The organism is Sinorhizobium sp. NFACC03, from assembly GCF_900103435.1.
Classification (GTDB): domain Bacteria; phylum Pseudomonadota; class Alphaproteobacteria; order Rhizobiales; family Rhizobiaceae; genus Ensifer.
The window spans coordinates 993,807-1,050,418 of the sequence record NZ_FMXF01000001.1 but is presented as its reverse complement, the minus strand read 5'-3'; the positions used below and the strand labels follow the sequence as shown (position 1 = coordinate 1,050,418).

Here is a 56,612-nt window from a genome sequence, read left to right as displayed (position 1 = left end):
GGGCAATCCTCCGGGCTCTGCCGAGGGTCATCTCGGCATGGTGTTTCCCGCCAAGTATGCGCCTGACGCCGACAAAGCCTGGGGATCGGTCATCGATTACCTGAAGGACGGGTACGTCTCGGATGCGGATGCGCTGACCACCGATTTTACCGAACTGCTGGCACAGCTGAAGGAAGCGTCTGCCGAAAACAACATCGAGCGCGAGAAGCAGGGCTACGATCCAATAACGCTGGTCGGCTGGGCCTCCCCTCCCCATTACGATCTGGCAACGCACACGATGTATTGGGCACGCGACCTGATCTTCGGCAAGGATCCGAACGCGCCCCACACCCTGAACTACTCTGTTCGCATCCTCAGCAGAGAAGGCGTGCTGCAGATGAACTTCGTTTCGGGGCTGGAGCAGCTCGACGAAATCAAGTCGGGACTGCCGGGTGTTACAGGCATGGTGCAGTTCGACGCCGGGCAGGCTTACGCAGACTTTAAGGAGGGCGATGCCGTCGCGGCCTATGGCATGGCGGGCCTTATTGCCGCCGGCGCCGGCGCCAAGGTCGCTGCCAAGGCCGGCTTGCTTGCCGTCGCGCTGGCCTTTCTGAAAAAGGGCGGCGTGCTGGTCGTGATTGCAGGTGCTGCGGCTATGCGTTTCTTCAAGGGCCTGTTGGGCCGCAAGGAACCGCCAAGCGCATAGCGCCAAGGTGATGAGGTAGATCGATTACGGGTTAGGCTGCCGCTCTTATGTCCGGCAGCCTCAGCGAATTACTGCTTCGCCGCGGTATCCGGTGGCGGCAGATCGGACGTCGCCTTGCAGGACTGCAGCCAGACGTCATAGACCGGATGCTCCACAGCGTTCAGGCCCGGGCTATCGGCAAACATCCAGCCTGTAAAGATGCGGCGGATCTTGCGGTCGAGCGTGATCTCCTCGACCTCGACAAAGGTCGTGATCTTTTGCGCTTCGGTATCATCGCGGCTGTAGCAGACGCGCGGCGTCACCTGGAGGGCGCCGAACTGGACCGTCTCGCCAATATAGACGTCGAAGGTGGTGATGCGGCCGGTGATCTTGTCGATGCCGGAGAAGACAGCGACGGCATTGGAGAGGCGCGCCGCGTCAACGGCTCCCGCCGAGGCGATCAGCGGCAAACCGGCAAGCAGGGACAAGCCCAACCGCCGTGCTCCTTGGCCGATTGCTTTGCGCAGATCAGAACCTGCCATTGTCGCCTGTCTCCCGCGTGCCCTGTTCATCGTCGATGGATTTCAGGCGCTAACCATCAATTGTGGCCGCGCCGTGATCGAGGAACCTATTCCGCGGCCCGTCGTCGTCTCTGAGAACAGATTATTCAGGAGCCAGGCGTCCAGGCGTCGTAGTCGCCGGTCACGCGCGGACGCTTGCCGGTGGCTGCAATCGAGCCCTGCGGGCGGTAGGCGCTGGCCGTACCGGTCGGGTTCGCGCGATGCGGCTTCTGCCATTCGCGCGGCGTGTATTTCTCATCGGCCGGCGAGACGTCGGTTCGGTGATGCATCCAGCCGTGCCAGCCGGCCGGAATGGCGGAGGCTTCGGCATAGCCATTGTAGATCACCCAGCGGCGGGTGCGGCCTTCTGAGTCCTTGCCGCCCTGATAGTAGACATTGCCGAGTTCGTCTTGACCGACCCGTTGACCATGGCGCCAGGTGTGAAAGCGCGTTCCGATCGTCTGTTCGTTCCACCAGGTGAAAATCTGCAGCAGGAGCTTCATGGATGCCGTCCTTGACCGGCCGTTGGGAAGGCGGCCAGATACCAAAACTATGTTCCCGCTTATGCCCCGCCGCTCATGGCTTGTCCAGTGATTCCGAGGCAAAGGCCGTCATTTCAACGGCATGAGGAAGCCGAAGTGACTGCGCGTGAAGCCGAGCCGCTCGTAGAAACGGTGCGCGTCGGTGCGCACAGCATTGGACGTCAGCCGGACCTTCTTCGCTCCTCGGTCGCGAGCCTCGGCGATCGCGTGGCGCATCATGCGTTCGCCGATCCCACGGCCACGCATATCCTCGCGCGTCTGAACCGCTTCGACGATCAGGCTCGAGCTGCCGCGACCGGAAAGCGACGTATGCAGCGCCGTCTGAAAGGTACCGACGATCTCCCGGGCAAGAACCGCGACAAAGAGTGTCTGCAGCGACGAGGCTTCGATTTGTTCGAAGGCGGCGACGTAGTCTCCGAAGGCTTCCGGAGCGGTCGTATCGCCATGACCACCGAGCTGATCATCGGCAAAGAGTGCCACGATGGCGGACAGATCTTCGCGCTCGGCCTTGCGGATCAAGAGTTCGGCTATCGCGTCCATGGTTCCCTCGGCTCGCTTCGTTCATCGACGGCGGACCAAGCACTGCAGTGCAAAGGTTTCATGACAGAGCCGTCCCCGATGAAGTTATCCACAGGGATCTGCCAGGACTGGCACTTAGCCGAGAAGCCGCTTTTCCAGGATGATCGCCGGCAGACCGGATTGCTCGTCACCATGGTTGGCCGTCTCGCCAACCTCGGCGAAGCCATGCGTCCGATAGAAGGCAAGCGCGTGCAGGTTCTGCGGCTCCACTTCGACGCGCATGCGCTCGGCATCCGGGAAACAGGTTTCGAGCTCGGCGAAGATGTCGCGGCCGATGCCCTGCCGCTGGAACTTCGGCAGCACATAGAGTTGATGCAGCACGGCGGTCTTGGCTTGCGTGTCGGACATGGCCGCAAACCCGATGCCGCCGATCTGGCGACCGTCATCTGCGACCAGGAACTCGGCGTTCTTGCGCGCGACCCGCGTTTTCAGCGCCGGCAGCGAATGCCAGCGCTCCGTCAGTTCGTTGACCTTCTCGACACCGTAGAAGGTGTCGTAGGTCGCATGCCACGTTTCGACCAGCAGGGCGCGAACCTTTTCGAGATCACGCTCGCTGGCCGTCCGCACGAAGAACATCGCTTATTCCTCGATGCCGAGCTTGGCCTTCACGAGGGCCTGCACGGCCTGCGGGTTGGCCTTGCCGCCAGTCGCCTTCATCACCTGACCGACGAACCAGCCGGCAAGCGAGGGCTTGGCCTGGACCTTGGCGACCTGGTCCGGGTTGGCAGCGATGATCTCGTCCACTGCCTTTTCGATGGCGCCGGTGTCCGTCACCTGCTTCATGCCGCGGGCTTCGACGATCTCGGCCGGGTCGCCCCCTTCGTTCCAGATGATCTCGAAGAGGTCCTTGGCGATCTTGCCCGAGATGGTCTCGGCCCTGATGAGATCGATGATGCCGCCGAGTTGAGCCGGCGAAACGGGAGTCTCTTCAATGGCTTTGCCGGCTTTGTTCAAGGCGCCGAGCAGGTCGTTGATGACCCAGTTCGCGGCGATCTTGCCATCGCGTCCTTCGGCTACAGCCTCGAAGTAGTCGGCGATCGACTTTTCGGAAACGAGCACCGAGGCATCGTAGACCGAAAGGCCGAGGTCGCGAACGAACCGGTCCTTCTTGTCGTCGGGCAATTCCGGCAGATCGGCCTTCAAAGCTTCAACGAAAGCATCGTCGAACTCCAGCGGCAACAGGTCCGGGTCCGGGAAGTAACGGTAGTCGTGCGCGTCTTCCTTGGAGCGCATCGAACGGGTCTCGCCTTTGTTCGGATCGAACAGGCGGGTTTCCTGATCGATGGAGCCACCATCTTCGAGGATGCCGATCTGGCGGCGCGCCTCGTACTCGATTGCCTGGCCGATGAAGCGGATTGAGTTGACGTTCTTGATCTCGCAACGGGTGCCGAAGCCCTCGCCCGGACGGCGCACGGAAACGTTGACGTCGGCGCGCATGGAACCTTCGTCCATATTGCCGTCGCAGGTGCCGAGGTAGCGCACGATCGAACGCAGCTTCGTCATATAGGCCTTGGCCTCGTCCGACGAACGCATGTCCGGCTTGGAGACGATCTCCATCAGCGCCACGCCCGAACGGTTGAGGTCGACATAGGACATGGACGGATGCTGGTCGTGCATCGACTTGCCGGCATCCTGCTCGAGATGCAGCCGCTCGATGCCGATCTCGACGTCCTCGAACTGGCCCTGGCGATCAGGGCCAACGGAAATCATGATCTTGCCCTCGCCGACGATCGGATCCTTGAACTGGGAGATCTGATAGCCCTGCGGCAGGTCCGGATAGAAATAGTTCTTGCGGTCGAAGATCGAGCGCTTGTTGATTGCGGCCTTGAGGCCGAGACCGGTGCGCACCGCCTGCTTCACGCATTCCTCGTTGATGACGGGCAGCATGCCGGGCATGGCGGCGTCGACCAGCGAAACGTTGGCATTCGGCGCATTGCCGAACTCCGTCGAGGCACCCGAGAACAGCTTCGAATTGGAAAGCACCTGGGCATGGACTTCCATGCCGATGATGACTTCCCAGTCGCCGGTGGCGCCGGGGATGAAGCGTTTCGGATCGGGGGTGCGGACGTCGACAATGCTCATATCATGCTCTTCTTTGAAGCCTGAATTCTTGGTTTCTCGGTAGAACAATTGGTCCGCCGGTGCAAGTTGTTCGGCAGCATGGAGCCACCATCTCCGGACAGCCGCGCGTTAGGAGCGCCGCTTAACCATCGTTTAGCACCCTTGCGCCAAGATTTGCCGATGTCGACCACCACCGCACTGATATCGTTCGCAGCCCTCATCAACACCTTAAGTTTCGGGCTGTTCTGGTTTGACAAACGGGCGGCGCGCGCGGGCCGTTGGCGCGTCAGCGAACAGACGCTGCTGACGATTGCTTTTCTCGGCGGAAGTCCAGGGGCGATGGCTGCCCGGCACATATTTCGCCACAAGACGCGCAAGGAACCATTCCGAACTCGGCTGGCGCTCATCATCGTTTTTCAGGTGGCGGCCGCGGTGATCAGCACCCTGGCGTTGCAGGGGCACCTTGACGCGCTCGCGAACGTCTTCTAGGAAAGCATCGTCTTTCTGGAGTTTTGATGTTCACTTCGTCGCCTGAGTCCCGGTAAGGGCCCGTCCTCGCAATCTTCCTTTGATTGCGCGCACGGGCCGGAAACGTCACCCCGCTTTCCCAGTGATTTGCGGAACGTTTTCCTGCGTTCTTCCGAACGCTTTTCCGGAACATTCAGACAATGGACATCTCGCGCGCTGAACAGCGCATCCTTCATCATTTGGCCCAGGGCGGCCGCATCGAAATCATTCGCGAAAGCAAAGCGATCGCCGAGATCCGCTGCTTCACCCGTGACGGCTGGGTCTACCCCGGCTTCGACCTGGACCTTTTCCGCAAGCTGAAGCGCAAGAAGGCGATATCGTCTTCCGGCGGAAATCCCTATCGCATCACGGAACGCGGTTTGCAGCTAGTGCGCTCCGAACTCAACAACCGCTGAGCGGCGGAAACCGACGATACCGGGCATCGAATGATGTCCGGTATCGCTGGCACTTCACGCAAGGTGAAGCGATGAGGAGCCTCACCTTGCGTCAATACCGGAAGCTGCGCATTTCCGGGTGGCAGCCATGCACGGATATGCGCAGGGTCGGCGGCCCTAGTCTTGCTCGGTGAGGACTTTGCTCAGGCCGATGAACTCGACATCGCCGTCGAGTTGCGGGGCGTAGGCGGTGGAAAGCCAACTCACGCCGTAGCCGCGGTTGCGGAAGAAGGTCACGGCTCGGTCGTTGCGCGCATGGGTCTTGGTGGTGGCGACATCGAACCCGTCCGCAACGATGCGACGCTCGATCTCGCCGAGCAGCAAAGCGCCAAGGCCCCTGCCCTGGACCGCCGGCTCGATCCACAGGTCGGATATCACGTTGTCGAAGTCCTCTCGCGCCACCCAACCGCGAATGCCGCCTTCGGCTTCGATCAGCAAAACAGACAACCAGTGATCGGAAAGAAAACGGAAAAACGAGGCTTCTGCCACACGCCGCATTCTCTCACCATCGGCAAGACCGGCAATGGCGGATTGCCAAGCGGCGAGACCGATCGCCGTCAGCCGGTCGACATCGCCGGCGCGGGCATGACGGATGGCGGGCATGACGCGGGCTCCTTCCGCGACAAGAGTGACTGATCGCCTTCAGAAACAGTGGCGGCGCCTGTCCGGCACCGCCATCAAAGCCTTACCACCACTTGGTGGGCGTGAAGCGACCGGCGGCCTGTTCGATGATATGCGCCGTCTTGAACAGCGTCTCTTCCTCAAACGGCTTGCCGATCAGTTGGAGGCCAAGCGGCAGACCCTTGTGGTCGAGGCCGCCGGGAACGGCAATGCCGGGAAGACCAGCCATGTTGACCGTTACCGTGAAGATGTCGTTCAGGTACATCTTGACCGGATCGGACGCCAGGTCCTCGTCGGCAATGCCGAAGGCGGAGGACGGTGTTGCGGGCGTCAGGATCGCATCGACGCCGGCATGGAAAGCCAGTTCGAAGTCGCGCTTGATCAGCGTGCGGACCTTCTGCGCCTGCAGATAATAGGCGTCGTAATAGCCGGCCGAAAGCACGTAGGTGCCGATCATGATGCGGCGCTTGACCTCCTGGCCGAAACCGGCGGCGCGGGTCTTCTCGTACATGTCGACGATGTCCTTGCCGTCGACGCGCAGGCCGTAGCGCACGCCGTCATAGCGGGCGAGGTTCGAGGAAGCCTCCGCCGGAGCGACGATGTAATAGGCCGGCAGCGCATACTTCGTGTGCGGCAGGGTGATGTCGACGATCTCGGCGCCGGCGTCCTTCAGCCAGGCGATGCCCTGCTGCCAGAGCGCCTCGATCTCCTCGGGCATGCCGTCGACGCGGTATTCCCGGGGAATGCCGATCTTCATGCCCTTGACCGACTTGCCGATGGAAGCTTCGTAATCCGGCACCGGCAGATCGACCGAGGTCGTATCCTTGGTGTCGACGCTTGCCATCGACTTCAAGAGGATCGCGGCATCGCGCACGTCACGGGCGATCGGGCCGGCCTGATCGAGCGACGAGGCGAAGGCGACGACGCCCCAGCGCGAGCAGCGGCCATAGGTCGGCTTGATGCCGACGGTGCCGGTAAAGGCGGCCGGCTGGCGGATGGAACCGCCAGTATCGGTCGCCGTGGCACCGGCGCAGAGATGCGCAGCGACGGCTGCAGCCGAACCGCCGGACGAGCCGCCCGGAACGAGGTCGAGATTGGAGCCCTTGGCGCGCCAGGGGTTCTTCACGGCACCGTAGTAGGACGTTTCGTTCGACGAGCCCATGGCGAATTCGTCCATGTTCAGCTTGCCGAGCATGACGGCGCCGTCGTTCCAGAGGTTCTGGGTCACGGTCGATTCGTAACGCGGCGCGAAACCGTCGAGGATATGGCTGCAGGCCTGCGTGTGCACGCCCTCGGTGCCGAAGAGATCCTTGATGCCGAGCGGGATGCCTTCGAGCGCACCGGCCTTGCCGGCGGCGATGCGCGCGTCAGAGGCCTTCGCCATCTCGCGCGCCTTGTCCGGCGTGACAGTGATATAGGCATTGATCGCCTCATTGGCGGCATCGATCGCGCCGATATAGGCATCCGTCAGTTCGACGGCGGTGATTTCCTTAGCGGCGAGTTTCGCGCGGGCTTCGGCAATCGTGAGGCTGATAAGGTCGGTCATGATGAAATCGGGCTTTCGCAATCGGGAACGTCGGGGCGGCAGGGGGTCTGGTTACTCGACCACCTTCGGAACGAGGAAGAAATTGCGATCGGAATTCGGCGCATTGGCAACGATATCGTCGGCCTTGTTGCCGTCCGACACGATGTCCGTCCGCTTCTTCATATCCATCGGCGTGACCGAGGTCATCGGCTCGACGCCATCGACATTAACTTCGGAGAGCTGTTCGACAAAACCGAGGATGCCATTGAGCTCGCCCATCATCCGCTCGGCTTCCTCTTCGCTGACGGCGATACGGGCAAGGCGCGCAACGCGCTTCACGGTGGCAAGGTCTACGGACATGATCGTCTCCGGTAACTGGAACTTCCCCCGCTATAATGGCGCACGGCGAGCCACGCAACGGGGGAATTGCCGGAGTACCGGACCTCTCGTCAAAAGGCCCGGCGCAACATCAGACCTCGACGACGACGCCGACGTAAGGTGTCTCCACCTTGGTGGATGCACTTTCCATGCCGGCAACGAAGGTCGCGGGGGTCTGGTCGATGATCGGGAACGAGCCGTAATGGCAGGGGATCGCCGTCGAGAACTTGAAAAAGCGCTGGCAGGCGAGTGCCGCCACCGCACCGCCCATGGTGAAACGGTCGCCGATCGGCACGATGCCGATTTCCGGCTGGTGCAATTCGTTGATCAGCGCCATGTCGGAAAAGATGTCCGTGTCACCCATGTGGTAGAGCGTCGGCTCGTCCTCGAAATGCAGCACCAGGCCATTGGCATTGCCGAGCGAATGGGAAACGCCGTCCTCGGTGAGCTGCGCCGAGGAATGGAGCGCGTTGACGAAGGTCGTTGAAAACGCGCCGAGGTTGATGGTGCCGCCGGTATTTCCCATTTCGAGCGCCTTGACGCCATGCCGCCCGAGCCAGGCGGCGAGATCGGCATTGGCGACCACGGTCGCACCGGTCTCCTTGGCGATCGCAATCGTATCGCCGACATGGTCGCCATGACCATGGGTCAGGAGGATGTGGGTGAGCCCGGCGGTCGCGTCCCTGCGATCCTCGTCCCTGAAGGCGGGATTGCCGGTGAAGAAGGGGTCGATGAGGATTTTGGACTTTGCCGTTTCGATGTGAAAGGCGGCATGACCGAGCCATTTGATCTTCATGACGATCTCCCTGATGATTTGCGTGTCGGAACAGCATATGGAACAGACAGCCCTCCGCGCAAAGATCGAATCGACACCGACATGGCAATTCTCACCATCGAAGAGCTGGCATCCCAGCTTCAACAGAACCAGGCGATCGCCGGGCTCGACCTCGGCACCAAGACGATCGGCCTTTCGGTCTCCGATCTCGGCCGCAGGTTCGCAACACCCCGAGAGGTGATCCGCCGGATCAAGTTCGGGGTGGACGCGGAAGCGCTGCTGTCAGTGGCAGGAAAAGAAAAGATCGCAGCCTTCGTCATCGGCCTGCCCGTCAACATGGACGGCAGCGAGGGACCGCGTTGTCAGGCGACCCGCGCCTTCGTGCGCAACATGGAGCAAAAGACGCCGCTGCCTTTCATCTTCTGGGATGAAAGGCTTTCGACCGTTGCGGCCGAGCGTGTGCTGATCGAAATGGATGTGTCGCGACGGAAGCGGGCCGAACGCATCGATTCGGCCGCCGCCTCCTTCATTCTTCAGGGCGCGCTCGACAGGCTGGCTTCGCTCGCGAGGGACGGCCTTTCGGACTGAGCTACGCCGGCACCGAAACGACGGCGATACCAGGCTGCGATCTCACGGCGCTTGCGAAAGCCGATAATGGCAAAAACCACAAAACTATCGAAGACGATCGCACGCGCGACGAGCGGCGGGATCGTCTCTGGCGGAATGCCGAGGACATGGCCGTAGACCTGGAACACGAGATCATGGGTCTGCCGCGTCAGCATGAAGAAGCCGAAGCTCATGTCGTAGTAGGAGAGACCATACCACGACGTGAGGAACATGACCGGGCAGGCCCAAAGGATCAGAAACCACTTCATGCGGCTCCCCTTTCCGAGATGCGGCGGTAGACTAGCGGATATATGGCGCGGTCTGCCAGCAACAAGGCAAGCAGGACCATCGTTGGGACCGCAATATCCAGCGCCAGTCCGGCGAAAAACATCATCATGATGATCAAAAGACCAGTTCTCACCGAACCGCTCCACTCCGGATCTGTTGAAATTCCTGGTCAATTTCGCGCCTACAGGCAAGGCGTGCAACGTAAACCATTTGTTAAGGTTAATTTTCACAGGCTAGGTTTTCTTGCACTCACGCTTGCGGTTGCGCCCGATCATTCACCACAAAGCTGCAAGCCCATTCCGGTCTCTGCAAAATTCGGGTAGCGGTATCCCTCCCCCTCGCAGGTCCTCCTCCATGACCGTCGTCTTTGAAAGCATCCTTCCGATCTTCCTGCTGGTTCTGCTCGGCGTCTGGCTCAAACGCTCGACATTCGTCGACCAGAGCCTTTGGCTCGGGCTCGAGCAGTTCGGCTACTTCATCCTGTTCCCTGCCCTGCTGTTCTCGACGCTTGCCCAGGCAGACTTTGCCGGGTTGAAAGCCGACGCGACGGCCATCGCGACAATCGGCAGCGTCAGCCTGATGTCGGCCTTCGTGCTGCTCCTCTGGCCAGTGCTGCGAGACCGGCACGTGTCCGGCGCCTCGTTCACCTCGGTCTTCCAGACCGCAACGCGCTGGAACGGCTTCATGGCGCTGGCGATCGCGCAAAAACTCTATGGACCGATCGGCCTGACGCTGACCGCGCTGGTGATGACGCTCGTGATCATCCCCATCAATCTCTACAATATTGGCGTGCTGGTCTGGTTCGGCGGGGGCAATCGTGACTTCAGGCGCTTCTTCGCAAAGATCGCCACCAATCCGCTGATCGTCGCCTCGGTGCTCGGCATTCTCGTCAACCTGGTCGGACTTAAGATCTACGGCCCCGTGATGACCACGATCGAGATGCTGGCAAGCGCCTCGCTCAGCCTCGGGCTGGTGATGGTCGGGGCAGGTTTGCGCGCTTCCGATGCGCTGAAGCCGAGCGCGACGGCGCTGCTCGCGGTCTTCCTCAAGTTGATCGTCATGCCGGTCTTCATGGTGAGCGCGAGCTATCTGCTCGGCATTCGGGGGGACGCCCTGCTGGTCATCGCGCTTGGCGCGGCCGTGCCGACGGCGATGAACGGCTATCTGCTGGCCAAGCAGATGGATGGCGACGCCGAACTCTATGCGGCGGTCGCAACCGTCCAGACGGTCGTCTCGTTCTTCACGATACCACTCGTCCTCTACCTGACGACTTACGTCGCAGGGATCTGACGACGTACATGGCAGCGGACTGACGACGTACGTCGCAGCGGCTGACGGCATACGCCGCCGGGACCTGACGACGTACGTCGCAGGGGGCCGACGGCCTACGCCGCAGGGGGATAGAGAAGATCGAGGATGTAGGCGGAATCGAAGCGCGAATCGAGCATGCCGTAGGTCGAGCGCCATCCGGCAGCCAGTCGCGATTCGAGGAAAGCGTCGGCGATGCGGCCGGCACCGAGACGATAGAGTTCGGCGGCGGCGGCGGCGAGCGCCAATTGCTCGACCAGCATGCGCGCAGCACCCTCGTCCCGTTCGCAGAGCGACATGGCGGCGCGCAGCACGTCGATTGTCTTGCGGCCGGCTGGTCCGAGATCGCGAGCCAAAACGACGAAGAGCTGCTCGAAGAGATCCTTGCCCTTGGCGAGTACGCGCAGCACGTCCAGCGCCATGACGTTGCCGGACCCTTCCCAGATGGCGTTGACAGGTGCTTCGCGGTAATGGCGCGCCAGCGCGCGCTCCTCCACATAGCCGTTGCCGCCAAGGCACTCCATCGCCTCGTAAATCAGTGCCGGGGCGATCTTGCAGGCCCAGTACTTGGCAACCGGCGTCATGATCCGCGCATAGGTCGCGTCTTCCGCGCTGTTGCGGGCCTTGTCGAAGGCCTCGGCCAGACGGAACGAAAGGGCGCTTGCCGCAGCGACATCGAGCGCCATGTCGGCAAGCACGCGCGTCATCATCGGCTGGCTCACGAGCGGCTTGCCGAAGACCTTGCGGCCGCGGGTGTGGTGCACGGCTTCGGCAAGCGAGGCACGCATCATGCCTGCGGATGCCAACGCGCAGTCGAGGCGCGTCAGCGTCACCATGTCGAGGATCGTCCGGATGCCGGCATCCGGCGCGCCAAGGATGAAGCCGAACGTGTCGGAGAACTCGACCTCCGACGAGGCGTTGGAGCGGTTGCCGAGCTTGTCCTTCAGCCGCTGGAAGCGCAGGCCGTTGGCGCTGCCATCCTCCAGAAGACGCGGCACGAGGAAACAGGCAAGACCCTCGCGGGTCTGCGCCAGCATGACGAAGGCATCGCTCATCGGCGCCGACATGAACCACTTGTGGCCATTCAACCGATAGATTCCCTCGCCGACGCGCTCGGCGGTGGAGGTGTTGGCGCGCACGTCGGTGCCGCCCTGCTTCTCGGTCATGCCCATGCCGACGGTGACGGCCGACTTCTGCATCCAGGGACGGTTCGTCGAATCGTATTTGCGCGACAGGATCTTCGGCGCCCATTCCTTCTGCACCGCCGGCGACGCGGTGATCGCGGCAAGCGAAGCGCTCGTCATCGTCAGCGGGCAGAGATGGCCGCATTCCAGCTGGGCCGTCAGATAGAAACGGATGGCGCGTGTCTTGTGCGACTGGTTGCGCTCGTCGGCCAGGTTTTCCCAGGCCGACGCATGCAGGCCCGACGACATTGAGCGGCGCATCAGCGCATGCCAGGCCGGGTGGAACTCGACGACATCGAGACGCTCGCCGCGCGGACCATGCGTCTTCAGCTTCGGCGGACCTTCATTCGCCATGCGCGCCAGTTCCTGCGCTTCGGGCGAGGTGACGTAACGGCCGAGCACATCGAATTCGTCGCGCAGCGTCTTGCTCATCGACGAGGTGATGTCCACCACGAGCGGATCGGAGCGATAGGCGTTGACACCGGACCAGGGCTTGGGCTGGTTCAGCTCGGCGAGTTTCTGTTCAGTCCGGTTCATCTGATTCATGGGCCGGTTCTAGCGCAAGTTTCTCGACCACGGAACGGGGCGCGAAAAAGATAGGATGGCCGTTGCAAGTTTTCTGCGGACGATGACGCCCAAGCCTTGCCGTACCGGGGGCCAAGTCTTATAGAGCGACCACATTTCCAGAGCGCAAGGGCGGCCCATGATCACTTTCCCGCATCGCCACCTGCTCGGCATCAAGGGGCTCACGGAGCAGGATATAACCTATCTGCTCGATCGCGCCGATGAAGCCGTCCAAATCTCCCGTCAAAGAGAGAAAAAGACCTCCACGCTGCGGGGGCTGACGCAGATCAACCTCTTCTTCGAGGCTTCGACCCGCACGCAATCGTCCTTCGAGCTCGCCGGAAAGCGGCTTGGCGCCGACGTCATGAACATGTCGGTCGGCAACTCCTCGGTGAAAAAGGGCGAAACGCTGATCGATACGGCGATGACGCTGAACGCCATGCACCCGGACGTGCTGGTGGTGCGCCATTCCTCGGCGGGTGCTGCCGCACTCCTGGCGCAGAAGGTCTCCTGCTCCGTCGTCAATGCCGGCGACGGTCAGCACGAGCACCCAACCCAGGCCCTGCTCGACGCGCTGACGATCCGCCGCGCCAAGGGTAAGCTCTCGCGCATCATCGTGGCGATCTGCGGCGACGTGCTGCACTCGCGCGTGGCGCGCTCCAACATCCTGCTCCTGAACCAGATGGGCGCCCGCGTGCGCGTCGTCGCTCCGGCGACGTTGCTTCCCTCGGGGATCGCCGAAATGGGCGTCGAGGTCTATCACTCGATGGCCGAGGGCCTGAAGGATGCGGATGTCGTCATGATGCTGCGCCTCCAGCGCGAGCGCATGGCCGGCTCTTTCGTGCCTTCGGTGCGCGAATACTTCCACTACTACGGGCTCGATGCGCAGAAGCTGAAGGCGGCCAAGGACGATGCGCTCGTCATGCACCCCGGGCCGATGAACCGCGGCGTCGAGATCGCCTCGGAAATCGCCGACGGCCCGCAGAGCGTGATCGAACAGCAGGTCGAGATGGGCGTTGCCGTACGCATGGCGGTGATGGAAACGCTGCTTCTCTCGCAGAACCAGGGGCCGCGCCTATGACCAGACCACTCGTTCTGAAGAACCTCCGCATCGTCGATCCCTCGCGCAGCCTTGACGAGGTCGGCACTGTCATCGTCGGAAACGACGGCCGCATCCTGGCCGCCGGCGCGGATGCACAGAACCAGGGCGCGCCCGATGGCGCCTTCGTCAAGGACTGCGATGGCCTGACCGCCGTTCCCGGCCTCGTCGATGCCCGCGTGTTCGTCGGCGAACCGGGCAGCGAACATCGCGAAACCTTCGAATCCGCGTCGCGCGCAGCAGCGGTCGGTGGCGTCACCACCTTCATTGCGATGCCCGACACGGATCCTGTGATCGACGATATCGCGCTGGTCGAGTACGTAAAGAAGACGGCGCGCGACAAGGCCCTCGTCAATGTCCATCCTGCCGCGGCCCTGACCAAGGGACTGGCCGGGGAAGAGATGACCGAATTCGGCCTGCTGCGCGAAGCCGGCGCCGTCTGCTTCACCAATGGCCGACGGTCGATCCACGACACGCTGGTTCTGCGCCGGGCCATGACCTACGCGCGCGAATTCGGCGCCGTCATCTCTCTTGAGACCCGCGACAAGTATCTCGGCGCCAACGGCGTCATGCACGAAGGCCTGCTCGCAAGCTGGCTCGGCCTTGCTGGGATCCCGCGCGAATCGGAGATCATCCCGCTCGAGCGCGACCTGCGCATCGCCGGCCTGACGAAGGCCGCCTACCACGCCGCCCAAATCTCGGTTCCCGAATCGGCTGAGGCCATTCTTGCAGCACGCCAGCGCGGCGCTAACGTCACCTGCGGCATCTCGATCAACAATCTGGCGCTCAACGAAAACGACATCGGCGAGTACCGCACCTTCTTCAAGCTTTCGCCGCCCCTTCGCAGCGAAGACGACCGGGTGGCCATGGCCGAGGCGCTGGCCGACGGCACGATCGACATCATCGTCTCCTCGCATGACCCGCAGGACGTCGACACCAAACGCCTGCCGTTTGCCGACGCTGCCGACGGTGCGATCGGCCTTGAAACGCTGGCAGCGGCCGCTCTTCGGCTGTACCACAGCGGCCAGGTTCCACTGATGCGCCTGATCGATGCCATGTCGACCCGCCCGGCGGCGATCTTCGGTCTCGACGCAGGCACGCTGAAGCCGGGCGCCAAGGCCGATATCGCGGTCCTCGACCTCGACGAGCCGTGGGTGCTCTACAAGGAAGCGATCGTCTCGCGCTCCAAGAACACGCCGTTTGAAAATGCACGCTTTACCGGCCGGGTTGTGCAAACCTATGTTGCCGGCAAGCTTGTGCATTCCGCATAAGCCCAAAGCGGTCGCGCGGGAGGGGAACCGGTGGATCTATTTTCCTGGCAGCTTGGGCTGCCCTTGACGTTGTTGAGCCTGGGCTTCGGCTATCTGCTCGGCTCGATCCCATTCGGACTGATCCTGACCCGCATGGCCGGGCTGGGCGACGTCAGAAAGATCGGCTCGGGCAATATCGGCGCGACCAATGTGCTGCGCACCGGCAACAAGAAGCTTGCCGCAGCGACCCTGCTGCTCGACGCGCTCAAGGGCACCGCGGCAGCCGCCATTGCATCTCATTGGGGCGTCGAAGCGGGGATCGCCGCAGGCTTCGCCGCCTTCATCGGCCATCTCTATCCCGTCTGGCTCGGCTTCAAGGGCGGCAAGGGTGTCGCCACCTATATCGGCGTCCTCCTTGGCCTCGCCCCACCGATGGTGCTCGCCTTTGCGGTGATCTGGCTCGCCATGGCGAAAATCAGCCGTTACTCCTCATTGTCCGCACTGGTTGCAACGGCTATCATCCCGGTTCTACTTTACGCGGTAGGGAACGAAAAGGTCGCTCTCCTCTTCGCGGCAATGACCATCATTAGCTGGGTGAAGCATCGCGCCAATATCCAGCGGTTGCTCGCCGGCACGGAAAGCAAGATCGGGGACAAGGGATAATGTCTGAAGGCAGCGCAGGACGAACCGGAGTGGCGCTGACCCAACGACAGAAATTATCCTGGCTGCGGCTGATCCGCAGCGACAATGTCGGCCCCATCGCCTTCAGGGACCTGATCAACCACTTCGGCACGGCGGAAAACGCGCTCGACGCGCTTCCAGAACTATCCCGGCGCGGAGGGACCAAACAGGCCTATCGTGTGGCAACGGTAAGCGAGGCCGAACGGGAGCTGGAAGCGGCGCGACGCTGCGGCGTAGTCTTTGTCGGCATCGGCGAGCCAGGTTATCCCTCGGCGCTTCGGCAGATCGACGGCGCTCCCCCTCTCCTCGCGATGAAGGGCGATCTCAAAGCTGCAATCCGCCCGTCGCTCGGCATTGTCGGCTCGCGCAACGCGTCGGCCAGCGGCGCCAAGTTCGCGGCGATGATTGCCCGCGATGCCGGTCGCGCCGGCTATGTCGTCACCTCGGGTCTCGCGCGCGGCATCGATACCGCCGCCCATCGCGCAAGCCTCGAAACCGGCACGATCGCCGCGCTTGCCGGCGGCTTGGATCGGCCCTACCCGCCCGAAAACATCGGCTTGCTTGACGAGATCACATCGGGCCGGGGTCTGGCGATCAGCGAAATGCCCTTTGGCTGGGAGCCACGTGCACGCGATTTCCCCCGGCGCAACCGGCTGATTGCCGGCGTCAGCCTCGGCGTGACCGTCGTCGAGGCGGCCAATCGCTCCGGCTCGTTGATCACCGCGCGTTATGCCGCCGATTTCGGCCGGCTGGTCTTTGCCGTTCCGGGATCCCCACTCGATCCCCGGTGTCATGGCACGAACGACCTTTTGAAGCAGGGCGCGATCGTCACGACCTCGCCGGACGATGTCCTCGAAGCATTGGCGCCGCTCAGCCAGTTCGAACTACGCTTGCCAAGCGTCAGGGAGCCGGAGGGGCATGCGCAACCGAACGCCCCCACCGCGACCAGCGACAACGACCGTGCGGCCATCATCAATGCGCTTGGTCCGACGCCGGTCGAAACCGACGACATCGTCAGACACACCGGGCTTTCGCCAGCGCAGGTCTACCTTCTTCTCCTGGAGCTCGATCTCGCCGGGCGGCTCGATCGCCACGCCGGAGGACTCGTGTCTCTTACGACAAGCGAATGAGCGCCGGCGATGGCGACCCGCGGCCGTGAAGGCGAGCAGACACCCATTGCAGATTGCAGATGCGATACAATCTTGCATGAGTTGCATCGCCACCTCTCATCGTTATTTTGGGTGAACCCTCTTGACCCCGCACGAATCCCTGTCCATTTCGGGGCATCGATACCAGGCGACACACGGCGCTGACAGCGCTGACGCCCGAACCAGAACCGGTTGTCTCAGAAAATGACGATGAATGTTGTAGTGGTGGAGTCGCCTTCCAAGGCAAAGACGATCAACAAGTACCTCGGGCCTAACTACAAGGTGCTGGCTTCGTTTGGCCATGTGCGCGATCTGCCGGCGAAGGACGGTTCGGTCCGTCCGGATGAAGACTTCGAAATGTCCTGGGAGGTCGATGGCGCCTCGGCCAAGCGCATGAAGGACATTGCCGACGCGGTCAAATCCGCTGACGGCCTCATTCTCGCAACCGACCCGGATCGCGAAGGCGAAGCCATTTCCTGGCACGTTCTCGACCTTCTGAAAAAGAAGAAGGTGCTCGGCGACAAGCCGGTGAAGCGCGTCGCCTTCAACGCCATCACCAAGAAGGCGGTTCTCGAAGCAATCGCCCACCCGCGCGACATCGACATCTCGCTGGTCGACGCCTATCTGGCGCGCCGCGCACTCGACTATCTCGTCGGCTTCAACCTGTCGCCGGTCCTCTGGCGCAAGCTGCCGGGCGCCCGCTCGGCCGGCCGCGTGCAGTCCGTTACGCTGCGCCTTGTCTGCGACCGCGAATCCGAGATCGAGCGCTTCGTCTCCGAGGAATACTGGAACATCTCGGCGCTCTTGAAGACCCCGCGCGGCGACGAGTTCGAGGCCCGCCTCGTCTCGGCCGATGGCAAGCGCCTCGCGCCAAGGGCTGTCGGCAACGGCGAAGATGCCAACCGGCTGAAGACCCTGCTCGATGGCGCCGCCTATGTCGTCGACAGCATCGAGGCAAAGCCGGTCAAGCGTAACCCGTCGCCGCCTTTCACCACCTCAACACTGCAGCAGGCCGCCTCCTCCAAACTCGGCTTCTCCGCATCGCGCACCATGCAGGTCGCGCAGAAGCTCTATGAAGGCGTCGACATCGGCGGCGAGACAGTCGGTCTGATCACCTATATGCGTACCGACGGCGTGCAGATGGCGCCGGAAGCAGTCGAGGCCTCGCGCAAGGCGATCGCCAGCCAGTTCGGCGACCGCTACCTGCCGGAAAAGCCGCGTTTCTATTCGACCAAGGCGAAGAACGCCCAGGAAGCGCACGAAGCCATCCGCCCGACCGATTTCAACCGGACGCCGGACCAGGTCCGCCGCTTCCTCGACGGTGATATGCTGCGCCTCTACGATCTCGTCTGGAAACGTGGCATCGCGAGCCAGATGGCATCGGCCGAGATCGAGCGCACCACGGCAGAAATCACCGCCGACAACGGCGGACAGAAGGCCGGTTTGCGCGCCACCGGCTCGGTCATCCGCTTCGACGGCTTCATCGCCGCCTATACGGATGCCAAGGAAGACGGCGAACAGACGGATGATAGCGAGGAGGATGGCCGCCTGCCGGAAATCAACGCGCGCGAAAACCTCGCCAAGCAGAAGATCAACGCCTCGCAGCACTTCACCGAGCCGCCCCCGCGCTACTCGGAAGCGAGCCTGATCAAGAAGATGGAAGAGCTCGGCATCGGCCGGCCGTCCACCTACGCTGCGACGGTCACGACCCTGCTCGACCGCGACTACATCACCAACGACAAGCGCAAGCTCATACCCCAGGCCAAGGGCCGTCTGGTGACGGCGTTCCTAGAAAGCTTCTTCACCCGCTATGTCGGCTACGACTTCACGGCGTCGCTCGAAGAAAAGCTCGACCAGGTCTCGGCCGGCGAGGTCAACTGGAAGGATGTTCTTCGCGACTTCTGGAAGGATTTCTTCGCACAGATCGAGGAAACAAAGGAGCTGCGCGTTACCAACGTGCTCGATGCGCTGAACGAAGAACTGGCGCCGCTGGTCTTCCCGAAGCGCGAAGACGGCGGTGATCCACGCATCTGCCAGGTCTGCGGCACCGGCAAGCTGTCGCTGAAGCTCGGCAAATATGGCGCCTTCGTCGGCTGCTCGAACTATCCGGAGTGCAACTTCACCCGCCAGCTTTCCTCCGACAGCAACGGCGACCAGGAAGCGGCGGTCTCGAACGAACCGCAGGCACTTGGCAAGGACCCGCACACCGGCGAGGAAATCACGCTGCGCAGCGGCCGTTTCGGTCCCTATGTCCAGCGCGGCGACGGCAAGGAAGCGAAGCGCTCGAGCCTGCCGAAGGGCTGGACGCCGTCGACAATCGACCACGAGAAGGCCGTGGCCCTTCTGTCGTTGCCACGCGATATCGGCGCGCACCCCGAGAGCGGCAAGATGATCTCGACCGGCCTTGGCCGCTACGGACCGTTTGTGCTGCACGACGGAACCTATGCCAATCTCGAATCGATCGAAGACGTCTTCTCGATCGGCCTCAATCGCGCCGTGTCGGTTCTCGCCGACAAGCAGTCGAAGGCGGGTGCCGGGCGAGGCCGCACCGCGGCCGCCTCGCTCAAGGAACTTGGCGACCACCCGGACGGCGGCTCCATCACCGTTCGTGACGGGCGCTATGGCCCCTATGTCAACTGGGGCAAGGTCAACGCTACCCTGCCCAAGGGCAAGGATCCGCAGTCGGTAACGGTCGAGGAGGCACTCGTGCTGATTTCGGAGCGTGCCGCCAAGGGTGGAACGACCAAGGGCAAGCCCGTGAAGGCCAAGACGACCAAGGCGGCGGCAAAATCCGAGGACGGCGCAGCCAAGCCGACCAAGGCCAAGGCACCTGCCAAGAGCAAAACGAAGACGGCCGCCAAGGCCAAGAAGGGCTGACCTTGACCAGAATACCGCGCGACCCGACCGAGCAGTCCGGCAAGAGAAGCCTGGGCAAGAAGCCTGCTCGCGCGGCCAAGGGAGCACCGGCTCCGGCAAGCGAGCCCATCATCCACGGTGCGGTTCCGCCGCGTGACGTGCTGATGCGTTTCATTGCCGAAAACCCGGACCGCGCCTCCAAGCGCGAGATCGCCAAGGCCTTCGGGCTCAAGGGCGATACCCGTGTCGAGCTCAAGGCGCTGCTGAAGTCGCTGGAAGTGGACGGCTTTGTCGAAAAGAAGCGCAAGTCGCTGGTGCGTCCCGGCGCCCTGCCCCCGGTGACCGTGCTCGACATTACCATCCGCGATGTCGACGGCGAGCTGATCGGCCGGCCGGCCGAGTGGCTGGACGACGACGGCGTTGCGCCGGCGGTGCTGATCAAACAGTCTGCTGTCGGCAAGGCCAAGGGCAAGGTCCCGGTCGGCGGCCTCGGCGATCGGGTGCTCGCCAAGATCTTCCCCGCAAAGGAGCGTGGCGGTCCGGCCTATACGGCGCGCATCATCAAGGTTCTCGACAAGCGCAAGGACGCCGTGCTCGGCGTCTTCCGCGCCACACCAGGCGGCGGCGGCCGGCTGATGCCGATCGAAAAGCGCGGCGAAGAAGTGCTCGTCGATCCGGAGTTCACCGGCAACGCGCAGGATGGCGATCTGGTCGAAGTGCAGCTCTCGCGCCTCGGTCGCTACGGTCTGCCACGGGCCCAGGTCCAAAACGTCATCGGCTCCGTGGCCTCGGAGAAGGCAATCTCGACGATTGCCATCCACGCGCATGGCATCCCCCACATCTTCCCGGAGCGTGTGATCGAAGAGGCGAACGCCGCCGGTCCCGCCACGATGGCGCATCGCGAGGATTGGCGCACGCTGCCGCTGATCACCATCGACCCGGCCGATGCCAAGGATCACGACGATGCGGTTTATGCCGAACCCGACCCGTCCGAGGACAATCCCGGCGGCGTCATCGTCACGGTCGCAATCGCCGACGTCTCCTATTACGTCCGTCCGAAATCGGCGCTGGACCTGGAAGCGCTGAAGCGCGGCAACTCGGTCTATTTCCCCGACCGGGTGGTACCGATGCTGCCCGAACGGATTTCGAACGACCTCTGCTCGCTGAAGGAAGGCGTCGATCGTCCGGCGCTTGCCGTGCGCATGCGCTTCTCCAAGGAAGGCCGCAAGGCCGGCCACACCTTCCACCGCATCATGATGAAGAGTGCTGCCAAGCTCTCCTACCAGCAGGCACAGGCGGCGATCGACGGCAACCCGGATGACAAGACCGGGCCGATCCTCGACGCGATCCTGAAGCCGCTCTGGGAGGCCTATCGGATCCTCACGCGCGGGCGCGACCGGCGCCAGCCGCTCGAACTCAACATGCCCGAGCGCAAGATCATCCTGAAGCCCGACGGCACGGTCGATCGCGTTTTCGTGCCGGAACGCCTGGACGCCCACAAGCTGATCGAAGAGATGATGATCCAGGCGAACGTCGCGGCCGCCGAGACGCTGGAGCAGAAGCGCCAGGTGCTGATCTATCGCGTGCACGACCAGCCTTCGCTCGCCAAGCAGGAAAGCCTGCGCGAGTTCCTGGCGACGCTCGACATCTCGCTCGTCAAGGGCGGCAACATGCGCTCGAACCATTTCAACGGCATTCTCGCCAAGGCCGAGGGGAAACCTTTCGAGACGATGGTCAACGAGATGGTGCTGCGGTCGCAGAGCCAGGCGATCTACAGCCCCGAGAATATCGGGCACTTCGGCCTGAACCTTTTGAAGTACGCGCATTTCACCTCGCCGATCCGACGCTATGCCGACCTGATCGTGCATCGGGCGCTGGTTGCCTCACTCGGTCTGGGCGAAGGCGGACTGACGCCGCAGGAAGAGGGCGTGCTCGACGACATCGCCGCCGAGATCTCGACCTTCGAGCGTCGCGCCATGGCGGCGGAGCGCGACACCGTCGACCGGCTGATCGCACACCATCTGAATGGCCGTGTCGGCGAGGAATTCGAAGGCCGCGTCTCCGGCGTCACCAAGGCGGGACTCTTTGTCACCCTGCCCGCCTATGGCGCCGATGGCTTCGTTCCGATATCTACGCTCGGGCGCGACTACTTCATCTATGATGAGGCGCATCAGGCGCTTTCCGGCGAAAAGACCGGGCTCGGCTATCGCCTCGGCGATCCCGTGCGCGTCAAGCTCGTCGAAGCTGTGCCGCTTGCGGGTGCGCTCAGGTTCGAGATGCAAAGCGAGGGGCGCAAGATGCCGACGGCAACACGCTCCTTCCACAAGTCCGGCCGGCGCGATCGCACCGGAGCACGTAAGACGCCGGGAACGCGGCCGCCGCGAGGCAGGCGTTAGAACTCCCGTAAGGCAGAGGAATGGGCATGAAAGCAGCGGCAGGCGAAACACTTCAACTGGGCGGTAGCGAAAGCGACAAGCGCTCCGTTGGCCTTTCGATGAAGCGCGGCTTTCTCGGCCGTTGCCCGGCCTGTGGCAGCGGCAAGCTGTTTCGCAGCTACGTCAAGTCCGTCGATGCCTGCGCCGCCTGCGGCGAACGCATGGACCATCACCGCGCCGATGACTTCCCGCCCTATATCGTCGTGACGATCGTCGGCCACGTCGTGCTCGCGGGCTACATGATGACCGATCTCATCCTGCCGCTGACAACGTGGCAGCATCTGGCGATCTGGGCACCGATCACCGTGATCAGTTCGCTGGCGCTGCTGCAGCCGATCAAGGGTGCCGTCATCGGCCTGCAATGGGCGCTCAGGATGCACGGTTTCGGCGGCCACGAAGACGCACCGGAAGATGTCCTGCCGCCGCGAGACGACAGGGCATGACGTCTGCGCGGGGCCTGGGCGGCGAGGTCGAACGCCAACGTTCCGCAGCCGTCAGGCCACGCGATGCGGCCTCCGTCATGCTGCTCGACCGCCAAGGGGGACGCGTGCGCGTCCTGATGGGCAAACGGCACAGCGCCCATGTCTTCATGCCGGATCTCTATGTCTTCCCCGGTGGGCGACGCGATGCCGGCGATCACCGCATCGGCTTCGGCTCCGACCTGCACCCTTCCGTCCTGCATGCGCTGAAGGCGGCCGGCACGCGCGAGCTGACGGATGCACGCGCACGCGCGCTCGCCCTTGCCGCACTGCGCGAACTTTACGAAGAGGCCGGCATCGCCGTCGGGCAACCGGCTCCCTCTGCCACAGCGCCGGTTCCATTTCTTCCTGATCTTGCAAAGTTGCGCTATATGGCTCGGGCCATTACCCCTCCGGGCCACGCGCGGCGGTTCGATACGCGCTTCTTCGCGTTGTTTGCGGACGAGGCCAAAATCGATCCGACACGCTTCCTGGACAGCCGGGAGCTTCAGGATTTGCAGTGGATCGATGTGAACGATTCTCCGTCTCTACGGATACCCGACATCACCGCCATCATACTTGCTGACCTCAGAAGCAGTCTCGACACCGATCCGTCGCTCCCCTGTGAACGAGAGGTGCCACTTTATGCCGCGCGCCGTGGGCGCCTCGTCCGCACGTTGCTCTAAGGACCCTCGTCGCATGTCACAGCCGTCGCCCGGTACAGTTGCACCGGTTGAGGAAATTCACTGGCGGTCGCTGATCGCCGCCGTTGCAGCGATCAGTGCGGTCGGCATTGCAATTGGTCTCGGTCTGCCGCTCCTGTCGATCATCATGGAGAAGCGCGGAATCTCCTCGACGCTGATCGGCTTGAACTCCGCCATGGCTGGCGTGGCATCGATGGTTGCCGCCCCGTTCACGACCAAGTTCGCTCATAGACACGGCGTCGCGCCGACAATGCTGTGGGCCGTCCTGATCGCAGCAACGAGTTCGTTCGGCTTTTACTACATTACCAACTTCTGGCTCTGGTTCCCGCTGCGGATCGTTTTCCATGGGGCGATCACCGTCCTCTTCATTCTCTCCGAGTTCTGGATCAACGCCACGGCGCCGCCGGCAAAGCGCGGCTTCGTGCTCGGCATCTATGGCACGTTCCTGTCGCTGGGCTTCCTGACCGGGCCGCTGTTGTTTTCAATCCTCGGCAGTGAAGGCATCCTGCCTTTCATGGTTGGCGCCGGCGTCATCCTGCTTGCCTCGGTGCCGATCTTCCTCGCACGCGACGAAAGCCCCGTCATAGACGAGAAGCCGGAGCGGCATTTCCTGCGCTACGTCTTCCTCGTGCCCACCGCAACCGCCGCCGTGTTCATCTTCGGCGCGGTCGAATCAGGCGGTCTTTCGCTGTTCCTCATCTTCGGCACGAGAGCCGGTTTCAGCGAATCGCAGGCGGCCCTCCTGCTGACTGTCATGGGGGTCGGAAATTTCATCTTCCAGATCCCAGTCGGCATGTTGTCCGACCGCGTCAAAGACCGGCGAACCCTGCTCTCGGCCATGACTGTTATCGGCCTTGTTGGCGCGCTGTTCCTGCCGCTTCTGGTCGAAAGCTGGTTCCTGATGGCGATCGTATTGCTGTTCTGGGGCGGCTGCGTCTCCGGGCTCTACACGGTCGGTCTCAGCCACCTTGGCTCGCGGCTGCAGGGCGCCGATCTTGCCGCCGCCAACGCCGCTTTCGTGTTCTCCTATGCCGTCGGCACGGTTGCGGGGCCGCAGGCCATCGGTGCTTCAATGGATGCCACCGGCAACAATGGCTTTGCCTGGGCGATCGCCGGCTTTTTCGGCCTCTATGTCGCGCTTTCGGTGGTCAGGATCGTTTTGAAGCCAAAACGGCCTTGACTTTTCGGCCGCGATTTGTAGTTTCGCGCCAACCTTGCCCGTGGCCCGCAACCGGTTGTCCACGGCTTTCATTGTTACAAAGGCAGGACGACCATGGCAAAAGCCACCACCATCAAGATCAAGCTGCTTTCGACAGCCGACACGGGTTTCTTCTACGTCACGACCAAGAACAGCCGTACGATGACGGAAAAGATGACCAAGACCAAGTACGACCCGGTCGTCAAGAAGCACGTTGAGTTCAAGGAAACCAAGATCAAGTAAGATCGACCGTTTCTCGGGAATTTAGGGCGCCGACCGCAAGGTCAGGCGCCCTTTCCTTTTGGACGTCCGGGAAACGGCGCGCAAGGCACCGCTGGCTTCGGTGAAAGGATGCTTGAAAGACATGCCGACACGGCGCCCCCTCGCCCGGTGCCGAGAAAGCAAAAACGCCGCCCCAAGATGGGACGGCGCTTCGGAAAGGGGGTCGGCTGGCGTCTGACTGCGGCACGAGGATTCCGCAGAAGTCAAAAGCCAACCGACCGACCCCACGACCCAGGAGATGCGGCGGACCTGAGCATCATGGGGTAAGTAAAATGTTGGTAGGCGATGCCTACTTGTTCATCAGCATCACCTGAAAATGGAAAAAAATCAACGAATTCTTAATGCGCGAAGCGGTGCCGCTAAGCGCATGGTTAATTTTGTATCAGACTGAGACAGGCACACGCATGGGCGCCGCGGCTACGCAATCTCCCCGGTAGCATCGGCTGTGGCGAGAATACAACTTTAAATGCAACCCGCAAGAGGTGACCCAAGAAAATCACTGGGTCGCGGAGCGCCCGGATTGGACGGACAAACGCTCAGGCGGCCGCCGCCACCACGCGGTTGCGGCCCTCGTGCTTGGCCTGGTAGAGCGCCGTATCCGCGCGCTTCAGCAGAGCCTCGGCCGTGTCAGCACCCGGCCTGAGCGTCGCTATTCCCATCGACGCCGTTACCTTCAAAACGCCATCCGCCTGCGGAACCGGGAACGGCAGGCTTTCGATAATCATGCGCAAGCGCTCGGCGACGCCCGCCGCCATTTCAGCCGACGTATCCGGCATCACGACGACGAATTCCTCTCCGCCGAAACGGCAGGCAAGATCGGCACCGCGCACGGTGGTGCGAATGCGGTTGGCGAACTCCCGAAGCACTTCGTCGCCGGCATCATGGCCGTAGGTATCATTGACCTGTTTGAAACGGTCAATGTCGGTCATGCAGATGGAGAGCGGCCGGCCGCGCGCCGCAGCCCGGTCCATCAACAGTTTCAGGTGGGTGTCGAAATAGCGGCGGTTGTGCAAGCCTGTCAGGCCATCGGTGACGGCAAGTTCGATGGTCTGCTGCACGCTCGAGCGCAGCCTGTCATTGCAATGCTTGCGCCGGATCTGGGTCATGGAGCGGGCAATCAGTTCATTGGGATCAACCGGCCGCATCAGATAGTCCGTCACGCCGAGATCGAGTGCACGCACCACCATCTCATCGCTGCCCTGCTCCGCGATCAAGAGGATCGGGATGAAGCGCGTCCGCTCCAGCGAGCGCAACTGCGAACACAGCCGCAGCGGATCGTAGTCGTCGAAATTCGCGTTGACGATGACCAGGTCGAAATTGTTCTCGGCCGCTTCGAAGAGCGCCGCCTGCGGATCGGAAATCACCGAGACATCGGCGATCGGCTTGAGCGCGCGCTGCAGCCGCTCCTGTGACGAGCCACGGCCATCGACGAGCAGAACATTGCCCGGCTCGTCCGGACGGTCCGCACGGCCGGGGTCTTCGAGGCCGATGGTCTGCGCAGTCTGGGCGCGCAGGCGCAATTCGTCGCTGACATTCTTCAACCGTACCAGGCTCTTCACGCGCGACATTAGCTGGAGATCGTTGACGGGTTTGGTCAGGAAGTCGTCGGCGCCGGCCTTCAGGCCGCGCACGCGATCCGACGGCTGGTCGAGCGCCGTCACCATGACGACCGGAATATGCGCCGTGCGCGGATTGGCCTTCAGCCGTTCGCAGACCTCGAAGCCGTCGAGGCCGGGCATCATGATGTCGAGAAGCACGAGATCGATGGGCGTCTTCTCGCAAAGCGCCAGCGCCGAATAGCCGTCATTGGCCGTCAGCACATCGAAATACTCGGCGAGCAGCCGGGCTTCGAGCAACTTCACATTGGCCGGAACATCATCAACGACAAGAATACGCGCAGTCATATCAATTTTCCCGCCGCTCAGGCATCGCCCAGGTAGGTTTTGATCGTTTCTATGAACTTCGGTACGGAAATCGGCTTGGAAACATAGGCTTCGCATCCACCCTGGCGGATCCGTTCCTCGTCGCCCTTCATCGCAAATGCGGTGACCGCAATGACCGGAATGACGTGCAATTCATCGTCTTCCTTCAGCCATTTCGTCACTTCCAGACCGGATACTTCCGGCAACTGGATGTCCATGAGAATGAGATCGGGCCGGTGCTTGCGCGCGAGCTCGAGCGCCTCCATGCCGTTGCGCGTCTGGATCGTCGCGTAGCCGGAAGCCTCAATCAGGTCGCGGAACAGTTTCATGTTCAGCTCGTTGTCTTCAACAATCATTACCTGTTTGGGCATGTCGATCCCTTGCTGTCCATCATCGTCTTGCAAGTCTCCTCAGGACATTTAACTTGCAGAACCGACGACTCGACCCATTTCCTCAACTTCAGAGATAGGCCTATTTGGTTGAAAAATAGGTAACTCCGCACGTAAAAACCATACGGGGACGAAGCATTGAAGAGCGCTGACGAAATCGCCATCGACATCCTTGCCTGGCTCGCCGGCGAGCCTGAGCTTCTGTCCCGTTTCCTGGCACTGACGGGCACCGATCCAACGGCGTTGCGCAATGCCATTGCCGAACCCGGCTTCATGGGCGGTCTCATCGCCTTTCTCATGGACCACGAGCCGACGCTGATGGCATTCTGCCAGGCAACCGGCACGGCACCGGAAGATGTCGTGCGCGCCCATGCGGCGCTTTCGGGCCATTCGGGTTTTGAGGATTGAGCGTGCCAGGCAGGTCTATAGACGACCGCATACAGCTTCGAGAGCGCCCGCTGATCGTCAGTGACGTCGATGAAGTCGTGCTCGAATTCATCAATCCCTTCAAAGCCTTTCTCGATAGCTGCGGCCATGTGCTGCTGCCCCGATCGTTCCGCCTGACCGGCAACATCATCGATCGCGCGAACGAACAACCGCTGGCGGAGGCGGAGGTCAAAGCCCTGCTTGATTCCTTCTACGGGACGCAGGATCGCTGGCAGACGCCGGCTGCACAGGTCGTCGAGACTTTGGCTGCTCTGTCGAAGGAAGCGGACATCGTTTTCCTGACGGCGATGCCGCCGCATCACGCGGCGGTCCGCCGTGCCTTGCTCGACCGGCTTGGCCTTCCCTATCCGCTGCTTGCCTCCGAGGAACCGAAGGGACCGATCGTCCAAAATTTGCACGGCGGACGCCCGGTTCCGCTGGTCTTCGTGGATGATATTCTTCGCAACCTGCAGTCGGTCCAGCATCACACGCCGTCCTGCCTGCTGATCAACCTGATGGTTAACGCGGAGTTTCGCGCCCTTGCCCCAAAGCCGGACGCCGGCATCCGCGCTGTGGCCGACTGGCCGGAAGCGGCGGCCACCATCCGCGCGCATTTCGAGGGTTAGTTCAGCGCCGGTTCCCATCAGTGCAAATCCAAGCGCATCAGCGGTCTACCATCCTTGCGGCGCGCCACGACATCGAATCCCGCAGCCTCGAAGACCGTCGTCGCGCCGACCCAAAGGGCGACTGACTTGGACTGTTTGGCACGATCGATCGGACAAGCATCGAGATAACGTGCGCCGCCCGCCCTGGCGTGGTCGATCGCGGCGCGCACGAGTTGATGGCTCAAGCCCCTGCCGCGTAGCTTCGACTGCATGAACAGACAGCTCAGCGCCCAGATCGTCGGATCGGTCGCCTCGCGGTCCTCCAGCGGTCGCGCGACCGTGCGCGGCGAATTGAACTGCGGAACATCCTGGCGCGGACCAATCTGAACCCAGGCCACCGGCGTTCCCTCGAAATAGCCGAGGATACCGGGCGACGGCGCGGTATCGATACGAGCCTTGATAAAGGCCCTGCGCTCCCTTGCCGGCATCGCCGTTCGAACGGAATGCGGCAGGCGCAACGCGGTGCACCAGCAACCGCCATAGGCACCGTTCGGCCCAAAAAGCTGCTCGAAATCCGCCCAACTATCCGCCGTGACAGGTGAGAACTGGAGTGTGATTTCCAACAGAGCCTCCCTTGAGACTCACTAGCGTAGAGCGTAAGGTCGCGATGTTCAATATTTGTTCCTGATATGCCCGACAGCGCTGCTCAATCTCCAGGCTTCTGCCGCGACTGCCTCAAGGAACAGGCCGCTAGCGCGCGGCGCTGCACGGCCTGCGGCAGTCCGCGCCTGCTGCGCCATAGCGAGCTCTACGATCTCACCTTGGCGCATATCGATTGCGACGCGTTCTACGCGTCGATCGAGAAACGCGACGATCCGGAGCTTGCCGACAAGCCGGTGATCATTGGCGGCGGCAAGCGCGGCGTGGTGTCCACGGCTTGCTACATCGCCCGCATTCACGGCGTGCGCTCGGCAATGCCGATGTTCAAGGCGCTGGAGGCCTGCCCGCAGGCCGTGGTCATCAAACCCAACATGGAGAAATATGCGCGCGTCGGCCGCGAGGTGCGGACGCTGATGCAGGAGTTGACGCCGCTGGTGCAGCCACTGTCGATCGACGAAGCATTTCTTGAGCTCAGAGGCACCGAGCGACTGCATCACGATCCGCCGGCCCGCACCCTCGCGCGCTTCGCCCGCCGTGTCGAGCAGGAGGTCGGCATCACCGTTTCGGTTGGCCTCTCCTACTGCAAGTTCCTCGCCAAGGTGGCTTCCGATCTGCAAAAGCCGCGCGGCTTTTCCGTCATCGGTCAGGCCGAGGCGCTGGAGTTCCTGAGGGAAAAGCCGGTCACTCTGATCTGGGGCGTCGGCAAGGCCTTCGCCGCCATCCTGGAACGCGATGGCGTGCGCACGATCGGGCAATTGCAGACCATGGAGGAAGCCGACCTCATGCGCCGTTATGGCACCATGGGGCAGCGGCTCTATCGGCTGTCGCGCGGGCTCGACGAGAGGGCGGTCGAAATCGACGGCGAGGCGAAGAGCGTTTCCGCGGAGACGACGTTCAATGACGACATCGCACGCTACGACGACCTGGTCACGCACCTTAGGCGCCTGAGCGAGCAGGTGGCCCACCGGCTGCGAAAGTCCGAACTCGCGGGTCAGACCGTCGTTCTGAAGCTCAAAACCACCGACTTCAAGCTTCGCACCCGCAACCGGCGGCTCGACAGCCCCACCCGGCTTGCCGACCGCATTTTCCGCACCGGGCTTCAGCTTTTGGAGAAAGAGGCGGATGGCACGAAGTATCGCCTGATCGGGATTGGCGTCGGCGATCTATCCGCCCCAGATCTGGCCGACCCTCCGGACCTTGTCGATCCGGCGGCAACCCGCCGGGCAGCGGCCGAAGACGCCATGAACAAGCTGCGCGACAAGTTCGGCAAGGAGAGCGTCGAGACCGGCTATACCTTCGGTACCCGGAAACGCGATCACTGAACGTAAACGTGCGGCGATCACGCAACCTTGATGTGGCCGACACACGGACTGGATGAATTCCTTAAAGATTGCCGGCTAGGCTCGTTCGCCAAGTCACGTGTTGGGTTGAGTGTATGGTATCGCGTTTCGCTCTCACCGCCAGCTTCGTCGCTCTGCTTTTGTCGCCGGCCACCGGCTTTGCAGGCAGTCGCGGGCCGCTGCAAATCATTGTCTCGAAAGACCAGCAATCGCTCGTGGTCTATGACGGCGATGCCGTGATTGCGACGTCACCGGTGTCGACCGGCAAGGCCGGCCATGCGACGCCGACCGGAATCTTCTCTATCCTCGAAAAGCGGCGCCATCATAAGTCGAACATCTATTCGAATGCGCCGATGCCGTTCATGCAGCGGCTCACCTGGTCGGGTATTGCGCTGCACGGCTCCAACCACGTGCCCGACTACCCCGCCTCACACGGATGTGTGCGCCTGCCAAGCGCTTTCGCCGCGTCGCTCTACAAGATGACCGAGCGCGGCGTGCATGTGCTGATCTCGGACCGGCAGATATCGCCCGCAGAGGTTAAAAGCGCCCTCCTCTTCCGTCCGGTTCCGGTAAATATCCAGCCGCCGCTTTCCGATGTTCCGCTCAGACCGGCGATCAGCCAGGCCGGAGATACGCCGGTGGTAGTGGCGATGAGAGAGCCGACCGGCGGTGCCGGCACCTCCAGATCCATGGAAGAACCGATCCGCATCCTGATCACGCGCAGCGACGCGCGCGACACCATGCGCGAGGTTCAAACCTCGTTGGAATTCCTCGGATACGCGCCCGGCTCGATCGACGGCCATGCGGGCACGGCAACCACTGCGGCGCTCCGCGCCTTCCAGACGGGCGAAGGTCTCGAGAGCGATGGCAAGCTGACGCCGGAACTGACCGACAAGCTCCTGCGTAAGGCCGGCCGAACGCCGCCGCAGAACGGCAAGATCCTCGTGCGGCAAGGTTTCAAGCCGCTTTTCGAAGCCGGCCTCACCATCGACAAATCGGAAGAGGCCCTTGGGACGCATTTCCTCCAGTTCCGGCACAATGAAGAAGAAGGCGCCGAAGGCAAATGGTTCGGCGTTTCGCTTGAAAACCACCTGCCCGCCTCGATGAAGAAGCGGCTCGGCATTTCCATTGAGGCGGACCCCTTCGCTTATAACGGCATACAGCGCACGCTGGCGCGAATGACGATATCCGACGACGTTCGCAAGCGGGTTGAAGGACTGCTGGCCGAGGGCTCTTCGCTCTCGATCGCCGACACGGAAAGCGGGCTGGAGACCGGCCAGGGAACCGATTTCATCACCGTCACCCGATCGCGTCCGGGTGACTGATCCCGGGGAACCGCAGGAAAGCACCATGTGCGCTTTCTGTCCCAGCTGCCCACCCTGAAGGTGATCGGTGTGATTTCTTCGCTTCGAACGAAACGGAGAAACCTGCCGATCAAACCAACTCGACGTCGACCACGCCCGGCGCCGAGCGCAGCGCCGCAGCGATCTCGGGCGAGATCCGGAACTTCTCGCTCAGTTCCACCTCGATCTCGCGCTGACCGTTGTCCTTGATGACGACGAAGGAGACGAGACCGTCGCCCCTGGTGTTGAGGTGCGAGGCGATCGATTTCAGTGGGCCGGAATCGCGCACATAGACGCGCAGCGCCTTCTGCAGTTGCAGCGATTCTTCCTCGAGCGAGCGCAGGGTCTGGATGCGCAGCCCGATGCCTTCCGGCCGCTCCTCGGCGGCAACGGTCATGACCAGCGATTTGCCCGGCTCCAAGAGGTCGCGATACTGGTGCAGCATTTCGGAGAACAGCACGGCCTCGAATTGGCCCGAGGAGTCCGAGAAGGCGACGATTCCCATCTTGTTGCCGGTGCGCGTCTTGCGCTCCTGCTTCGAGGTCACCGTGCCGGCAAGCCGGCCGGCGGTTGCCCCCTTCTTCACCGCGCCGGCGAAATCGCCGAAGGTCTGCACGCGCATCTTGGCGAGCAGCGCATTGTAGGTGTCGAGCGGATGGGCGGAAAGGTAGAAACCCAGCACCTGGAATTCGCGGTGCAGCTTTTCCGAAGCGAGCCAAGGCGTGTAGGTCGGGAGCGCAATACGCTCCGGCCCGGTTGCCGCCCCCGCCCCGAACATGTCGCTCTGGCCGCTCGTCTTGTTCTCCTGTGCACGCTGGGCGAAGCCGAGGATGCGGTCGAGCCCGCCGACCAGTTCCGCACGGTCATAGCCGAAGCATTCGAACGCGCCGGCAGCGATCAGGCTTTCGAAGACGCGACGGTTGAGAAGCTTGGGGTCGATCCTGAGGCAGAAATCCTCAAGGCTCGCGAAGGTCCGGTCGCCGCGCACTTCGACGATATGCTCAACCGCGGATTCGCCCACGCCCTTGATTGCGGCAAGCGAATAATAGATGCGGTTTTCGCCCGTCTGGAAATGTCGGAATGAGGACTGCACCGACGGTGCAATCACCTCGATGCCCAGGCGCTTCGCGTCCTGGCGGAAGTCGTTGACCTTTTCCGTATTGGACATGTCGAGCGTCATCGACGCCGCCAGGAACTCCACCGGATAGTGCGCTTTCATATAGGCGGTCTGGTAGGAGACGATGGCGTAGGCCGCTGCGTGCGACTTGTTGAAGCCGTAGTTGGCGAACTTGGCGAGCAAGTCGAAAATCAGGTCCGCCTGCGGCTTCGACACCTCGTTCTTCACGGCGCCGTCGACGAAGCGGGCGCGCTGCTTGTCCATCTCCTCCTTGATCTTCTTACCCATGGCGCGGCGCAGAAGATCGGCCTCGCCGAGCGAGTAGCCCGAGAGCACCTGGGCGATCTGCATCACCTGCTCCTGGTAGACGATAACGCCCTGCGTTTCCTTGAGCAGATGATCGATCTTCGGATGGATCGATTCGACCTCTTCCTCGCCATGCTTGCGGGCATTGTAGACCGGAATGTTCTCCATCGGGCCTGGGCGATAGAGCGCCACCAGCGCGATGATGTCCTCGATGCAGTCGGGCCGCATGCCGATCAGCGCCTTGCGCATGCCGGCGCTTTCCACCTGGAACACGCCAACCGTTTCGCCGCGCGACAGCATCTCATAGGTCTTCGGGTCGTCGAGCGGGATGCTCGCAAGATCAACTTCGATGCCGCGCTGCTTCACGAAATCGACCGCGACCTTCAAAACGGTCAGCGTCTTCAGGCCGAGGAAGTCGAACTTGACGAGGCCCGCCTGCTCCACCCATTTCATGTTGAACTGGGTGACCGGCATATCGGAGCGCGGATCGCGATACATCGGCACGAGCTGAGACAGCGGACGGTCGCCGATCACGATACCGGCGGCGTGGGTCGAGGCGTGGCGATAGAGGCCTTCGATCTTCTGGGCGATGTCGAGAAGTCGCGCGACCACCGGTTCCTTCTCGGCTTCCTCCTGGAGGCGTGGCTCTTCCTCGATCGCCTTGGAGAGCGGCGTCGGATTGGCCGGGTTGTTCGGCACTAGCTTGCAGATCTTGTCGACCTGGCCGTAGGGCATTTCGAGCACGCGGCCGACGTCGCGCAGTGCGGCACGCGCCTGCAGCGAACCGAAGGTGATGATCTGCGCCACCTGCTCGCGACCATACTTGCGCTGCACGTAGCGGATCACCTCTTCGCGCCGGTCCTGGCAGAAGTCGATGTCGAAGTCGGGCATCGAGACGCGCTCGGGATTGAGGAAGCGCTCGAACAGCAGCGAGAAGCGCATCGGATCGACGTCGGTGATCGTCAGCGCATAGGCAACGAGCGACCCTGCACCCGAACCACGGCCCGGCCCAACGGGAATATCGTGCTGCTTCGCCCATTTGATGAAGTCGGCAACGATCAGGAAGTAGCCGGGGAACTTCATGCGCTCGATAACGCCGAGTTCGAAGGCCAGGCGCTCGCGATACTCCTCTTCGCTATAGCCGGGCGCCATGCCGAGCCTGGCGAGACGCTCTTCGAGCCCCTCCTCCGCCTGGCGGCGCAGTTCGTCCGCCTCGGCGCGCTCCGCCTCTTCCGGATCTGCGGTGGCGCCGGTAAAGCGCGGCAGGATCGGTCCGCGGGTCTTCAGCATGAAAGAGCAGCGCCGTGCGATCTCGACAGTGTTTTCCAGCGCCTCCGGCAGATCGGCAAAAAGCGCAGCCATCTCCTTGCGGCTCTTGAGGTAGTGGTCCGGCGTCAGGCGGAAGCGGCTGTCGTCCGAAACCATCGCGTTGTGCGCGACCGCCATCAGGGCGTCATGGGCGTCATAGTCGGACGGTGACGGAAAGAAGGCTTCGTTGGTGGCAACCAGCGGAATGTCGAACTTGTATGCAAGGTCGATAATCCGGCTCTCATGGCGGCGGTCAAATCCGCCGTGCCGCTGCAGCTCGATATAGAGCCGGTCGCCGAAGAGATCATGCAGCGCCTCGAGACGCGCTTCGGCCAGTGCCGTCGAACCCGCCTTCAGGGCCAGGTCCACCGGGCCGCCCGACGCACCGGTCAGCGCGATCAATCCGTCCGTACCGTTTTCGGCAAGCCAGGAGCGCGTGATCCGAGTCGCCTGGCTGCCCTCGCCGCTGAGATAGGCACGGCTCACCAGATCCACGAGCCGGGTGTAACCATCATCGGTCGCGGCGATCAGGACGATCGCGGGCAGCTTCGCGAGATGTTGCGCGTGGCCGCGCCGTTCGCCATCCGCCTCGTCTTCCATGTCGATGGAAAGCTGGCAGCCGGTAATCGGTTGCAGTCCGTCGTCGGCTGCTTTCTGCGAAAACTCGAGCGCGGCAAAGAGATTGTTGGTGTCGGCGATCCCGATCGCCGGCTGATTATCGGCAACCGCCTTGCCGATGACCTTCTTCAGCGGCAGCGCGCCTTCGAGCAGGGAGAAGGCCGAGTGGACGCGCAGATGCACAAACTGCGGGTCCGAACCAAGCGCCTCGCTCGATGCTGCTTTGCCGTCGTCTGCCATTATTCGCACCCTGATTCCTGTCTGGTCCGCAGGATATCCCGTTTATCACCCGACATGTCCAGTTTCACCTGACACGTCGTCCCCCTTATTCAATCCAGGGGGCGCATTTCGGGAGGTGCTTGAGAGGAAATATCGACGCTCCTCAGAGGCCGAGCGCGATGAAAGAGATGCTTGCGATGAACAGGCTCATCGAAGCGAAGGCGGCGAGGTCACGAACAAAATCAGTCATAACATGGCTCCTTTTCCGTTATGTTTTTACTTTGTTCTATTTTTGTTCACGCGTCAAGCCGAGCACAGACGTTCTGTTGACGATGGTTAACACGGCAGTCGAATGCAGGTTAACTGCCAGGAAGCCGCTTGAGGAAGGCGCCGCGCCCGCATATCAAGAGGAACAACCAAGCGGAGCGTTCCGACATGCATGCACGCCTGATTCTGCCATTGCTGTTTCTGGTTCCGGCCGTCGCCTCCGCGGCCGAAACGATCGACCCTACCCGCATCGTCTCCGCGGCGACCGGCGACTGGAACAAGGACGGTGACGCGGACCTCGCCCTGATCGTGCGCCCCGCAGATGGAAGCGACGATGACAACGGTGTCTATCTCTATCTGACCGGTGAGAATGGCGCTCTTGAGCTGAAGGCGGCGATCCCGAACAAGATTTGGGGCGACTTTGACTTTGCGGGACAGGCGCCGTGGGTCGAGGCGCTGCCGAGCGGTTCTTTGCTCATCTCCAGCCACAACGATTCCATCGGACGTGACCGCTGGGAACAGAAACTGACGGTCGCCTACCGCAATTTCGAGTTCGTGGTCGCCGGCTATACCTACTCATCCTACGATACACTCGATCTAGACAACACATTGAAGTGCGACCTCAACGTTCTGACAGGCAAGGGCAAATCCAACGACAAGGCCATAGCCACCAAGGGCGAACTCGTCCTGCTCAAGGACTGGAACGACGATCGCGGCCAGAAGGCTTGCGGCGTTCAGTAATCAGGTGATTGTTCTCTATTTGTTCTTTACAACCAACACGGACCACGGCATCCTCGGCCAGAACATATGAGGAACCCACATGGCCGCGCTCGAACAACTGAAGGACTTTATCGTCGAAGCCAAATCGAAAACCTATGTTGGCGGCGGCGAGCCGCGGCCTTCCTCTCGCCAAGGCTCCCATGACATCGGCTACGAAACGGGCAGTTGGCGCTATCTCGACAGCTATTTCGGCGGAACCGATTTTGCAGGACATGAAACAGTCTGGCAGGATGGCGAACCGTGCTGGGCGATGAACTACTTCGGCCGGATTATGCGCCCCGAGCTCATAACTGGAGAGAAGGCAGGTCTGGTCATCAAGGCTGCGCTTCAGGCGATGTATCGTGAGAAGCGGCACTTCCTCGGCGGTATGGAGTTTCGGCATGCACATGGCTACTACATCGATAGCAGCCGCGGCGACACCGAACATTTTTCCGGCCGCGAGGTCATCTTCGTCGATGGCGAGGAAGCTTACGAACTCGACTATCGTGGCGGGCTGATCCGGCGTTAAAAGCGGCGCCAGAAGACGCGTACGCCGCGCCCAGGGCGGCGTGGGACGTGAACTGTGAGACGTTTCTTCCGCGCTGGCCAAAGACAGTGAGCGGCAACGGCGCTGGGCGATCAATGCGCCCGCTCGGCCGGTGCCATCAGTTCATCTCGACGACTTTGCCGTCCTCGATCGTCACGCGCCGATCCATCAGCCCAGCGAGTTCATGATTGTGCGTGGCGATCAGGGCCGCGAGACCCGACTGGCGCGCGAGCGCCTCAAGCGCTTCAAAGACATAGCCGGCGGTTTCCGGATCGAGATTGCCTGTCGGCTCGTCCGCAAGAAGCACGAGCGGCGCGTTGGCGACGGCGCGCGCGATCGCGACGCGCTGCTGCTCGCCGCCGGAGAGCTCCGTCGGGCGATGATCGGCACGGTGACCGATGCGCATGTAGTCGAGCAGCGCCCTTGCCCTATCGGCGGCCTCAGCCTTGGGCAAGCCGGCGATCAGCTGTGGCATCATGATGTTCTCAAGTGCCGAGAACTCGGGAAGCAGATGGTGAAACTGGTAGACGAAGCCGATCTCGTTGCGGCGGATCGCCGTGCGCCGATCGTCGTTGAGGCCACCACAGGAGACGCCGTTGACCAGCACTTCGCCGCCATCCGGGCGCTCCAGCAGGCCGGCGACATGCAGGAGCGTCGACTTGCCGGTTCCCGAAGGCGCGACCAGCGCAACCGTCTCGCCACTTCTCAGGGTAAAATCCGCACCCTTGAGGATGGACAGGAACGTTTCGCCTTCCCCGTAGTGTCGCTCGACGCCGGAAAGCTGCAGTGCCACGCGCGCATTCATTCAGTTGATGTCCTTGTCATTCGTAACGCAGGGCCTGCACCGGATCGAGGCGCGAAGCACGCCAGGCCGGGAAGATTGTGGCGAGGAAGGAAAGGGTGAGTGCCATGACGATGACGAGCGCGGTCTCATCGGCATTCATGTCGGCCGGAAGCTGGCTCAGGAAATAGAGCTCTGGGCTGAAAAGTGTGGTTCCAGAGATCCAGGAGAAGAACTGCCGAATGGATTCGATGTTGAGGCAGACGACGACGCCGAGCGCCACGCCCGCGACCGTTCCCGCCGCGCCGATCGCGGCACCCGTCATGAAGAAGATGCGCATCACCGAGCCGGAGGTCGCGCCCATCGTTCTGAGAATCGCGATGTCGCTGCCCTTGTCCTTCACCAGCATGATCAGGCCGGAAATGATGTTCAGCGCGGCGACCAGCACGATCAGCGTCAGGATCATGAACATGACGTTGCGCTCGACTTCGAGCGCCGAGAAGAAGGTCTTGTTGCGGTCGCGCCAGTCGGTAATGAAGATCTGTCGTCCCGCGGCATCCTCGATCGGCTGGCGCAGTTCGTCGACGACATCAGGATGCTCGACGAAGATCTCGATCGACTGCGCAAGCCCCTCCGCGTTGAAGAAAAGCTGCGCCTCTTCAAGCGGCATGAAGATGATCGTCGAGTCGTATTCCGACATGCCGATCTCGTAGATCGCCGAGACGGTGTAGGCTTTGACGCGCGGATTCATGCCAAGAGGCGTTACGTCGCCATTGGGCGAGGTCAGCGTGATCGTTCCGCCGACGCGGATGCCGAGTTGCTCGGCCATGCGCGAACCGATCGCGACACCGGAGCCGGAGGCAAAGCCGACCATGTCGCCGGACTGGATATGGTCGGAAACCGACTTCATCTTGCCGAGATCGTCGGCGCGGATGCCGCGCACCAGAGCACCAGTAGAACTGTCGCCGATGCCTTGCGCCAGAACCTGGCCCTCGACTAACGGGATTGCCATGGTGACGCCCTTGACGCCCGAGAACTTGGTCGCCAGCTCCGCATAGTTGTTGAGTGGCCCGTCGATCGGCTGCACGATCATGTGACCGTTGATGCCGAGAATGCGGGAAATGAGCTCGGTGCGGAACCCGTTCATCACGGCCATGACGATGATTAGCGTCGCAACGCCGAGCATGATGCCGATGAAGGAGAAGCCGGCGATAACCGAAATGAAGGCTTCCTTGCGCCTGGAACGCAGGTAGCGCCACGCCACCATGCGCTCAAAGGCGGAAAAGGGACGGCTGGAGGACTTTTCAGGCTGCGTTGCGGCCTGCACCTGATCTTCAGTCACGGCGGTCATCCTGCCTTCCCTCGCCTCTTCACTTCGTTGCGATCAGCTTGTTGATCGCAGCTTCGACGGTCATGGTCTCGCGCTCGCCGGTCTTGCGATCCTTGACCTCGACTTCGCCGTTGGCGATCGAACGCGGGCCGACGATGATCTGGACCGGGACACCGATCAGGTCCGCAGTCGCGAACTTTGCACCGGCGCGGTCGTCCGTGTCGTCGAGCAGTGCGTCGAATCCCGCCTTGCCGAGTTCGGAGTAGAGCGTCTCGCAGGCGCCGTCGCAAGCGGCATCGCCCGCTTTCATGTTGATGATGACGCCATCGAACGGCGAGAGCGACTTCGGCCAGATGATGCCGTTGTCGTCATGCGACGCTTCGATGATCGCCGGCACGAGGCGGGTCGGGCCGATGCCGTAGGAGCCCATGTGCACGGCATGCTCCTTGCCGTCGGGGCCGAGAACCTTGGCGCCCATGGCTTCGGAATACTTGGTGCCGAAGTAGAAGATGTGGCCGACCTCGATGCCGCGGGCCGACAGGCGGTCGCCTTCGGCAACCGCCTTGAAGGCGGCCTCGTCGTGCATCTCCGATGTCGCGGCGTAACGCGAGGTCCACTTGTCGAAGATCGCCTTCAGGCCGGCGACGTCCTCGAAGTTGGTTTCTTCGCCCGGAATATCGAAGCCGAGAAAGTCCTTGTGGCAGTAGACTTCAGATTCACCGGTGTCGGCGAGGATGATGAATTCGTGGCTGAGGTTGCCGCCGATCGGGCCGGTGTCGGCACGCATCGGAATGGCGCGAAGACCCATGCGCGCAAACGTGCGCAGGTAAGCCGCGAACATGCGGTTATAGGCGTGTTCTGCCCCTTCGCGATCGAGATCGAAGGAATAGGCGTCCTTCATCAGGAACTCGCGCGAACGCATGGTGCCGAAACGCGGACGGATCTCGTCGCGGAACTTCAGCTGGATATGGTAGAGGTTGAGCGGCAGGTCACGATAGGACTTCACGTAGGACCGGAAGACGTCCGTGATCATTTCCTCGTTCGTCGGGCCGTAAAGCATCGGCCGGTCCTGGCGATCCTTGATGCGCAGCATCTCCTTGCCATAGGCGTCGTAGCGGCCACTTTCCTGCCAGAGCTCTGCGGACTGCAGCGTCGGCATCAAGAGTTCGATCGCGCCCGAGCGGCTCTGCTCTTCGCGGATGATCGCATTGACCTTGTCGAGAACCCGCTTGCCCAGTGGCAGCCAGGTATAGATGCCCGAGGACTGCTGCCGGATCATGCCGGTACGGAGCATGAGGCGGTGGGAAACGATTTCCGCTTCCTTAGGATTTTCCTTCAGGATGGGCATGAAAAAGCGGGACAGGCGCATGACGGGTTCCAGAACTTGATGAACGTCGCACTATCGGCGGATTCGGGCGAAATGACGTTGAGCTCGGGTGCCTTCTTCGCCGGTAGACTGGCAAGGGCGACCGTTGCTTCTCGGGGTCGAGCTCTCCATTATCCATCGCCGGCAAAGCCAACGTGAACCTTTATGAGCCTTGCGTTCATAGCTGCTTCGCAGGCGGAAGAAAACCCTACTCTCAGGCCATCGCCGGAAAGATCGGAGCCACTGATTTTGAGGGGAAAAGACGGAAAAGCCTGCGTCAAAAGAGCACGCTAGTAACAAGATTACGACAGGAGTTGTCAACGGGAATATTTTACCCAACTGTAGCAAAAATGCAAAAAAACAGGATGACACAGCTTAATGTTTGGGCTAATTTCGGCTCACAAAACAGGCATGAAGACTAAATTCTTGCCGACTTTCGCGGTCAAGTCTTGGGAGGATAAGATCTTAGGCGCGCTTCGTCGCTGCCGCCGGAAACGGATTAGGATCACGCGAAACTTGAAAAACAAGGCTTTTAGCCTTGTTTTTTTTTGCTTTTCTCGACTCCGTCGCAAGCACGAAGCAGGTGTAGAAATTGAACTATGTCAATTCGGCGGCGGTCAACCCTGCAATTGCGCTGGTTCCACCCACAGCATCGCGCGCGGCGTCATCATGACGCCGAAATCCAGCACTCGGCATCCTGAAAACGCTTCGATCGCCTTGCGGTTCGGCTCAGCCCATCCGCCTTGCCGAAACTTTCAATAGAATTTCGGGTAAAACCGCGGAATGGAATCGATCCCGTAGCCAAGTTTGACGGAGACGATATACCAGGCGAGCTGGATGACAGCCGCGATGGCTGTAGTCAAAAGCACGACCCGTTTCGCATTGAACTTGGCCGGCGCGCTTTCGACGCTTCCGGGGACGACGCTGTTTTCCTCCGCTTGCGTGCGCACTCCCAAGGGAAGGACGGCAAACAGCGTGATCCACCAGATGATGAAGTAAATAGCAAAAGTTGAAAACAGTGGCATTTCCGGCTCCCGGTGAAGGCGATCGACGTCACGACCTCAGGCCGTTTCGCCGCGACTTCCGCGACATTCTGTCCGCCTTATAGCGCCGCCTGCCTGATCAGACAAACGCGCATCGCGCGGTCAACTGTCACACCTCTTCGAGTTCTATCAGCGTACCCTGGAAATCCTTGGGATGCAGGAAAAGCACCGGCTTGCCATGCGCACCGATTTTCGGCTCGCCGTCCCCCAGAACGCGAGCTCCGGCCGCACGCAGCGCGTCGCGTGCGGCAAGGATATTGTCCACCTCGTAGCAGATGTGATGCATCCCGCCCGAAGGGTTCTTCGCCAGGAAAGCGGCGATCGGCGAGGTCTCGCCGATCGGCTCCAATAGCTCGACCTTGGTGTTGGCCAGCGTGACGAACACAACGGTTACGCCGTGTTCCGGCAACGTCTGCGGCTCGGTGACGGATGCACCAAGCGTCGAGCGGTAGCTTTCGGCGGCGGAGGCAAGATCCGGCACGGCGATGGCGATATGGTTCACTCTTCCGAGCATTGCGATCCTCCCGCGTCCTGTACCGGCCCCGCTTACACTGCCGCGAGGCGACCACCAATCAGACTTTGGTTACGAACACCGTTACAATCGGCTTCTTGCCCCACGTCTGGTTCGCTGTGCTGCGAACGGCGCGGCGCACCGCCTCCTGCAGCATGGCCAGATCCTTGCGCTTTGCCCGCGGAATGCTCTCGACCGCACCGAGGATCGCGTCATAGAGCGTATCCTCCATGTCTTCGCCCTCGTCGTCGAATTCCGGCAGGCCGATCGCCACGATGTCCGGGTCACCAAGGAAATCGTAGCGGCCGTCAAGAACGACGTTAACGGCGACGTGCCCTGCGAAGGAGAGCTTGCGGCGTTCGCCGATGCCCATCTCTTCGAAGTCGCCGATGAGGTTGCCGTCCTTGTAGATGCGGCCATGCGGCGCTTCGTCGATGACCTCGGCCGGGCCTGGTGCAAGACGCAGCATTTGACCGTTCCGAAGGCGCGGAACGCTGGCGATTCCCGACTGCTGACCAAGTTCGGCATGGGCCGTCAGATGCGCGGCTTCGCCATGAACCGGAACGAGAATCTGCGGGCGCAGCCATTGATACATCTGCTGCAGCTCGGTGCGGCGCGGGTGACCGGACACATGCACCAGCGCCTCACTGTCGGTGATGATGTGTATGCCTTGCTCGACCAGGCCATTCTTGATGTCGTTGATCGCCTTCTCGTTGCCGGGGATGGTGCGCGAGGAGAAAACGACCGTATCGCCGGCGGAAAAAGCCACGTTGCGCATCTCGTCGCGGGCAATCTTGGCGAGTGCTGCCCGAGGCTCACCCTGGCTACCGGTCAGGATGACCACGACCTTGTCGCGCGGCACGTAGCCGAACTCGTCTTCGGCAAGGAAAGGCTTGATCCCTTCCATCAGGCCGAGATCCGCGGCCACGGCGACGACCCGCTTCATCGAACTGCCGAGCAGCAGCACATCCCTGCCCGCCTCTTCCGCCGCCTCGGCGATCGAGCGAATGCGCCCGACATTCGAGGAGAAAGTCGTTATCGCGACCCGGCCCTCGGCGTTGGCGATGATCTTCGTCAGGCTCTCGGAGACTTCCTGTTCCGACGGCGAAACACCATCACGCATAGCATTGGTGGAATCGCAGATAAGCGCCAAGACGCCTTCGTCACCAATCTGGCGGAAGCGCGTCTCGTCGGTCAGGGGCCCAAGCGACGGATGCAGGTCGATCTTCCAGTCGCCGGTGTGAACGACAGTGCCGACCGGCGTGCGGATGATCAGCGACATCGGCTCAGGGATCGAATGGTTGACGCCGACCGCCTCGATCTCGAACGGGCCGACATTGATGCGGTCGCCCTGTTTGAAGATCGTCACCGGGATCTCACTGCGGCTTCTCTCGAAATCGCGCTTGGCTTCCAGCATGCCTGCCGTGAACGGCGAGGCATAGACCGGAACGTTGAGGCCCGGCCAGAGATCGTTCAGGCCGCCATAATGGTCCTCGTGGGCGTGGGTAATGATGATGCCCTTGAGATTGCGGCGCTCTTCCGCCAGGAAGCTGATATCTGCGAGAACCAGATCCACGCCCGGAAGGTCCGGCCCCGGAAAGGTGACGCCGCAATCGACCATGATCCACTGGCGGCTTCCGGGCCGCCCGTAGCCGTATAGGCCAAGATTCATGCCGATTTCGCCGACGCCGCCAAGCGGCAAGAACACCAGTTCTTCGTCTTGCGCCATATTGTAACGCGCCCTTGTTCTAGGAATTATCCGAAAAATACGTCGCCGGCGGCAATCGCGTGCATCGTGCCTGACCCGGTATCGAGCATCAACCGCCCGGTCTCATCAATACCGGCAAAGCGGCCCGAAAGCGACCGGTCCGGCAGGTTCACAGTTATCGTCTCACCGATGCCGCGGGCGGCCGACCGCCACTGCTCGATGGTCTTTGCAATACCCGCGCCGCGCTCCCACACCGACAACGTCTCCGCCATCGTCATGAACAGCCGCGCGAAAAGTTCGTCCGGAGAAACCGACGCACCTTCACTCCTCAACGAGGTCACGGGATAGAGGGCCTCGTCCGGCTGGACGGCAATGTTGATGCCACAGCCAATGACCAGTGCCTGGCGCCCATCTGCAAGCGCCTCACCCTCGAGCAGGATGCCGCAGGTCTTTTTGCCGTCGATGAGAATATCGTTCGGCCATTTGATCTCGACCGGTGCAGCGCCCGGCGGCATCACCTGGCGGATTGCCCGGTGCACGGCAACAGCAACCGCGAGCGGCAGGGAATGCAAATGCTCGATCGGCGCCGGATCAATCAGGAGAAGCGATGCGTAGAGATTGCCGGGTTCTGAAAACCAGGCGCGGCCGCGGCGTCCCCGGCCACCGGTCTGCCTGACAGCCGTGACCCAGAGATTGCCCGGGTCGCCCTGGCGCGCACGCGCCAGGCATTCGCTGTTTGTCGATCCGACCGCATCGAGAGCGACGTGCCGGAAATCGTCGGGCGATATCCGGCCGCCGCTTTCAAGGGCGATCAAAAGAAGGTCCGCGCCGCGGCCTCGGCAGCGCTTCCAAGCGGACCGCCGATCAGGACGTATCCAAGGACGAACAGACCCGAGAGACCGAACACCAGTTTCAGTTCGCCAGCCGTACGGGCGAACTCGCCCTTGGCATCATCGAACCACATCACCTTGATGACGCGCAGGTAGTAATAGGCGCCGACAACGGATGCGAGGACGCCGATGATGGCGAGTGCATAGAGCTGCGCTTCGATTGCCGCCATGAACACGAAGTACTTCCCGAAGAAGCCTGCCATCGGCGGAATGCCGGCGAGCGAGAACATCAGGACTGTCAGTACGGTCGCCATGAAGGGGTTCGTCTGCGAAAGACCAGCGAGGTCGTCGACGTTTTCAACGTTTTCGCCTTCCTTGCGCCGCATCGCCAGGATGCAGGCGAAGGTGCCGAGCGTCATGACCATGTAAATGAGCATGTAGAGCAGCACGCCGCGAACGCCCGCCATCGAGCCGGCGGCAAGGCCGACAAGCGCATAGCCCATGTGGCCGATCGAGGAATAGGCCATCAGACGCTTGATGTTCTTCTGGCCGATCGCCGCGAAGGAACCGAGCAGCATCGAAGCGATCGAGATGAAGACGATGATCTGCTGCCAGTCGGCAACAACGGGTTCAAAGGCATTGATGACGATACGCACCAGGATCGCCATGGCCGCAACCTTCGGCGCGGCCGCGAAGAAGGCGGTGACCGGCGTCGGCGCGCCTTCGTAAACATCCGGCGTCCACATGTGGAACGGCACGGCCGAGATCTTGAAGGCGAGACCGGCGAGCACGAAGACGAGACCGAAGATCAGGCCGAGCGAACGTCCCTCCGCCGTCAGTGCAGCGGCGATCTGGGTAAAGCCGGTGTGACCGGTGAAGCCGTAGATCAGCGACATGCCATAGAGCAGCATGCCCGAGGAAAGCGCACCGAGCACGAAGTACTTGAGGCCGGCCTCGGTCGAGCGGATGCTGTCGCGGTTGATCGCAGCGACGACGTAGAGCGCCAGCGACTGCAGTTCCAGCGACAGGTAGAGCGACATCAGGTCGTTGGCCGAGATCATCAACAGCATGCCGAGCGTTGCCAGCACCAGAAGCACCGGGAACTCGAAGCGATCAATCTGGGCGGAACGCGCGTGACCGACTGTCATCACCAGCGCCGTGATCGAACCGATCAACGCCAGCACCTTCATGAACTTGGCGAAGGGATCCGACAGGAAGGCGCCGCCATAGGCCGAGCCTTCGCCGGTCTTTAGCACGAGCCAGAGACCGGCGATGATCAGAACGGCAACCGCAAGGCCGGTGACCGTCGACGCCGATTTTTCGCCGGCAAACACGCCGATCATCAGCAATGCCATCGCGCCGACCGCGAGGATCAACTCGGGGATCGAGAGTTGCAGGCTTGCAAGGAGGGTTTCAGCAGTCATGTCCAATCACGTCCTGTGGTCATTGCACCGAAAGCGCAACGTTTTGCGCTGCCTGCAGGGCTGCGGAGTAGTTGTTGACGAGCAGATCCACGGAAGCCGCGGTCGCATCGAAGATCGGTGCCGGATAGACGCCGAAAAAGATCGTCAGGATCACCAGCGGATAGAGGATCGCCTTTTCACGACCGGAAAGATCGAGCAGAGACTTCAGGCTTTCCTTCTCCAGCGCACCGAAGATCACTCGTCGGTAGAGCCAGAGCGCATAGGCGGCCGAAAGGATCACACCGGACGTGGCGAAGAGCGCCACCCAGGTGTTGGCGCGGAAGGCGCCGACCAAGGTCAGCACTTCACCGACGAAGCTAGACGTGCCCGGCAAGCCAACGTTGGCCATGGTGAACACCATGAAGGCGACGGCGTATTTCGGCATATTGTTGACGAGACCGCCATAGGCCGCGATCTCGCGGGTGTGCAAACGGTCATAGACGACGCCGACGCAAAGGAAGAGTGCGCCGGAGACGATGCCGTGCGACAGCATCTGGAAGATCGCGCCCTGAACGCCCTGAACATTGGCGGCGAAGATGCCCATCGTCACATAGCCCATATGCGCGACCGACGAATAGGCGATCAGCTTCTTGATGTCGGTCTGCATCATCGCCACCAGCGAGGTGTAGATGATGGCAACGACCGAGAGCGTGAAGACGAACGGCGCGAAGTAATCGGATGCCAACGGGAACATCGGCAGCGAGAAGCGCAGGAAGCCGTAACCGCCGAGCTTCAGGAGGATACCGGCCAGGATGACCGAGCCCGCCGTCGGCGCCTGAACGTGCGCATCCGGAAGCCAGGTATGGACTGGCCACATCGGCATCTTCACCGCGAAGGAGGCGAAGAAGGCCAGCCACAACCAGGTCTGCATCTGGCGCGGGAAGTTGTAGGCGAGCAGCTGCGTGATGTCGGTGGTACCGGCCTGCCAGTACATCGCCATGATCGCGAGCAGCATCAGCACCGAGCCGAGCAGCGTGTAGAGGAAGAACTTGTAGCTGGCGTAAACGCGGTCCTTGCCACCCCAGACGCCGATGATAAGGAACATCGGGATCAGGCCAGCTTCGAAGAACACGTAGAACAGCACGATATCGAGCGACACGAAGACGCCGATCATGAACGTTTCCAAGACCAGAAACGCGATCATGTATGCCTTGAGACGCTTCTCGATCGACAGCCAGCTTGCGAGCACGCAGAACGGCATGAGGAAGGCCGAGAGCACGACGAAGAGCACCGAGATGCCATCGACTCCGAGATGGTAGGAAATGCCGGTGCCGAGCCACTCGTGCTTTTCGAGCATCTGGAAGCCGGGGTTCGACGCGTCGAACTGGTACCAGATGTAGACCGACACCGCGAAGGTGAAGATCGTCGTCAGCAGCGAAACGTTCAGGATGTTCCGGCGGCCGTAGGCGCTGTCTTCCCTGACAAGCAAGAGAAGCAGTACGCCGACGAGCGGCATGAAGGTGACCGCGGAAAGTACGGGCCAATCGGTCATCAGAAGGAACTCCTGAACATCATCCAAGTAACGAGCGCGGCAATGCCGATCAGCATCGCGAACGCGTAGTGATAGAGGTAACCAGTCTGCAGGCGGACAACGCGGTCAGTAACGTTGAGCACACGTGCGGCAATGCCGTTCGGGCCGTAGCCATCGATCACGCGACCGTCGCCTTCCTTCCAGAGGAAGGTGCCGAGCCACTTGGCCGAGCGCACGAAGAGCAGGTCGTAGAGCTCGTCGAAGTACCACTTGTTGAGCAGGAACTGGTAGAGGCCACGGTGCTGGTCTGCCAGATACTTCGGCAGTTCCGGCCGGCGGATATACATGTACCAGGCGGTGAAGAGGCCGAGCGCCATGGCGCAGAACGGGCTCCACTTAACCCACAGCGGTACGTGGTGATACTCATGCAGGACTTCGTTTTCAGCCGACGTGAACAGCGCACCCTTCCAGAACTCGGCATAGCCTTCGCCGAAGAAGTGGTCGTGGAAGAGGAAACCTGCGACCAGTGCGCCGGCGGCGAGAATGTAGAGCGGCACCAGCATGACCTGCGGCGACTCGTGCACGTGATGCATGACATCCGACGACGCACGGGGCTTGCCATGGAACGTCATGAACGCCAGGCGCCACGAATAGAAGCTCGTGAAGAGCGCGGCGACCACCAGCAGGGCGAAGGCGAAACCGGATACCGAGCTGTGCGCGGCAAAGGTCGACTCGATGATCGCGTCCTTCGAGAAGAAGCCAGCCGTACCGAAGAGCGTACCGGGAATACCGACACCGGTCAGCGCGATCGTACCGATGAACATCATCCAGTAGGTGACCTGGATGTGCTTCCTGAGGCCACCCATGTAGCGCATGTCCTGCTCGCCATCGACGGCGTGAATGACCGAACCGGCACCCAAGAACAGGAGAGCCTTGAAGAAGGCGTGTGTGAACAGGTGGAAGATCGCTGCGCCATAGGCGCCGACGCCGAGCGCCACGAACATGTAGCCGAGCTGCGAGCAGGTCGAATAGGCGATCACGCGCTTGATGTCGTTCTGCACGAGACCGACGGTCGCGGCGAAGAAGGCGGTGATGGCACCGATGATCGTCACGACGGTCAGTGCATCCGGCGACAGTTCGAAGAGCGGCGACATGCGGGCGACGAGGAAGACGCCGGCGGTAACCATGGTTGCGGCATGGATAAGAGCCGAAACCGGGGTCGGGCCCTCCATCGCATCCGGAAGCCAGGTGTGCAGCAGGAACTGCGCCGATTTACCCATCGCGCCCATGAAGAGCAGCAAGCAGGCCGCGGTGATCGCGTCAGCCTTGTCGAGGTGCATACCGAACAGGGTGACAACCGCCTCCCCTGCTGCAGCGCCTTCGGCCGGCAGATAGGTCTGGGCGGCGGCGAAGATCGTCTCGAAGTTGACCGAGCCGAACAGCACGAAGACGAGGAAGATGCCGAGCGAGAAGCCGAAGTCGCCGACGCGGTTGACGATGAACGCCTTCATCGCGGCAGCATTCGCCGACGGCTTCTTGTACCAGAAGCCGATGAGCAGGTAGGACGCGAGACCCACGCCTTCCCAGCCGAAGAACATCTGCACCAGGTTGTCCGACGTGATGAGCATCAGCATCGCGAAGGTGAAGAGCGACAGATAGGCAAAGAAGCGCGGACGATGCGGATCGTGGTGCATGTATCCGATCGAATAGACATGCACGAGCGTCGACACCGTGTTGACGACGACGAACATGACCGATGTCAGCGTATCGACGCGGAACGCCCATTCGACATCGAAGCTGCCGGACTGGATCCAGCGCAGCACCGAAACCTTGATCATCTCCTGGTGGCCCAGGGCGACGTCGAAGAAGACGTACCAGGACAGCGCAGCGGCGATGATCATCAGACCGCTGGTGACGTATTCCGATGCCTTGGCGCCGATCGAAGTACCGAAGAGGCCGGCGATCAGAAAGCCGATCAAAGGCAGGAAGACGATAGCCTTGATGATGGTATCCATAGCCCAATCAGCCCTTCATCATGTTGACGTCTTCAACAGCGATCGAGCCGCGGTTGCGGTAGAAGACGACGAGAATTGCAAGTCCGATAGCCGCTTCCGCAGCCGCGACGGTCAGGATGAACAGGGCAAAGACCTGGCCAGTGATGTCATTCAGGAACGCCGAGAAGGCGACCATGTTGATGTTGACCGCGAGAAGAATGAGTTCGACCGACATCAGGATAACGATGACGTTCTTCCGGTTCAGGAAGATGCCGAAGACGCCCAGCGTGAACAGGATGGCGCTGACGGTGAGATAGTGGGAAATTCCGATTTCCATTTTATGTTCCTCGATCTCGCGTCCGACTTAGATGCCCTGGCCCGGCTTGACCGTGACCACTTCGACGGCGGTCTCGGGCGTACGGGCAACCTGCTGCGGGATATTCTGGCGCTTGATGTTTTCGCGGTGGCGCAGGGTCAGCACGATGGCGCCGATCATGGCGACGAGCAGCACAAGGCCGGCGATCTGGAAGAAGTAGACGTAGTGGGTATAGAGCACGTCGCCGAGGGCTGCCGTGTTCGTCCGCTCGGTGACGGCCGGGATCGGCATCGAAATCGCCTTGGCGATCTCAGGCGAGAACGTTGCGCCGCCGACCACGATGATAAGCTCGGCAGCCAGGATCAGGCCGATCAGCGCGCCGATCGGCGCGTATTCGAGCACGCCCGCCCGCAATTCCGCGAAGTCGATGTCGAGCATCATGACGACGAACAGGAACAGCACCGCGACCGCACCGACATAGACGACCAGCAGGATCATCGCGAGGAATTCGGCGCCGGTCAGCAGGAACAGGCCTGCCGAGTTAAAGAAGGTCAGGATCAGGAACAGAACCGAATAAACCGGGTTCCTGGCCGCAATGACCATAAATGCCGACGCCACCGCGATGAAGGCAAAGAGATAGAAAAAAAGAACCTGCAGACCCATGATCGGTGCCTTCTTCGTCTTGCACGGCGTGAGGCGCTTCAGGCCCCACTCCACAGGCAAAGCCGGACACGCGTCCGGCCGTTGCCCAAACCTATGTCACATGCACCGCCCTCCCCGGGGCGGCGCTACGCTCTGGCCTCAGCGATAGGGCGAGTCCATTGCGATGTTGCGGGCGATTTCGCGCTCCCAACGGTCGCCGTTGGCGAGGAGCTTGTCCTTGTCGTAGTAAAGCTCTTCGCGCGTCTCGGTGGCGAACTCGAAGTTCGGGCCCTCGACGATGGCATCAACCGGACAGGCTTCCTGGCAGAAACCGCAATAGATGCACTTCACCATGTCGATGTCGTAGCGCACCGTACGGCGAGTGCCGTCGTTGCGGCGCGGACCGGCTTCGATGGTGATAGCCTGTGCAGGACAGATCGCCTCGCAGAGCTTGCAGGCGATGCAACGCTCTTCACCATTCGGGTAACGGCGCAGCGCATGCTCGCCACGGAAGCGCGGGCTGACCGGCCCTTTTTCAAAGGGGTAGTTCAACGTCGCCTTCGGCTTGAAGAAATAGCGCATCGACAGAAAGAACGCGCCGACGAATTCCTTCAGGAACAGCGAGCTGACGGCTTGCGAAAGACCGGCCATCATTTACCTCCAGAATTGCCGGCCTGGGAGCGACCGGCGGTATGCTGCCAAGCGTGAGCCATCGTCATGCGGCTCCCGTCAGCTTGAGAACGAATGCAGTGATCACGACCATTGCAAGAGAGATCGGCAGGAAGACCTTCCAGCCGAGACGCATCAGTTGGTCGTAGCGGTAACGCGGAACGAAAGCCTTCACCATTGCGAACATGAAGAACACGAAGGATGCCTTCAGAACGAACCAGATGATGCCGGGAACCCAGTTCAAGAACCAGACGTCAACCGGGGGCAGCCAGCCGCCGAGGAACAGGATCGTCGTCAGCGCGCACATCAGGCAGATGGCGGCATATTCGCCGAGCATGAACATCATGTACGGGGTCGAGCCGTATTCGACCATGAAGCCGGCAACGAGTTCGGATTCGGCTTCCGGCAGGTCGAAGGGCGGGCGGTTCGTTTCGGCCAGCGCCGAAATGAAGAACACGATGAACATCGGGAACAGCGCCAGCCAGTGCCAGTCGAGGAACGACGCCGGCAAGCCGAGGTTCGTGCCGATGCCTGTCGACTGCGCGTTGACGATGTCCGTCAGGTTCAGCGAGCCGACGCAGAGCAGGACGGTAACGATGACGAAGCCGATAGAGACTTCGTAGGAGACCATCTGTGCCGCGGAGCGGAGCGCGCCGAGGAAGGGATATTTGGAATTCGACGCCCAGCCGCCCATGATGATGCCATAAACTTCAAGAGAAGATATGGCGAACACGAAGAGGATGCCGACGTTGACGTTCGCGATCACCCAGCCGGCGTTGAGCGGGATCACCGCCCAGGCGGCAAGCGCCAGCGTGACGGAGACGAGCGGGGCGAGCAGGAAGATCGCCTTGTTGGCGCCAGCCGGAATTACCGGCTCCTTGAAGACGAACTTCAAAAGGTCGGCGAAGGACTGGAAAAGTCCCCAGGGGCCTACCACATTCGGACCACGGCGGAGCTGAACTGCAGCCCAGATCTTACGGTCGGCAAGCAGAATGTAGGCGATAAAAAGCAGCAGCGCGACCAGGAGCAGCAGCGACTGGGCGACCATGATGATCGTGGGCCAGACATAGGTCGAAACGAAAGCGTCCATGATACTCTATTCCCTCGCGCTCATTCCGCCGCAGCTTTGAAGTTGTTGCGTGCCAAAGCCGAGCATTCGGCCATGACGGCGGATGCGCGCGCTATCGGGTTCGTCAAATAGAAGTCTTTGACCGGAGACGCAAACACGGATTTGCCCATCTCACCGGCTTTTTGGCCGAGTGCGGCAATTTCGTCGCCGTTGCCGGTCGCGATCGCGTCGACATCCGCGAAATGCGGGTGAGCCGCATAGAGCTTCGAGCGCAATTCGCCAAGCGAATCAAAGGGCAGCTTCTTGCCGAGAACGTCGGAGAGTGCGCGAATGATCGCCCAGTCCTCACGCGCATCACCCGGTGCGAAGCCGGCGCGGTTGCCGACCTGAACGCGACCTTCCGTGTTGACCCAGGTGCCGGACTTTTCGGTGTAGGTCGCACCCGGCAGGATGACGTCGGCGGCATGCGCGCCGTTGTCGCCGTGCGAACCGATATAGACGGTGAAGCCGGACTTGCGACCGGCAAGGTCGATCTCATCGGCGCCGAGCAGGAAGAGAACGTCGGAAGCGGTAACCATTTCGGCCGCCGTCTTGCCGTTCGCACCCGGTACGAAGCCGAGGTCGAGACCACCGACGCGGGAAGAGGCCGTGTGCAGAACGGCAAAGCCGTTCCACTCGGCAGTGACCGCACCGACGGCGCCCGCGAGCTTGGCGGCGGCAGCAAGAACGGCAGCACCGCCCTCCCCTGCAATCGCGCCCTGCCCGATGAGGATCATCGGGCGCTGCGCCTTCTTGAGCGTCGCGGCAAACTTGCCCTTGCCGGAGACGAGCTCGGCGAGCGTTTCGGTGCCGGCGCCGAGATATTCGTACTCGTAGCGCAGTTCGCCGGGCTCCCCGATCACGGCGATCGGGAAGTTGCCCATGCGGTAGCGCTTGCGGATACGGGCGTTGAGGACCGAAGCCTCGAAGCGCGGGTTGGAGCCGATGATCAGCAGCGCATCAGCGCTTTCGATGCCGGCGATGGTCGGGTTGAAAAGGTAGCTGGCGCGGCCAAGCGACGGGTCGAGTGCTGCGCCATCCTGGCGGCAATCGACGCTCTCGGACCCGAGCGCTGCAATCAGCTGCTTCAGCGCGTACATTTCTTCGACCGAAGCGAGGTCGCCGGCAATGGCGCCGATCTTGTCGCCGGAAGTCTTGGCAACGGCAGCCTTGACCGCCTGGAAGGCTTCGCCCCAGGTCGCCGGCTGCAGTCGGCCGTCCTTCTTGACGTAAGGACGATCGAGGCGCTGCGTCTTCAGGCCGTCCCAGATGAAGCGGCTCTTGTCGGAGATCCACTCTTCGTTGATGTCCTCATTGACGCGCGGCATGATGCGCATGACTTCGCGACCGCGGGTGTCGACGCGGATCGCGGAACCGAGCGCATCCATCACGTCGATGGATTCGGTCTTGTTCAGCTCCCACGGACGGGCGGTGAAGGCGAATGGCTTCGAGGTCAGCGCGCCGACCGGGCAGAGGTCGACAACGTTGCCCTGCAGTTCGGAGGTCATTGCCTGCTCGAGATAGGTGGTGATCTCGGCGTCTTCGCCGCGGCCAATCAGGCCAAGCTCGGCAATGCCGGCAACTTCGGTCGTGAAGCGGACGCAACGCGTGCAGTGGATGCAGCGGTTCATCACGGTCTTGACCAGCGGGCCGATATACTTGTCTTCGACGGCGCGCTTGTTTTCCTGATAGCGCGAGCTGTCGATGCCGAAGGCCATCGCCTGGTCCTGCAGGTCGCATTCGCCACCCTGGTCGCAGATCGGGCAGTCGAGCGGGTGGTTGATCAGCAGGAATTCCATCACGCCTTCGCGCGCCTTCTTGACCATCGGCGTGGTCGTGAAGACTTCCGGCGTTTCGCCGTTCGGGCCCGGACGCAGGTCGCGCACGCCCATGGCGCAGGAAGCGGCGGGCTTTGGCGGCCCTCCCTTCACCTCGATCAGACACATGCGGCAGTTGCCGGCGACCGACAGCCGCTCATGGAAACAGAAGCGCGGAACCTCGGCTCCGGCCTCTTCGCACGCCTGAAGCAGCGTGAAATGATCCGGTACCTCGATCTCTTTTCCGTCGACTTTCAGCTTTGCCATCTTCGTATTCAATCCTGTCTTCCGTCCATCGGCCTTCCGGCGACGGACAATTCCAACACAGCCTTGCTGCTTGCGGGCGATGACCGTCTCAGGTTCCCACCCCTATTGTCTCACGCGCCCTTCAGCGCCTTGGCTTGTCCAACCCAATCGTCCCGCTTGATGCGGCCACCGAAACCGAGCTCGTCGTCAAAGCGAACAACGTCCGCCTCGCTCCAGCCGGCGATATCGGCAAAACCGCGAATGCCCTTCGCGTTGAGCACCTGCTCCAGCTTCGGGCCGATACCGGAAATCCGCTTGAGGTCGTCAGCAGCTTGCGCCTTGGCGCGCGCCGCGCGAACCTTGACCGGCTTCTCGACCGCGACCTTCTCAACGGCCGGTTTTGCCGCAACACGATTTGGCGAAGCGGCGGGCTTCACGACCGTTTTCGCTTCTGCTTCTGCCGGGAGCGCCGTCTCGGCGACAACGGTGGTTACGTCCTGCTCTGCCGGCTCCACCCGCTTCTGCGCTGCCTCGACCGCACCCTGCATCGCGCCGAACATCGCGCCAGCAAAATGGCTCGTAAGGCCGAAGCCGATTACGGTAGCTGCGGCAACTGCCGCAGCTGGATGAACCATCAGCGGATGCAGCGGCACTTGCGGCAGGCCCTTCATCCATTCGGCGATGCCGAACGGATCGGCCGGGTCACCGCCGAGCGGACGTGCGAATGGAATGCCTGTTTCGGCCTGCCCTTTCATCTGTCCCTCCTCGCGTGCACCGGCCATCGCCTGTTACTCCGCCGCTTCCAGAACCGCGCCATGCGACGAGGCATTGCGCGTGTATTCGTCGATGCGCTTTTCCATTTCCGGACGGAAATGCTTGATCAGACCCTGGATCGGCCAGGCGGCTGCGTCGCCAAGCGCGCAGATCGTGTGGCCTTCCACCTGCTTGGTGACGTCGAACAGCATGTCGATCTCGCGCTTCTGGGCGCGGCCCTGAACCATGCGTTCCATCACGCGCATCATCCAGCCGGTGCCTTCGCGGCACGGCGTGCACTGACCGCAGCTCTCGTGCTTGTAGAAGGCAGAGAGGCGCCAGATCGCCTTGATGATGTCTGTCGACCGGTCCATCACGATGACGGCGGCGGTTCCAAGACTGGAACCGACCTCGCGCAGGCCGTCGAAATCCATGATCGCGTCCTTCATCTGCGCGCCAGGCACGCAAGGAACGGACGAACCGCCGGGGATGACGGCGAGCAGGTTGTCCCAGCCGCCGCGAATGCCGCCACAGTGCTTTTCGATCAGCTCATGGAACGGGATCGACATCGCGTCTTCGACCGTGCACGGACGATTGACGTGGCCGGAAACCGAATAGAGCTTGGTGCCGTGGTTGTTCGGCCGGCCGAAGCTCGTGTACCAGCCGGCGCCGCGGCGCAGGATGGTCGGGGTGACGGCGATCGACTCGACGTTGTTGACCGTCGTCGGGCAGCCGTAGAGGCCCATATTGGCCGGGAACGGCGGCTTCAGGCGCGGCTGGCCCTTCTTGCCTTCGAGGCTTTCGAGCAGGGCCGTCTCTTCGCCACAGATGTAGGCGCCGGCACCATGGTGCACGTAGATGTCGATGTCGTAGCCGAGCTTGTTGTTCTTGCCAAGCAGGCCGTAGGCGTAGCACTCGTCGATAGCGGCCTGCAGCGCCTCGCGCTCGCGGATGAACTCGCCGCGCACGTAGATATAGGCGACATGCGCACCCATGGCGAAGCTGGCGATGACGCAGCCTTCGATGAGCGTGTGCGGATCGTGACGCATGATGTCACGGTCCTTGCAGGTGCCGGGCTCCGACTCGTCGGCGTTGACGACGAGATAGTGCGGACGGCCGTCGCTTTCCTTCGGCATGAAGGACCACTTGAGGCCGGTGGGGAAGCCGGCGCCGCCACGACCGCGAAGGCCGGAGGCCTTCACTTCGTTCACGATCCAGTCACGGCCCTTTTCGAGCAGCTGCTTGGTGCCGTCCCAGTGGCCGCGCGCCATGGCGCCCTTCAGGGACTTGTCCTTGAGGCCGTAGATGTTGGTAAAGATGCGGTCTTCATCTCTGAGCATAATTCACCTCTTTACCGCGGCTTCTTGCCGAAGACCTTGATGTATTCGGCTTCGCCGCCCTTGGCGAGCGCCTTGGCCTGCTTGACCCAGTCGTCGCGTTCGATGCGGCCCTTGAAATTCAGGTATCCGTCGACCCACTCGCGCTCCGCCTTCTTCCACGAAGCAACTTGCGCGTAGGTGTAGATGCCCAGTTCGTTCAGCGTACCCTCGATCTTCGGACCGACGCCCGAGATCAGCTTGAGGTCGTCGACGGCCGCCGGCTTTTCGATGCCGGCCGGGCGGTTCTTGTCCTCAAGCGACGGCTTGCCGGAAACGGTTGCCGCCTTGGCGGGCTTCGACTTGTCGACGGTGTCGCCTTCGACCTTGGCGTTGGCGGCAGCCTCGGCCTTTGCCGTAGCCGGCGTCTTCAGGGAGGCATTGGTCTCGCTGGCAGCCGTCTTGACACGGCCGGCGTTGGACGGCGGCACGGAGACGGCGGGCGCGTCGCTGACCTTCTTGGCGCTGGTCGCCGCCTTGGCCGGAGCCGGATCAGCCAACATCAGCGACGTCAGACCGCCTTCCGGTGCGGAATAGATACGGTCGATCTGCGGACCGGGGGTGACTTCGGCACCCTTGCCTGCTTCGAAACGGTCGATGATCTGCTCGAGTTGCTCGGGCGTCAGGTCTTCGA

General features: G+C 61.9%; 54 protein-coding genes (2 of these 54 cut by a window edge). 21 read left to right on the top strand and 33 right to left on the bottom strand.

Annotated elements, in window-relative coordinates:
• Positions 1–685: the 3' portion of a DUF2167 domain-containing protein gene (locus BLU35_RS05185; RefSeq protein ID WP_093232345.1), read on the top strand. Its footprint begins 245 nt before the window's first position; only the last 685 of its 930 coding nucleotides appear in the window; its start codon lies off the left edge, out of view; the stop codon is at positions 683–685.
• 68 nt (positions 686–753) lie between these two features.
• On the opposite strand, the gene BLU35_RS05180 is transcribed toward BLU35_RS05185, so the two are convergent.
• From BLU35_RS05180 to gatB, 5 genes are all read right to left on the bottom strand, one after another.
• Positions 754–1,206 carry a DUF2155 domain-containing protein gene (locus tag BLU35_RS05180; RefSeq protein WP_057252269.1) on the bottom strand — a complete coding sequence of 151 codons (453 nt, stop codon included), beginning with the start codon at positions 1,204–1,206 and terminating at the stop codon, positions 754–756.
• Positions 1,207–1,331: 125 nt separating this feature from the next.
• Positions 1,332–1,727 carry an NADH:ubiquinone oxidoreductase subunit NDUFA12 gene (locus BLU35_RS05175; RefSeq protein WP_057252270.1) on the bottom strand — a complete coding sequence of 132 codons (396 nt, stop codon included), beginning with the start codon at positions 1,725–1,727 and terminating at the stop codon, positions 1,332–1,334.
• Between the two features lie 108 nt (positions 1,728–1,835).
• Entirely contained in the window at positions 1,836–2,306 is a 471-nt protein-coding gene (locus BLU35_RS05170; protein ID WP_093232281.1) for a GNAT family N-acetyltransferase, read from the bottom strand.
• A 114-nt stretch (positions 2,307–2,420) separates the two neighbouring features.
• On the bottom strand, positions 2,421–2,921 hold the full coding sequence (locus BLU35_RS05165) for a GNAT family N-acetyltransferase (RefSeq protein WP_093232280.1): 501 nt from the start codon (positions 2,919–2,921) through the stop codon (positions 2,421–2,423).
• A 3-nt stretch (positions 2,922–2,924) separates the two neighbouring features.
• Entirely contained in the window at positions 2,925–4,427 is a 1,503-nt protein-coding gene (gene gatB / locus BLU35_RS05160; protein WP_093232344.1) for an Asp-tRNA(Asn)/Glu-tRNA(Gln) amidotransferase subunit GatB, read from the bottom strand.
• 159 nt (positions 4,428–4,586) lie between these two features.
• Between gatB and BLU35_RS05155 the strand changes: the two genes are divergently transcribed.
• A complete protein-coding gene (locus BLU35_RS05155; protein ID WP_093232279.1) occupies positions 4,587–4,895 on the top strand; it encodes a DUF1294 domain-containing protein in 309 nt (102 codons plus the stop codon).
• A 179-nt stretch (positions 4,896–5,074) separates the two neighbouring features.
• Positions 5,075–5,329 (top strand): YjhX family toxin, encoded by a 255-nt coding sequence (locus BLU35_RS05150; RefSeq protein ID WP_093232278.1) that lies wholly within the window; start codon positions 5,075–5,077, stop codon positions 5,327–5,329.
• A 156-nt stretch (positions 5,330–5,485) separates the two neighbouring features.
• Here the strand turns inward: BLU35_RS05150 and BLU35_RS05145 are convergent, their stop codons facing one another.
• From BLU35_RS05145 to BLU35_RS05130, 4 genes are all read right to left on the bottom strand, one after another.
• A complete protein-coding gene (locus BLU35_RS05145; RefSeq protein ID WP_093232277.1) occupies positions 5,486–5,971 on the bottom strand; it encodes a GNAT family N-acetyltransferase in 486 nt (161 codons plus the stop codon).
• Between the two features lie 82 nt (positions 5,972–6,053).
• Complete coding sequence (gene gatA / locus BLU35_RS05140; protein ID WP_093232276.1) at positions 6,054–7,535, bottom strand: Asp-tRNA(Asn)/Glu-tRNA(Gln) amidotransferase subunit GatA; 1,482 nt, start codon at positions 7,533–7,535, stop codon at positions 6,054–6,056.
• A gap of 51 nt (positions 7,536–7,586) precedes the next feature.
• Complete coding sequence (gene gatC, locus BLU35_RS05135) at positions 7,587–7,874, bottom strand: Asp-tRNA(Asn)/Glu-tRNA(Gln) amidotransferase subunit GatC (RefSeq protein ID WP_093232275.1); 288 nt, start codon at positions 7,872–7,874, stop codon at positions 7,587–7,589.
• Between the two features lie 109 nt (positions 7,875–7,983).
• Positions 7,984–8,688 (bottom strand): metal-dependent hydrolase, encoded by a 705-nt coding sequence (locus tag BLU35_RS05130; RefSeq protein ID WP_057252277.1) that lies wholly within the window; start codon positions 8,686–8,688, stop codon positions 7,984–7,986.
• A gap of 81 nt (positions 8,689–8,769) precedes the next feature.
• Here BLU35_RS05130 and ruvX point away from each other — a divergent pair, with 81 nt between their 5' ends.
• Positions 8,770–9,255, top strand: a complete 486-nt coding sequence (ruvX, locus tag BLU35_RS05125; protein ID WP_057252278.1) for a Holliday junction resolvase RuvX — start codon at positions 8,770–8,772, stop codon at positions 9,253–9,255.
• Here ruvX and BLU35_RS05120 read toward each other — a convergent pair.
• Positions 9,201–9,542, bottom strand: coding sequence for a DUF6105 family protein (locus tag BLU35_RS05120; RefSeq protein ID WP_057252279.1), 342 nt, complete (start codon positions 9,540–9,542; stop codon positions 9,201–9,203). The two genes, ruvX and BLU35_RS05120, sit on opposite strands and share 55 nt — an antisense overlap.
• 373 nt (positions 9,543–9,915) lie before the next feature.
• Between BLU35_RS05120 and BLU35_RS05110 the strand changes: the two genes are divergently transcribed.
• Positions 9,916–10,851: an AEC family transporter gene (locus BLU35_RS05110; protein WP_093232273.1), complete on the top strand. Its 936-nt coding sequence runs from the start codon at positions 9,916–9,918 to the stop codon at positions 10,849–10,851.
• A 95-nt stretch (positions 10,852–10,946) separates the two neighbouring features.
• Here BLU35_RS05110 and BLU35_RS05105 read toward each other — a convergent pair whose 3' ends face one another.
• The gene (locus BLU35_RS05105) at positions 10,947–12,599 is read right to left on the bottom strand and encodes an acyl-CoA dehydrogenase family protein (RefSeq protein ID WP_093232272.1); all 1,653 of its coding nucleotides are present in this window, start codon (positions 12,597–12,599) and stop codon (positions 10,947–10,949) included.
• A gap of 157 nt (positions 12,600–12,756) precedes the next feature.
• Here BLU35_RS05105 and BLU35_RS05100 point away from each other — a divergent pair, with 157 nt between their 5' ends.
• The 10 genes from BLU35_RS05100 (at position 12,757) to rpmG (ending at position 24,689) form a co-directional block, all read left to right on the top strand.
• Positions 12,757–13,698 (top strand): aspartate carbamoyltransferase catalytic subunit, encoded by a 942-nt coding sequence (locus BLU35_RS05100; RefSeq protein ID WP_057252282.1) that lies wholly within the window; start codon positions 12,757–12,759, stop codon positions 13,696–13,698.
• On the top strand, positions 13,695–14,987 hold the full coding sequence (locus tag BLU35_RS05095; protein WP_093232271.1) for a dihydroorotase: 1,293 nt from the start codon (positions 13,695–13,697) through the stop codon (positions 14,985–14,987). Before BLU35_RS05100 ends, BLU35_RS05095 begins: the two co-directional genes overlap by 4 nt.
• Positions 14,988–15,017: 30 nt before the next feature.
• Positions 15,018–15,629, top strand: a complete 612-nt coding sequence (plsY, locus tag BLU35_RS05090) for a glycerol-3-phosphate 1-O-acyltransferase PlsY (RefSeq protein ID WP_058321478.1) — start codon at positions 15,018–15,020, stop codon at positions 15,627–15,629.
• A complete protein-coding gene (gene dprA, locus BLU35_RS05085) occupies positions 15,629–16,777 on the top strand; it encodes a DNA-processing protein DprA (RefSeq protein ID WP_093232270.1) in 1,149 nt (382 codons plus the stop codon). The genes plsY and dprA overlap by 1 nt, the downstream gene beginning before the upstream one ends.
• Positions 16,778–17,005: 228 nt before the next feature.
• On the top strand, positions 17,006–19,672 hold the full coding sequence (gene topA / locus BLU35_RS05080) for a type I DNA topoisomerase (protein ID WP_093232269.1): 2,667 nt from the start codon (positions 17,006–17,008) through the stop codon (positions 19,670–19,672).
• Between the two features lie 2 nt (positions 19,673–19,674).
• A complete protein-coding gene (gene rnr / locus BLU35_RS05075) occupies positions 19,675–22,047 on the top strand; it encodes a ribonuclease R (RefSeq protein ID WP_093232268.1) in 2,373 nt (790 codons plus the stop codon).
• Positions 22,048–22,073: 26 nt separating this feature from the next.
• Positions 22,074–22,529 carry a DUF983 domain-containing protein gene (locus BLU35_RS05070; RefSeq protein ID WP_057252287.1) on the top strand — a complete coding sequence of 152 codons (456 nt, stop codon included), beginning with the start codon at positions 22,074–22,076 and terminating at the stop codon, positions 22,527–22,529.
• The gene (locus BLU35_RS05065) at positions 22,526–23,230 is read left to right on the top strand and encodes an NUDIX hydrolase (RefSeq protein WP_057252288.1); all 705 of its coding nucleotides are present in this window, start codon (positions 22,526–22,528) and stop codon (positions 23,228–23,230) included. Before BLU35_RS05070 ends, BLU35_RS05065 begins: the two co-directional genes overlap by 4 nt.
• 13 nt (positions 23,231–23,243) lie before the next feature.
• Entirely contained in the window at positions 23,244–24,428 is a 1,185-nt protein-coding gene (locus BLU35_RS05060; RefSeq protein ID WP_093232267.1) for an MFS transporter, read from the top strand.
• Between the two features lie 93 nt (positions 24,429–24,521).
• Positions 24,522–24,689, top strand: a complete 168-nt coding sequence (rpmG, locus tag BLU35_RS05055) for a 50S ribosomal protein L33 (RefSeq protein WP_034795357.1) — start codon at positions 24,522–24,524, stop codon at positions 24,687–24,689.
• Positions 24,690–25,264: 575 nt separating this feature from the next.
• Here rpmG and BLU35_RS05050 read toward each other — a convergent pair.
• Both BLU35_RS05050 and BLU35_RS05045 read right to left on the bottom strand, forming a co-directional pair.
• Entirely contained in the window at positions 25,265–26,632 is a 1,368-nt protein-coding gene (locus BLU35_RS05050) for a PleD family two-component system response regulator (protein ID WP_065374609.1), read from the bottom strand.
• Between the two features lie 17 nt (positions 26,633–26,649).
• Positions 26,650–27,021 (bottom strand): response regulator, encoded by a 372-nt coding sequence (locus BLU35_RS05045; RefSeq protein WP_003537642.1) that lies wholly within the window; start codon positions 27,019–27,021, stop codon positions 26,650–26,652.
• 156 nt (positions 27,022–27,177) lie between these two features.
• On the opposite strand from BLU35_RS05045, the gene BLU35_RS05040 reads away from it, so the two are divergent.
• On the top strand, positions 27,178–27,447 hold the full coding sequence (locus tag BLU35_RS05040; RefSeq protein ID WP_093232266.1) for a DUF3572 domain-containing protein: 270 nt from the start codon (positions 27,178–27,180) through the stop codon (positions 27,445–27,447).
• Between the two features lie 2 nt (positions 27,448–27,449).
• Complete coding sequence (locus BLU35_RS05035) at positions 27,450–28,091, top strand: hypothetical protein (RefSeq protein ID WP_286161433.1); 642 nt, start codon at positions 27,450–27,452, stop codon at positions 28,089–28,091.
• A 17-nt stretch (positions 28,092–28,108) separates the two neighbouring features.
• Here BLU35_RS05035 and BLU35_RS05030 read toward each other — a convergent pair whose 3' ends face one another.
• Positions 28,109–28,693, bottom strand: a complete 585-nt coding sequence (locus BLU35_RS05030; RefSeq protein ID WP_093232265.1) for a GNAT family N-acetyltransferase — start codon at positions 28,691–28,693, stop codon at positions 28,109–28,111.
• A gap of 66 nt (positions 28,694–28,759) precedes the next feature.
• On the opposite strand from BLU35_RS05030, the gene BLU35_RS05025 reads away from it, so the two are divergent.
• Together BLU35_RS05025 and BLU35_RS05020 are read left to right on the top strand one after the other, a co-directional pair.
• Positions 28,760–30,052 carry a DNA polymerase IV gene (locus BLU35_RS05025; RefSeq protein WP_093232264.1) on the top strand — a complete coding sequence of 431 codons (1,293 nt, stop codon included), beginning with the start codon at positions 28,760–28,762 and terminating at the stop codon, positions 30,050–30,052.
• Positions 30,053–30,165: 113 nt separating this feature from the next.
• Positions 30,166–31,395: a L,D-transpeptidase family protein gene (locus tag BLU35_RS05020; protein WP_093232263.1), complete on the top strand. Its 1,230-nt coding sequence runs from the start codon at positions 30,166–30,168 to the stop codon at positions 31,393–31,395.
• Between the two features lie 109 nt (positions 31,396–31,504).
• Here the strand turns inward: BLU35_RS05020 and dnaE are convergent, their stop codons facing one another.
• A complete protein-coding gene (dnaE, locus tag BLU35_RS05015) occupies positions 31,505–35,002 on the bottom strand; it encodes a DNA polymerase III subunit alpha (protein WP_057252296.1) in 3,498 nt (1,165 codons plus the stop codon).
• A gap of 414 nt (positions 35,003–35,416) precedes the next feature.
• Here dnaE and BLU35_RS05010 point away from each other — a divergent pair, with 414 nt between their 5' ends.
• Entirely contained in the window at positions 35,417–35,989 is a 573-nt protein-coding gene (locus BLU35_RS05010) for a nucleotidyltransferase domain-containing protein (protein WP_058321534.1), read from the top strand.
• Positions 35,990–36,068: 79 nt separating this feature from the next.
• On the top strand, positions 36,069–36,536 hold the full coding sequence (locus BLU35_RS05005) for a DUF5680 domain-containing protein (protein ID WP_093232262.1): 468 nt from the start codon (positions 36,069–36,071) through the stop codon (positions 36,534–36,536).
• A gap of 136 nt (positions 36,537–36,672) precedes the next feature.
• Here the strand turns inward: BLU35_RS05005 and BLU35_RS05000 are convergent, their stop codons facing one another.
• The 18 genes from BLU35_RS05000 to BLU35_RS04910 form a co-directional block, all read right to left on the bottom strand.
• Positions 36,673–37,359 carry an ABC transporter ATP-binding protein gene (locus BLU35_RS05000; protein ID WP_057252300.1) on the bottom strand — a complete coding sequence of 229 codons (687 nt, stop codon included), beginning with the start codon at positions 37,357–37,359 and terminating at the stop codon, positions 36,673–36,675.
• 16 nt (positions 37,360–37,375) lie between these two features.
• A complete protein-coding gene (locus tag BLU35_RS04995; RefSeq protein WP_057252301.1) occupies positions 37,376–38,686 on the bottom strand; it encodes a lipoprotein-releasing ABC transporter permease subunit in 1,311 nt (436 codons plus the stop codon).
• Positions 38,687–38,705: 19 nt separating this feature from the next.
• Positions 38,706–40,034 carry a proline--tRNA ligase gene (gene proS / locus BLU35_RS04990; protein ID WP_093232261.1) on the bottom strand — a complete coding sequence of 443 codons (1,329 nt, stop codon included), beginning with the start codon at positions 40,032–40,034 and terminating at the stop codon, positions 38,706–38,708.
• 752 nt (positions 40,035–40,786) lie between these two features.
• A complete protein-coding gene (locus tag BLU35_RS04980; RefSeq protein ID WP_057252306.1) occupies positions 40,787–41,056 on the bottom strand; it encodes a DUF1467 family protein in 270 nt (89 codons plus the stop codon).
• Positions 41,057–41,183: 127 nt separating this feature from the next.
• Positions 41,184–41,588, bottom strand: coding sequence for a methylmalonyl-CoA epimerase (mce, locus tag BLU35_RS04975; protein WP_058321489.1), 405 nt, complete (start codon positions 41,586–41,588; stop codon positions 41,184–41,186).
• 58 nt (positions 41,589–41,646) lie between these two features.
• Positions 41,647–43,314: a ribonuclease J gene (locus BLU35_RS04970; RefSeq protein WP_058329350.1), complete on the bottom strand. Its 1,668-nt coding sequence runs from the start codon at positions 43,312–43,314 to the stop codon at positions 41,647–41,649.
• 26 nt (positions 43,315–43,340) lie between these two features.
• On the bottom strand, positions 43,341–44,105 hold the full coding sequence (locus tag BLU35_RS04965; protein ID WP_162728065.1) for a biotin--[acetyl-CoA-carboxylase] ligase: 765 nt from the start codon (positions 44,103–44,105) through the stop codon (positions 43,341–43,343).
• On the bottom strand, positions 44,105–45,547 hold the full coding sequence (gene nuoN, locus BLU35_RS04960) for an NADH-quinone oxidoreductase subunit NuoN (protein WP_057252312.1): 1,443 nt from the start codon (positions 45,545–45,547) through the stop codon (positions 44,105–44,107). Before nuoN ends, BLU35_RS04965 begins: the two co-directional genes overlap by 1 nt.
• A 19-nt stretch (positions 45,548–45,566) precedes the next feature.
• Positions 45,567–47,078 carry an NADH-quinone oxidoreductase subunit M gene (locus tag BLU35_RS04955; RefSeq protein ID WP_057252314.1) on the bottom strand — a complete coding sequence of 504 codons (1,512 nt, stop codon included), beginning with the start codon at positions 47,076–47,078 and terminating at the stop codon, positions 45,567–45,569.
• Entirely contained in the window at positions 47,078–49,072 is a 1,995-nt protein-coding gene (nuoL, locus tag BLU35_RS04950) for an NADH-quinone oxidoreductase subunit L (protein ID WP_093232258.1), read from the bottom strand. The genes BLU35_RS04955 and nuoL overlap by 1 nt, the downstream gene beginning before the upstream one ends.
• A gap of 7 nt (positions 49,073–49,079) precedes the next feature.
• On the bottom strand, positions 49,080–49,388 hold the full coding sequence (gene nuoK / locus BLU35_RS04945) for an NADH-quinone oxidoreductase subunit NuoK (RefSeq protein WP_034803568.1): 309 nt from the start codon (positions 49,386–49,388) through the stop codon (positions 49,080–49,082).
• A 27-nt stretch (positions 49,389–49,415) separates the two neighbouring features.
• Entirely contained in the window at positions 49,416–50,030 is a 615-nt protein-coding gene (locus BLU35_RS04940) for an NADH-quinone oxidoreductase subunit J (RefSeq protein ID WP_057252871.1), read from the bottom strand.
• Between the two features lie 138 nt (positions 50,031–50,168).
• A complete protein-coding gene (nuoI, locus tag BLU35_RS04935; protein WP_025426590.1) occupies positions 50,169–50,660 on the bottom strand; it encodes an NADH-quinone oxidoreductase subunit NuoI in 492 nt (163 codons plus the stop codon).
• 64 nt (positions 50,661–50,724) lie between these two features.
• Positions 50,725–51,768 carry an NADH-quinone oxidoreductase subunit NuoH gene (gene nuoH / locus BLU35_RS04930; protein ID WP_057252316.1) on the bottom strand — a complete coding sequence of 348 codons (1,044 nt, stop codon included), beginning with the start codon at positions 51,766–51,768 and terminating at the stop codon, positions 50,725–50,727.
• 20 nt (positions 51,769–51,788) lie between these two features.
• The gene (gene nuoG, locus BLU35_RS04925; protein ID WP_093232342.1) at positions 51,789–53,870 is read right to left on the bottom strand and encodes an NADH-quinone oxidoreductase subunit NuoG; all 2,082 of its coding nucleotides are present in this window, start codon (positions 53,868–53,870) and stop codon (positions 51,789–51,791) included.
• A gap of 110 nt (positions 53,871–53,980) precedes the next feature.
• Complete coding sequence (locus BLU35_RS04920; RefSeq protein ID WP_093232257.1) at positions 53,981–54,631, bottom strand: helix-hairpin-helix domain-containing protein; 651 nt, start codon at positions 54,629–54,631, stop codon at positions 53,981–53,983.
• A 6-nt stretch (positions 54,632–54,637) separates the two neighbouring features.
• Positions 54,638–55,942, bottom strand: coding sequence for an NADH-quinone oxidoreductase subunit NuoF (nuoF, locus tag BLU35_RS04915; protein WP_058321494.1), 1,305 nt, complete (start codon positions 55,940–55,942; stop codon positions 54,638–54,640).
• Positions 55,943–55,953: 11 nt separating this feature from the next.
• Positions 55,954–56,612: the 3' portion of an NADH-quinone oxidoreductase subunit E gene (locus BLU35_RS04910; protein ID WP_093232256.1), read on the bottom strand. Its footprint extends 469 nt past the window's final position; the window shows 659 of its 1,128 coding nt (coding positions 470–1,128); the start codon falls outside the window, past its right edge; its stop codon occupies positions 55,954–55,956.

Excerpts from the sequence above, each read along its gene's own strand:
- mce (WP_058321489.1), bottom strand. The coding sequence starts at position 41,588 with ATGCTCGGAAGAGTGAACCATATCGCCATCGCCGTGCCGGATCTTGCC.
- BLU35_RS05120 (WP_057252279.1), bottom strand. The coding sequence starts at position 9,542 with ATGAAGTGGTTTCTGATCCTTTGGGCCTGCCCGGTCATGTTCCTCACG.
- BLU35_RS05060 (WP_093232267.1), top strand. The coding sequence starts at position 23,244 with ATGTCACAGCCGTCGCCCGGTACAGTTGCACCGGTTGAGGAAATTCAC.
- BLU35_RS04920 (WP_093232257.1), bottom strand. The coding sequence starts at position 54,631 with ATGGCCGGTGCACGCGAGGAGGGACAGATGAAAGGGCAGGCCGAAACA.
- BLU35_RS04995 (WP_057252301.1), bottom strand. The coding sequence starts at position 38,686 with ATGACCGCCGTGACTGAAGATCAGGTGCAGGCCGCAACGCAGCCTGAA.
- BLU35_RS05180 (WP_057252269.1), bottom strand. The coding sequence starts at position 1,206 with ATGGCAGGTTCTGATCTGCGCAAAGCAATCGGCCAAGGAGCACGGCGG.
- BLU35_RS05105 (WP_093232272.1), bottom strand. The coding sequence starts at position 12,599 with ATGAATCAGATGAACCGGACTGAACAGAAACTCGCCGAGCTGAACCAG.
- BLU35_RS05145 (WP_093232277.1), bottom strand. The coding sequence starts at position 5,971 with ATGCCCGCCATCCGTCATGCCCGCGCCGGCGATGTCGACCGGCTGACG.
- nuoH (WP_057252316.1), bottom strand. The coding sequence starts at position 51,768 with ATGGACGCTTTCGTTTCGACCTATGTCTGGCCCACGATCATCATGGTC.
- BLU35_RS05170 (WP_093232281.1), bottom strand. The coding sequence starts at position 2,306 with ATGGACGCGATAGCCGAACTCTTGATCCGCAAGGCCGAGCGCGAAGAT.
- proS (WP_093232261.1), bottom strand. The coding sequence starts at position 40,034 with ATGCGCCTGTCCCGCTTTTTCATGCCCATCCTGAAGGAAAATCCTAAG.
- BLU35_RS05005 (WP_093232262.1), top strand. The coding sequence starts at position 36,069 with ATGGCCGCGCTCGAACAACTGAAGGACTTTATCGTCGAAGCCAAATCG.
- BLU35_RS05130 (WP_057252277.1), bottom strand. The coding sequence starts at position 8,688 with ATGAAGATCAAATGGCTCGGTCATGCCGCCTTTCACATCGAAACGGCA.
- nuoF (WP_058321494.1), bottom strand. The coding sequence starts at position 55,942 with ATGCTCAGAGATGAAGACCGCATCTTTACCAACATCTACGGCCTCAAG.
- BLU35_RS05095 (WP_093232271.1), top strand. The coding sequence starts at position 13,695 with ATGACCAGACCACTCGTTCTGAAGAACCTCCGCATCGTCGATCCCTCG.
- BLU35_RS05025 (WP_093232264.1), top strand. The coding sequence starts at position 28,760 with ATGCCCGACAGCGCTGCTCAATCTCCAGGCTTCTGCCGCGACTGCCTC.
- BLU35_RS05020 (WP_093232263.1), top strand. The coding sequence starts at position 30,166 with ATGGTATCGCGTTTCGCTCTCACCGCCAGCTTCGTCGCTCTGCTTTTG.
- gatB (WP_093232344.1), bottom strand. The coding sequence starts at position 4,427 with ATGAGCATTGTCGACGTCCGCACCCCCGATCCGAAACGCTTCATCCCC.
- topA (WP_093232269.1), top strand. The coding sequence starts at position 17,006 with ATGAATGTTGTAGTGGTGGAGTCGCCTTCCAAGGCAAAGACGATCAAC.
- nuoN (WP_057252312.1), bottom strand. The coding sequence starts at position 45,547 with ATGACTGCTGAAACCCTCCTTGCAAGCCTGCAACTCTCGATCCCCGAG.
- BLU35_RS05045 (WP_003537642.1), bottom strand. The coding sequence starts at position 27,021 with ATGCCCAAACAGGTAATGATTGTTGAAGACAACGAGCTGAACATGAAA.
- BLU35_RS05100 (WP_057252282.1), top strand. The coding sequence starts at position 12,757 with ATGATCACTTTCCCGCATCGCCACCTGCTCGGCATCAAGGGGCTCACG.
- dnaE (WP_057252296.1), bottom strand. The coding sequence starts at position 35,002 with ATGGCAGACGACGGCAAAGCAGCATCGAGCGAGGCGCTTGGTTCGGAC.
- BLU35_RS05110 (WP_093232273.1), top strand. The coding sequence starts at position 9,916 with ATGACCGTCGTCTTTGAAAGCATCCTTCCGATCTTCCTGCTGGTTCTG.
- dprA (WP_093232270.1), top strand. The coding sequence starts at position 15,629 with ATGTCTGAAGGCAGCGCAGGACGAACCGGAGTGGCGCTGACCCAACGA.
- BLU35_RS05000 (WP_057252300.1), bottom strand. The coding sequence starts at position 37,359 with ATGAATGCGCGCGTGGCACTGCAGCTTTCCGGCGTCGAGCGACACTAC.
- gatC (WP_093232275.1), bottom strand. The coding sequence starts at position 7,874 with ATGTCCGTAGACCTTGCCACCGTGAAGCGCGTTGCGCGCCTTGCCCGT.
- BLU35_RS04940 (WP_057252871.1), bottom strand. The coding sequence starts at position 50,030 with ATGGGTCTGCAGGTTCTTTTTTTCTATCTCTTTGCCTTCATCGCGGTG.
- nuoG (WP_093232342.1), bottom strand. The coding sequence starts at position 53,870 with ATGGCAAAGCTGAAAGTCGACGGAAAAGAGATCGAGGTACCGGATCAT.
- BLU35_RS05065 (WP_057252288.1), top strand. The coding sequence starts at position 22,526 with ATGACGTCTGCGCGGGGCCTGGGCGGCGAGGTCGAACGCCAACGTTCC.
- BLU35_RS05165 (WP_093232280.1), bottom strand. The coding sequence starts at position 2,921 with ATGTTCTTCGTGCGGACGGCCAGCGAGCGTGATCTCGAAAAGGTTCGC.
- BLU35_RS05150 (WP_093232278.1), top strand. The coding sequence starts at position 5,075 with ATGGACATCTCGCGCGCTGAACAGCGCATCCTTCATCATTTGGCCCAG.
- gatA (WP_093232276.1), bottom strand. The coding sequence starts at position 7,535 with ATGACCGACCTTATCAGCCTCACGATTGCCGAAGCCCGCGCGAAACTC.
- BLU35_RS05010 (WP_058321534.1), top strand. The coding sequence starts at position 35,417 with ATGCATGCACGCCTGATTCTGCCATTGCTGTTTCTGGTTCCGGCCGTC.
- nuoI (WP_025426590.1), bottom strand. The coding sequence starts at position 50,660 with ATGGCCGGTCTTTCGCAAGCCGTCAGCTCGCTGTTCCTGAAGGAATTC.
- BLU35_RS04980 (WP_057252306.1), bottom strand. The coding sequence starts at position 41,056 with ATGCCACTGTTTTCAACTTTTGCTATTTACTTCATCATCTGGTGGATC.
- ruvX (WP_057252278.1), top strand. The coding sequence starts at position 8,770 with ATGGCAATTCTCACCATCGAAGAGCTGGCATCCCAGCTTCAACAGAAC.
- BLU35_RS04970 (WP_058329350.1), bottom strand. The coding sequence starts at position 43,314 with ATGGCGCAAGACGAAGAACTGGTGTTCTTGCCGCTTGGCGGCGTCGGC.
- BLU35_RS04955 (WP_057252314.1), bottom strand. The coding sequence starts at position 47,078 with ATGACCGATTGGCCCGTACTTTCCGCGGTCACCTTCATGCCGCTCGTC.
- BLU35_RS05175 (WP_057252270.1), bottom strand. The coding sequence starts at position 1,727 with ATGAAGCTCCTGCTGCAGATTTTCACCTGGTGGAACGAACAGACGATC.
- rpmG (WP_034795357.1), top strand. The coding sequence starts at position 24,522 with ATGGCAAAAGCCACCACCATCAAGATCAAGCTGCTTTCGACAGCCGAC.
- nuoL (WP_093232258.1), bottom strand. The coding sequence starts at position 49,072 with ATGGATACCATCATCAAGGCTATCGTCTTCCTGCCTTTGATCGGCTTT.
- BLU35_RS05050 (WP_065374609.1), bottom strand. The coding sequence starts at position 26,632 with ATGACTGCGCGTATTCTTGTCGTTGATGATGTTCCGGCCAATGTGAAG.
- nuoK (WP_034803568.1), bottom strand. The coding sequence starts at position 49,388 with ATGGAAATCGGAATTTCCCACTATCTCACCGTCAGCGCCATCCTGTTC.
- BLU35_RS05070 (WP_057252287.1), top strand. The coding sequence starts at position 22,074 with ATGAAAGCAGCGGCAGGCGAAACACTTCAACTGGGCGGTAGCGAAAGC.
- BLU35_RS05155 (WP_093232279.1), top strand. The coding sequence starts at position 4,587 with ATGTCGACCACCACCGCACTGATATCGTTCGCAGCCCTCATCAACACC.